General features: G+C 39.2%; 27 protein-coding genes (1 of these 27 only partly in view). 2 read left to right on the forward strand and 25 right to left on the reverse strand.

What is annotated here, in order from left to right; all coding sequences use genetic code 11:
• The 6 genes from GLP24_RS01660 to GLP24_RS01685 all read right to left on the reverse strand — a co-directional run.
• Positions 1–2,227, reverse strand: the 5' portion of a protein-coding gene (locus tag GLP24_RS01660) for a beta strand repeat-containing protein (protein ID WP_232574713.1). The gene continues 1,040 nt to the left of window position 1, outside the view; 2,227 of the gene's 3,267 nt are visible here — the first part of the coding sequence; the start codon lies at positions 2,225–2,227; the stop codon falls past the left edge of the window.
• An 88-nt stretch (positions 2,228–2,315) separates the two neighbouring features.
• Positions 2,316–2,798 carry a DUF11 domain-containing protein gene (locus tag GLP24_RS01665; RefSeq protein WP_101768840.1) on the reverse strand — a complete coding sequence of 161 codons (483 nt, stop codon included), beginning with the start codon at positions 2,796–2,798 and terminating at the stop codon, positions 2,316–2,318.
• Between the two features lie 460 nt (positions 2,799–3,258).
• A complete protein-coding gene (locus GLP24_RS01670) occupies positions 3,259–12,246 on the reverse strand; it encodes a GEVED domain-containing protein (protein WP_331254153.1) in 8,988 nt (2,995 codons plus the stop codon).
• 516 nt (positions 12,247–12,762) lie between these two features.
• Positions 12,763–35,562 carry a GEVED domain-containing protein gene (locus tag GLP24_RS01675; RefSeq protein ID WP_232615434.1) on the reverse strand — a complete coding sequence of 7,600 codons (22,800 nt, stop codon included), beginning with the start codon at positions 35,560–35,562 and terminating at the stop codon, positions 12,763–12,765.
• A 245-nt stretch (positions 35,563–35,807) separates the two neighbouring features.
• Positions 35,808–36,455, reverse strand: a complete 648-nt coding sequence (locus GLP24_RS01680; RefSeq protein ID WP_232599400.1) for a helix-turn-helix transcriptional regulator — start codon at positions 36,453–36,455, stop codon at positions 35,808–35,810.
• Between the two features lie 271 nt (positions 36,456–36,726).
• Positions 36,727–36,927 carry a hypothetical protein gene (locus tag GLP24_RS01685; protein ID WP_101768842.1) on the reverse strand — a complete coding sequence of 67 codons (201 nt, stop codon included), beginning with the start codon at positions 36,925–36,927 and terminating at the stop codon, positions 36,727–36,729.
• Between the two features lie 612 nt (positions 36,928–37,539).
• Here GLP24_RS01685 and pdxY point away from each other — a divergent pair.
• Complete coding sequence (pdxY, locus tag GLP24_RS01690; protein WP_232615435.1) at positions 37,540–38,397, forward strand: pyridoxal kinase PdxY; 858 nt, start codon at positions 37,540–37,542, stop codon at positions 38,395–38,397.
• Between the two features lie 83 nt (positions 38,398–38,480).
• On the opposite strand, the gene GLP24_RS01695 is transcribed toward pdxY, so the two are convergent.
• From GLP24_RS01695 to GLP24_RS01720, 6 genes are all read right to left on the reverse strand, one after another.
• Positions 38,481–39,260 (reverse strand): ABC transporter permease, encoded by a 780-nt coding sequence (locus GLP24_RS01695; protein ID WP_101768844.1) that lies wholly within the window; start codon positions 39,258–39,260, stop codon positions 38,481–38,483.
• Positions 39,257–39,934, reverse strand: a complete 678-nt coding sequence (locus GLP24_RS01700) for an ABC transporter ATP-binding protein (protein WP_101768845.1) — start codon at positions 39,932–39,934, stop codon at positions 39,257–39,259. Before GLP24_RS01700 ends, GLP24_RS01695 begins: the two co-directional genes overlap by 4 nt.
• Positions 39,935–40,144: 210 nt before the next feature.
• Positions 40,145–40,354: a transcription antiterminator/RNA stability regulator CspE gene (cspE, locus tag GLP24_RS01705; protein ID WP_036792221.1), complete on the reverse strand. Its 210-nt coding sequence runs from the start codon at positions 40,352–40,354 to the stop codon at positions 40,145–40,147.
• A gap of 488 nt (positions 40,355–40,842) precedes the next feature.
• Entirely contained in the window at positions 40,843–42,831 is a 1,989-nt protein-coding gene (locus GLP24_RS01710) for a bifunctional metallophosphatase/5'-nucleotidase (protein ID WP_232614929.1), read from the reverse strand.
• 159 nt (positions 42,832–42,990) lie between these two features.
• A complete protein-coding gene (locus GLP24_RS01715) occupies positions 42,991–43,134 on the reverse strand; it encodes a hypothetical protein (protein ID WP_193435464.1) in 144 nt (47 codons plus the stop codon).
• A gap of 33 nt (positions 43,135–43,167) precedes the next feature.
• Positions 43,168–44,997 carry a hybrid-cluster NAD(P)-dependent oxidoreductase gene (locus GLP24_RS01720; RefSeq protein WP_232615436.1) on the reverse strand — a complete coding sequence of 610 codons (1,830 nt, stop codon included), beginning with the start codon at positions 44,995–44,997 and terminating at the stop codon, positions 43,168–43,170.
• A gap of 207 nt (positions 44,998–45,204) precedes the next feature.
• Between GLP24_RS01720 and GLP24_RS01725 the strand changes: the two genes are divergently transcribed.
• Positions 45,205–45,777: a cytochrome b/b6 domain-containing protein gene (locus tag GLP24_RS01725; RefSeq protein ID WP_152653258.1), complete on the forward strand. Its 573-nt coding sequence runs from the start codon at positions 45,205–45,207 to the stop codon at positions 45,775–45,777.
• A 96-nt stretch (positions 45,778–45,873) separates the two neighbouring features.
• Here the strand turns inward: GLP24_RS01725 and GLP24_RS01730 are convergent, their stop codons facing one another.
• The 13 genes from GLP24_RS01730 to katG all read right to left on the reverse strand — a co-directional run bounded on the left by GLP24_RS01730 (position 45,874) and on the right by katG (position 57,598).
• Positions 45,874–47,040, reverse strand: coding sequence for a glutathionylspermidine synthase family protein (locus GLP24_RS01730; RefSeq protein ID WP_232601325.1), 1,167 nt, complete (start codon positions 47,038–47,040; stop codon positions 45,874–45,876).
• 30 nt (positions 47,041–47,070) lie between these two features.
• Positions 47,071–47,682, reverse strand: coding sequence for a DUF1190 domain-containing protein (locus GLP24_RS01735; protein WP_144043159.1), 612 nt, complete (start codon positions 47,680–47,682; stop codon positions 47,071–47,073).
• A 19-nt stretch (positions 47,683–47,701) separates the two neighbouring features.
• Positions 47,702–48,115: a DUF350 domain-containing protein gene (locus GLP24_RS01740; protein WP_101768850.1), complete on the reverse strand. Its 414-nt coding sequence runs from the start codon at positions 48,113–48,115 to the stop codon at positions 47,702–47,704.
• 18 nt (positions 48,116–48,133) lie between these two features.
• Positions 48,134–48,760, reverse strand: coding sequence for a YjfK family protein (locus GLP24_RS01745; protein ID WP_232615437.1), 627 nt, complete (start codon positions 48,758–48,760; stop codon positions 48,134–48,136).
• 68 nt (positions 48,761–48,828) lie between these two features.
• On the reverse strand, positions 48,829–49,512 hold the full coding sequence (locus GLP24_RS01750) for a PspA/IM30 family protein (RefSeq protein ID WP_101768852.1): 684 nt from the start codon (positions 49,510–49,512) through the stop codon (positions 48,829–48,831).
• Positions 49,513–49,515: 3 nt separating this feature from the next.
• Entirely contained in the window at positions 49,516–49,908 is a 393-nt protein-coding gene (locus GLP24_RS01755; RefSeq protein WP_101768853.1) for a DUF2170 family protein, read from the reverse strand.
• 431 nt (positions 49,909–50,339) lie between these two features.
• The gene (locus tag GLP24_RS01760; protein WP_101768854.1) at positions 50,340–51,104 is read right to left on the reverse strand and encodes a TerC family protein; all 765 of its coding nucleotides are present in this window, start codon (positions 51,102–51,104) and stop codon (positions 50,340–50,342) included.
• A gap of 312 nt (positions 51,105–51,416) precedes the next feature.
• Complete coding sequence (locus GLP24_RS01765) at positions 51,417–51,839, reverse strand: VOC family protein (RefSeq protein ID WP_232615438.1); 423 nt, start codon at positions 51,837–51,839, stop codon at positions 51,417–51,419.
• A 43-nt stretch (positions 51,840–51,882) separates the two neighbouring features.
• Positions 51,883–52,251: a hypothetical protein gene (locus GLP24_RS01770; protein WP_232584365.1), complete on the reverse strand. Its 369-nt coding sequence runs from the start codon at positions 52,249–52,251 to the stop codon at positions 51,883–51,885.
• A gap of 582 nt (positions 52,252–52,833) precedes the next feature.
• Positions 52,834–53,094, reverse strand: coding sequence for a Txe/YoeB family addiction module toxin (locus GLP24_RS01775; protein ID WP_232615439.1), 261 nt, complete (start codon positions 53,092–53,094; stop codon positions 52,834–52,836).
• The gene (locus GLP24_RS01780; RefSeq protein ID WP_045028353.1) at positions 53,091–53,342 is read right to left on the reverse strand and encodes a type II toxin-antitoxin system Phd/YefM family antitoxin; all 252 of its coding nucleotides are present in this window, start codon (positions 53,340–53,342) and stop codon (positions 53,091–53,093) included. Before GLP24_RS01780 ends, GLP24_RS01775 begins: the two co-directional genes overlap by 4 nt.
• 483 nt (positions 53,343–53,825) lie before the next feature.
• Positions 53,826–54,707 carry an SIR2 family protein gene (locus GLP24_RS01785; protein WP_232615440.1) on the reverse strand — a complete coding sequence of 294 codons (882 nt, stop codon included), beginning with the start codon at positions 54,705–54,707 and terminating at the stop codon, positions 53,826–53,828.
• A 707-nt stretch (positions 54,708–55,414) separates the two neighbouring features.
• Positions 55,415–57,598 (reverse strand): catalase/peroxidase HPI, encoded by a 2,184-nt coding sequence (katG, locus tag GLP24_RS01790; protein ID WP_101768860.1) that lies wholly within the window; start codon positions 57,596–57,598, stop codon positions 55,415–55,417.
• Positions 57,599–57,671 lie beyond the last annotated feature (73 nt).

Below are 57,671 nucleotides of genomic sequence, written 5' to 3' on the forward strand. Positions count from 1 at the left end.
TGTCAGCTAAAGCTTGAGTTGGATCAGAAGAAATAGTAATTTCAGCATTAACCCACAATACAGCACCTGCAGGAATAGTTGGTGTTGATGTAATCACATTCCCCGTTGCAGCAATATCTACCGTACCATCTGCATCAGTATCAATACCATTATGCTTGAATACAACAGTCCAGCCAGTTGGTAGTGCGGTTTCCCAGCTTGTGCCGTTATAACTACCTTCAGCACTTAATAGGAATGAATCTGAACTACCGCCTTCATTAGCAATATAAATAGGCGCAGTAACAGTTGAACCTAAAGGCTCATCATTAAACACCGTAGCTATATCTGCACTAGTAAGTACACCACCAGCAAGAAGCACTGGATCGACATCTACTGCAGGATCAATGGTAGTAATTGCTGTGTTTGCAATATCAACAGTAGGACCTGTAATATTATCTAAACGCTCAGTTTTACTGTCCGTTTGAGTGGCATCATTGAAAGAAGTTGCCGTTGTTGTTGCTTCAAATGGTGTTGGCGAATCAGCAGCATCTGATGGCAGATTGGCAACGACACGGAACAATGTCTCATTACAATTGACAGTAATACCATCAATAGTTACAGCGGCATCGATACATGTTGAAGGATCAACAGGACCACTATCAGGTGTTACATTACCATTAGTATCAACAAGTTGTGCTGTACCATCCGCATTCCAATATTCAAATGTTGTTCCTGTAGGGAAACTCACATTTGCCGTAGAAAGATCAAAGCTATCGGTGGTATTACCGTTATTAATGATCTTGTTATAGAAGAACACTTCACTACCAGCAGCAGCTGAATCTACTGTCTGAATATTATCATCAGTACCATCAGAATCACCACCACCTGACGTTCCAGTTTCAGTACCAGTATCAGTGATACCTACACCAGTAGTCGTCGTTGTGGTTGTCGTGGTTGGATTTGATGGATCAGGACCTGCAGTTGTAGGATCTGGATCATTACATTCGCCAGGGCCATCAAAGAGTCCATCCCCATTAAGATCTGAACATGAATAAGCGACGTTGCCAATGTCAGTATCGCCTTCCATTGTTTCAGGAGAGTACGCAACGTAGAAAGTCATGGAGATAGTTGTATTTGACGCTAATTGATCATCAACAGCATATACACCAGGTACGGCAGTATCCGTTGTCGTGCCGTTACTGTTAAGATCTAAGCCACCATCAATTTGATTTTCAGCGGTATCATTAGTGCCATCTTGGTCTAAATCAACTCCATGTGTAGATTCATCAACTAAATTAGCCGCAAAATCAATCGGTGTATCACCATTAACAGCTAACAAACCACTGCTAGATGCGTCATACAACCCACCGGTGCTGCTCGCAACATATACAGTTCCTTCAGGAATACCATCAAAGATAACCACATCTTTAGCGTCTGTATTACCTGTATTAGAAACGGTTACTGTGTAACGAATTAAACTTAACTCTCGGTTTGTACCACCATCACCATCTAAATCAATACCTAATGCGGTTTCCGTACCAACATTCTCTAAGTGCGTCGCTGATTTGGTAATATTAACCACAGCATCGTTAGTCACTGTAATTAATGATGCGTTAGTATCAGGTAAGGCATCATTGTTATCACCAATATCAGTGACAGAGCCATCAATAGGAGCAAGTGTACCATCATGAGCTTCTGCTTCTAATGTCACACCAAGTGTATCGCCAGGAACGGCTGTTGTAGGCACAGCAGCTGCAAGCATTAAGTTCATTTGCTCACCAGCATTTAGGGTAACAGTATCACCAGAAGTAAATTCGGTTTCACCCGCATCTGGTTGACCATTATTATTTGCATCATTGAAGAGCTTCAATGTGGTAGCATCAATCGTATCCGTTCCTCGCGTATCAGTTCCTGGCAGATTCTGCGCAAATGTTAATGTATAAGTATCAGCACCATTACCTGTATTGGTTAATACATGAGGTAAATATACCGTTTGACCTGGAGAGCCAGTAGTATTGAGATCCTGCTCAATCGTTGCACTATAAATCTGAGCTACAGTTACAACCGCTTCATTAGATGTTGCGGTATAACTATTTCCTGACTCATCTTCATAGGTTACTGTTGCTAAGTTTTTAATATCAGTTCCGGCGGCAGTAGCTGCAAGGGCTTGGCTAGATAGTAAACCTGCACCTACCGTTATGAGCCCCGCCGCAACCCATACACTGATAGGTTTTAAATGCGTATTCATAAAGTGGTTACCTTTTAAGGTCATTAATTTAATTACGATGTGTATAAATACCCTTGCAAAATCGCAGGGCGGTACATTTACTTAACGTTTATTTAACTTCGATGCGATAAGCAAAAACTTGTTTTTCCTTAGCATTAATAGCTGTTAATGGTATCCAGCGAACGGCGGTATATTTTTCAGGTGGAATAATAACTTCAACTTTTTTTCCATCCTTCATTATTTCGCGCTTCACTGGCTCTTTTTCAAATGTTTTTCCTCCATCAATACTAACTAAAAAATTCGATTTAATTTTTGTGCTACTTGTATTAGCAATATAAAAAGTATTCTCAGGAATAGGTCCTGTGATAATTAAGCCATTCAAAGGCTTTTCACTATTATTTGTGTAGGTTAACTTATATTCAATTTTATCTTTAGGTACGGCATTTTCTGCTTTTACTAATTTTTCCTCTCCTTTCTTATTTACTTCAACTATATATGCATCCATTTTACTTACTAGTAAGTTGTCATCTTCCGCATAAACAGAAAAAGACATCATCAAACAGCCAATCACTATCAATAATAAATTTTTCATATTACACCTCATCCTTTATGATCCATGAAATATATATAATGCGATAAGCATGCCAATAAAATATATTTTTACTCCATTAAAAAACAATAAGTTAATGATATGCATTTATTTAAAAAGCAAAATAGAAAATTAATTATAATTTTGCGAATCATTATTTAAATGCGAAATAAAACAAATTAAAGTTATAATTATCGAACTATAGAATAATATCTTTAAAAGTAGCTCATTTGACATAGCGTGTATTACAAAAATAACAACTTAATTTAAAACAAATCCAACATCAATTAATTACGTAAAACAATTATTAAATATCAATTTTTTTGATAACTTTATTGATTAATGTCTTAATTAAATAACAACTGTTTTATATTTAACACATACTACATTTATCAATGTAAAAAAGAACCATGTCGATATTTTATCGTATGGTTCTTTCCTAAAATATTAGCCAATGATGATATTATTTTATTTTTATTAAATAAACAGCTGTTCCTTGATCTCCTGGAGCTAAAGAACCTGTCATATTCCAACGTACCTCCCCCTCATAACTTACAATGTTGGATCCATTAGTAGTAACAGTTATACAAGTGAGTGACGTTGGCACGCTACCCGAGGTACAATCTATAGCTTGAGATAATCCAGTATAACTAGGGGTACTATCAAAAATACTCACTTCAGTTAGATCACCATCCCCTACGTTAGTAAAGGTAATAACGTATTCCAATATATCCCCAGGACGGCCATTATTACTGACTCCAACAGCCGTTCCTTGAGTAATATTTCGTACCGTTTTCTCAAGCTTTAACTCGCCTGCACCACGGAACGTCGCTCTGACGGTGTCTTTATCTAACACTTGACGCGTAATACCGTGTCCCGTTCCCGCACTATCACTAAAGATCATATCTGCTACTATATCATAGTGATATTGGCCATTAAGCGGTGCATCCGCTGGCACAAACACTTTACTGAGTAAACAAACAGCCATATTGCCATTTGCTACTGTCGGATTAACAACTTGAGCATCTGCACCATCAATTAGGCCATTACAATTACTGTCAAGATAAAGAACAGCATTCCAACCGTCATTAGCAGGAGCAACCTCTGGATTTATGATGGAGAAGTTCACACTCCCAGTCGTAGCTGCGGTAAACTTATGCGGAAATAGCACTGCTTTTCCAGGCTCAACTTCACTGAAGTTATCGGGCTCCATTCTTGGCTCGCGTACCTTACCAAAATTAAGACCACTGATATCATCCCCCGCACTGGCATTAACAGTCATCTGGCTATCAATCACACTGCTACTAGTCACTTGTGGAATAGCGGTAACATTGGCTTCACTAATATCAATCCAATCCGCTTGTTTAATTACATCAAGTAGTAAATTTTTACCTGAAAAATCAACACCCAGAATAAATTTATAGCTACCATCCCCCGACGTAATGTCCGTGGCTATCACATCACCCGTCGTCACTCCCGTAACACCAGCATCATTAAAAGTTACGGTAACAGTAAAGTTACCTAAACCCATTTCAGTGCCGTCTTGAATACCATCGTGCGCTGCTATTGCACCACCAACACCATTATCTTCAAACACCACGCCACTTAAAACAATCCTATTGAGCAATTCAAATAAATGATCTTCGACTTCACCATCAACGGCTGCACCATCAAAAGTATTACAACTATTAGCGGCTGAGCATAAACGCACCCGCATCACAGTATTGCCATTAAACCCTTCAGCGCTGGCGGCATCTAACGTTATCGCTATATTATTATTGCCTGCAGTGACCGCTTGATCGTTAATTAATAATTCATTGCTATCAGCAAAATCACCGTCATTATTTAAATCGACCCAAATACTGACAAACCCATTACCCACCACTTGAATCGGTAATGTAGTACTGGTTTCTACAATAATTTGAGCGGGAATATTCAGATCTTCATCATCCTGACCATGGGTATCATCGCCCGTTGCATCAGCACTGATCCACTGTGTAAATTCAGGATCCCAACGAGAGCCAAGCGCTAAATCTGCCGCACCATCTAATGCGACATCTAAATAAGCATGACTGGCTTGACCATAACTGACAGCTGCATCACCATAGTCAGTTGAATCATAACAACCTGCACCGTCATTACCTTGCAAGCTGCCCTCATTTGATGCTGTCAAATACTCAACTTCTTGAGTCATCACGTTAATACGATATACAACAGCACGCTCATTTAAATCAATGGTGCCGTCTTGATTGGCATCATGATTACCACCATTCGTCATCGCATAAAGACTGATTGCATTATCAATCACTAACGCCCCAGCTTGCAATTTACTGTTGGTATCTAACGTTGGCTCTGCACCAAAATAAGTCAGGGCTTGAGCGGTAACGACACCCGTTGAGACATTAAGGCTATAAAGCATGTCGCCATTCAAATCAACGACATACCCTAGGCCTGATTGGCTACTGATGGCTAAATCAGCACCGACATCTATTGAACCACCACCATAAGTACCACCCATGGTGGCAATATCTAATGGCACCGTCGTGAATGTCTGCGTATTAAGATCTATCTTAACCAATGAATCCCATGACGTTCGCCACACAATTAAATAATTACCATCCGCGGTAACATCGCCTGCGGTCGGAGCACTCAATACGGTGGAAGTGGAACTATATCCACTATGGCGTAATGAATCGCCTATCGCAAAATCAAAACTTTCACCATCTTGTAAACGACGAATGGTTGTTGCTGATTCAGCACGAATTTCACCTAAATCAATAAAACTGGTGCCTGTTTTATCGGTCACAAACAAATGATGAATACGATCTGCTTGTGACATATCGGTGAAAGTACCGTAAATCAAACCATTAATACGATTAAAGCCAATCGCATTTATATTAGCGATATTTGTTTGATTGGTAATATTGATCGGATTAACAATGTCAGTAAACGTCATCGGATCGGCAGTAACATCAAGTGAGTTATAACTGTAATCCGTTGCGGCTATTGGTAAACGCGTTTGTACAATGAGATCACACTGATTATTCCCCACCAAATCCGATATCAACACACGATAATCTTCGACTTCACCATCGTTAGCTAAGCCTACAGGGCTATCACAACCGACATCACTGCATAAGCGAACCCGTAAATAACTGTAACCAACGACGGCACTCGCGGGGATCGGTACACTGTAGTTATTATTCCCTATCGCAGCACTGACATCGGCAATAATTTGCTCACCCGCATCATCCCAATCCCCATCAAGATTAAAATCAAGCCATGCATAGACCCATTGTCCGGTACTGATGCGCGCAGCGTCCTCTATAACATTTACAGTAATATCAAGGTTTTCACCTTTCGTTGCTGATAAAACAAGTGAGACACCATCTTCATCATCAAAGTTATTATCGTCATCGGCAATGGCGCCAATATTTTGTAAACTACCTAAATCAGCATCCCACAAATTACCCATGCGTAAATCGATAAAGCCATTGTCATCACTATCTACCTGCACATGCGCCGCACCATCATTTTCATAAGTCGTGGTGTAGTTATTTATTCCAGTACCAACCGTTGTATCAGGCGCGTCACCTAAATCACTCCCTAATACATTGGGCGCTTTAGTAAAACACCCTTTTTGAAGGTTATAACCATCACCAGTACTACCCGTAAAACCAAACCGCACCATGTTATTACCAATATCATTACGAATATTACGAGTGAATTGACTAACCATGATGCCATCAAGATAATAAGTAAATTGATTGGTCGTTGGGTCCCATTCAAATTGCGCAATATGATAGCGTCCATCTTCTAATTCGCCCCCAGCAACAGACGTGGCAGGAACAAGGGTATTAGCAGCATCAGGGGTATATACATCACCATTGAGATAAACGGCTGTATGGTCAATAAATTGCCCTCCTACCGCATCGTCGGTAGCACCAATAAAGGTGTTATCAAAGGTATCGAACTCAAATACGACAGATGGCGAAACAGGGGTTGCACCAAAAATATCACCAACCCCTAATCCACCACCAAAGGCACCAAAAGCATTCAGATCTCGTGAATCCGCAGATAGCACAAACGTCATGCCATCAGCACCACTCTCAATTCCATTGGGACATCCGGTATTACAGGCTCTATCGCCTAAATATACGGCTAGTTCGGCATACATTGGTTGGTTCAAGTCAATATATTCATAGCTCCATAAATACCCTTGTTGATTAGTGATATTAGGGGTTACAACATATTCACCATTTGCGGCCAAATAAGCATCGCCGCCTTCAAATACAACAGGTGCCTCACAAATATTAGGTTGGACTGTATTAGAAATAATAGGGGTTACTATGTCGGTATCATCTTCACCATTACCAAAACCATTATTGGGGATTGAATCATTATCGTTGATACTGGTTTCTATGATTTCGGCATTGATTGCAGGTGCCGTAAGTGACTGAGGTGCTAAACGAATAACAGCATAATCATCAAACCCTAACCCTATAGCACCGAGATCTAACTCTCCTGTTAATGGATCATAGGTGGTGATTTCCGTAACACCATCACCGGCATAAGCTTTAACAAAGCTGTACCCAGCTGGAATAGGAAGCGTTACTTTAGTATTAAGTGCTACCGTTGCCCCCATGTTTTCAACACTAACAACAACGTTAAAGGGAATACCTAAAGTTACATTCACACTAGGATCTATCGCTAACATTAATGCCAAATCCCCCGGTGGCTTTAATGAAATTAAATGATCTTCAACTTCACCATCACCTGAACTTCCAGTTGGACTATCACACGTTTCCGTACTTGAACAAATACGTAAACGAACATAGGTATCCATAATTTCAACATCAGCTGGCACGGTAAAGTTAAGCGTACTGTTACCCGAAGCAGCCACAGCAACCGTTGCAGTTTCATCTGCATCAAAGACACCATTTACGTCAAAATCAATCCAGCCATAAAGGTTATCACTGCCTGATGTAACCACAGGAACCGTCAAAGACAAACTATCCCCGCCGACTAAAATAGAGGGGATATTCGGTTGAATAAATCCATCTTCGTCATCGGGTGTTACCCCATTAGTATCATCACCATCAGCGGTAACTGTCGGTTGGCCATCATTTTCATTATCCGGATTATTTACCCCTAAATAAGGCGTTGAAGCTTCAGTCATATGACGAGGACCGCTATCAACTAATTCTGTCGCATAACCATTAACAGTTGGGGCATCAGCCCAATCTAGAGGTACTGGTGCATAACGACAACGCGCACCATCATTACCAGCAGCTGATGCATTCGTTTGAGAAAAAAGAGTAGCGGTATAACTGCCCGCAGGCTTTGATCCATTCAATACATCAACACGATAGATTCGGCCGGGATTTGGATTTTCTGAAATATAGAAATACCCTTGATCATCAAAATACATTGCACCATATGGTCCATTAGCGATTCCAGGTAATACGCCCAATGAAGTACGAGCACCTGTCGTAGGATCAAATCGATATAGTGTTCGTGAATTATTGCTTGGAACAGAATAAATAAAACCATCAACCGGATTAAACGCAATATCAGCATAATTTAAACTCGTCGTCGGTAAGGTTCCAACTTGAGTTAAATAAGTTTCACTGTTTGGATTGGTATCAAATAAATAGAAATTACCACCATTATGCGCATATAAAATACCGTTATCATCAATGTCACCATTATTAGCAGCACTTGGCATGGTTGAATTAGAGATAGGTAATGAATAAGTATTATAAGCACTGTCAAATAAGTTAAGCGTGTTTGTTCCCTGTATTCCGGCCAATGTATTTGTCACCATAGAATAACCCACAGCACTACCTGCATTCACAGGGGAAACAAGGGCAGTCACTTCTCCTGTTGCTAAATTAATAGCATTTAGAATAGTCGAACCAGAACCATTGCCTTGGGTCAAATAAGCAGGGGTAGAACAAATATCAAAGGAGTTAATAACAAAATCGGCAAAGTTTATATCAGTTAAAGCGCCACCTATTGCTGTAACTGTCTTAATATTGGCACTGCTCGATTGATATGTGGCAGGATCCCCGATAGTTCCGCCAACATAACTACCAGTATTGGTATCTAATATAGGCGCTGTTGGAGGACAAGTTGGAGACGCAATATCGGTTTCATTAATAGCTTCATAAACTTTATAGGTTCCCGTAGCCCCAACAGTCAGAGTATATGCTCCCGTTGTTGCATCTGCCGTCGTTGCATAACATAGGCCTGTCGAGGGGTTGTAGGCAACGATCGGGACTCCAATACCTAATCCAGTTTCGGTTCCATCTTTAATACCATTGGTTGCCGTACCACCACCATTGCCATCATCATTAAATACAAAGCCTGAGATTTGTTGTGCGACAACGGTAATAAGATAATCTTCTACCTCACCATCATCTGCAAGCCCTATAGATGAATTACAATCAACATCAGAACAAACTCGAACACGTAAATAAGTATTACCAAGTATTGCATTTATCGGCACAGCTATCGTATAACTTTGAGTAGAACTCGTCGCTGCTATATCTGAAATAACCTGTTCATCACTATCAAGCCAATCACCGTCTTGATTCCAATCAGCCCATGCATATAATCGCAAGCCGGTTAACGTTGATTCAGGATCTTTTGTTATTGTTATTGAAAGATCACTATTACCACCACGAACAAAGCTATTAACCCAACTGACACCATCTTCATCATCACTGTCTAATATATCATCTGCATTTGCCGCGATATTTTGTAATGTCCCGTCATCACTATCCCATAACGTACCTAATACAATATCATTTTGATTATCCGTATCAGTATCATTAAAAGCATGACCTGCACCACCATCATCATATAATGTTTGATAATCACCTGTAGTGGTTCCAGTAGATGTATCTGGCGCATCACCTAAATCATACTCATTCGCTTGAAATATCGCGCCACCTAATGTACTAAACAACAAACGCACTGAGTGCATAGATGCATCATTTACAACACCTAATCCCCACTGCACCCCAATACCATTATCAGTACCAGGATTAGTATTTAAAGTATTATCGAGTAAAAATGGCGCCGCATTTAAATTAGATCCAAGCATAGTGGAATAAGGGCCAGAGAAATAACGATCCCAGGATTTATCTAATTCCATATATCCCATAAATTGATCATTAGCTGTATAATTTTTAGTTACACCGATTAATGAATATGGCCCTGTATCTGGTTGATAATTTGCTGAATTATATGGAATCGCAAATGCAGCGCCTGCATCACCACCGTTTAAATACGTATCGAATCCTTGTGCTAAACCAATATTAGAACTATTCGAACCATTGGCTGATTCTAAACAATAATGTTGATCAAAAAATTCATTACCATTTATATAAGTTATTTCGGTCACAATTTTAATATCATTATTATCAAAAATATTATTATTATTTCTATCCCAATATCGTGATGACCATACTGAAAAAGGATCAGCTTCAGTTCCAATACCACTGACAGTACTCATTAAAAATTCTTTATAATTACAATATTCGCCAACACTACCATCATTAAGATGCATGTAAGGAAACGTACCACCACAGCTATAAGATGTCTGCTGGTATGATTGTCGCTGACCATCCTTAAATACACCATTTCCCCCTGCGGCAATGTGATGAATTTGTAATGGTGACCCATTAATTATTTCATATTGAATGTTTGTTTTTGCTGTTGCACCAATTAATTCGGAGGTATCACAACTCACAACTGTATCTCGCCAATCAATATTTCCTCCTGAATTCACATCAGCATCATTATCGGGAAAGTTATCATTCTGAGTATTATCAAAACTGCCGTTTACATCAATGTAATCATCACCATTATCATAGTTATTATCAAGCCCATTAATACCAACATCACCCGATAATGTAAGGCCTGCTTCTGTTGTATCATCGCCGCCTTGATTATCAGAATCCAAGTCTAAATAATCATCGTCATCAACGGTATCAGTATTAATAGGTGTGATACCAGATGTAGAAATATAAGCAGAATTTAGCCCATTATTTGCAGTGTAATTTGCTGGATTATCATTGTTAGGCGAAATATAACTTGTGGTTGTTTGCGCTTCGATATTATCTGGAATCCCATCACCATCAGAATCTAAATCTAAATGATTAGGTATACCATCGTTATCTGAATCAATCATCGATGTTGGTGTACAATACATTTGACCAGAAGCACCACCAAGATTAATAGTTAACCCCTGATTCCCTCCTGCATACTCATTAATGTATAAACGTAATTTATCTCCCTCATCGAACTGGATATTAGTTACCCCAGGAGATGGTTGCGTCCAAGCAGCAGTACAAAATAAAAGTGTCTCAGTACCATCAGCGGCTACTTTTATTCCCATTTTACTATCATGAGTCGTCCCTGATGGTAGAAGATCATAAATCCCTGTTTCACCAGCATTAAAAGTATGTTCATGACGAACAATCCAATGTGTTCCCGTTGGATTAGAGCCCGTTACATTACCGCCATTATTATTTAATGTTGATAATAATGTAGATGAACCGCCATTATACCAATCAACTCTTAGTTCCCCTGGAAACTCATCCATTGTGCCCGATGCAATCTCTGTTACTGACGCAATCCCAAGTTGATCGCCACAGCTTGGCCCACTACCACCTTGATAAACTTTGATATCCCACGCTGACTCAAACACTGGTGTATTCGAACAAACATATCCTTCATCAACATCTAAAATTCCATCATTATCATCATCAATATCAACAGCATCCATAACACCATCAAGATCGGTATCAACAGTTAATGGATCATAAGTTGCCGGATCATAAGTTGCCGGATCATAAAGAATACCAGAGTAATTTTCATAAATAGTTGGAAGAGAGGATAAGTGTTTTGATTTTTGATGTGTAATATATTCTAAATCCCAATCACCACCTTTAATTTTATTTCCTGTCGGATTAATTGAAGCTGCAACAGATGCCCCTGTATATTCAGCAATTTTATCAATTAATGCTTTACCATCCTCATTTTTTGCTACATCACAACCCAATATATTAATATGACCAGAATCAGATAATTTCTCACCAATAAAATTTAATTGTTTTTTATAATTATTAATATTCTCAAGTGTCAATATTTCTTTATCTAATATAATTTGACCATTTTCGCCATGAGAAACAAGATCAATCACATCGTATTTATTATCTTTTAATTTGTCATTAATCAATTTAATACTATCTATTTCGAAATATTTCATACTAGATAAAGTGAAATATTCTTTATTTTGAACGTTAACATCAACTAAAACAATTCTTTCTATTTCATTTTTATGAAAAATATTTTTATAAATAAACAATACTGAAGTTATAAATAGAACACTAATCAACAATCTATTTAGACTTGTTTTTTTTGAGTTTTTATAAAACATGCTATATCCTTACTTCCTGTATGCTATTCAAAAATAAATATAAATACCGATTTACCATGTCTACTTCCTATGTAATTCATGCCTATAACCAAAAAAATAAACTGTTATATTCATCTCATCTAATAACCAAGCATCATCCATGCCAAAAAAAAACCATTTTAAAACAAGCAATATATTATGCTTATTTCAAAATGGTTTTTATTTTCAGAAAATTTATTGCATAACAAAAATGTGGTACAAAAATATCAAATTGGATCCGTACTTTAATATTAACAAGAATAGACATACTTTTAAATATTCTGAGAACTACGATAAAATCAAAATTCCGATAATAAAATATTCAAACTCCCAACGGCATTAATTAACATTTTTCTATCAGGCTAACGAGTATTCGTTACTTACGGAAGGAATGAATGTGGTGAGATTAATCACCACAGCATTCTTATATAAGCCATTTACTATTGAATGGAAGTAATGACTAATGCTAGCAATTAGCTAACATTAGTACTGTTTCCACTATTTGATAGTAACTTGATAAATAACAGTTCCAGTTTCACTAGAATTTAAGGCTCCGGTCATTTCCCAGCGTACTTCACCTTCATAACCCGCAATATTTGCACCATTTGGTGTTAATACATTACATGTTAAACCAGCAGGTAGAACACCAGATGTACAATCAATCGCTAACGTTAAGTCAGTATAAGCAGGTGTAGTATCAAATATTGTGACTTCTGTTATTGGCCCACTCCCCACATTGGTAAACTCAATAGAATATTCTAAAATATCCCCCGGTTTACCGTCATTACTGGTACTTACACCAGTCGCTTGAGTCAGATTTTCCACTGTTTTATTAAGCTTCAACTCACCAGCACCAGCGAAAGTAGCACGAACAGTATCGGTATCTATCACTTGTCGAGTAACACCATGACCTGTTGCAACACTATCCTCAAACGTCATATCTGCTTGAATATCATAATGATAAAGTGCATTTAATGGTGCATCAGCAGGAACAAATACTTTACTGATTAAACAAACACTACTATCACCACTTACAGCGACAGGGTTAGCTATCTGGCTATCAGCCCCATCAATTGAACCATTACAGTCATTATCTTGATACAGTATTGCGCTCCAACCGTCATTTGCGGGCTCCGTAGAGATATTCATAATGGTAAAGTTAACACTACCTGCGGTTTCAGCTGTAAATTTATGACTAAAGAGCACTCCTTTACCCGGCTCAGTTTCAGTAAAGTTATCAGGCTCCATACGCGGTTCTTTCACTTTACCGAAGTTTAAGCCCGTTAAGTAATCACCCGCAGCAGCATTAATTAACATCTGACTATCAATAACACTGGTATTGGTGACTTGAGTAAGCGCTGACACGTCAGCTTCACTAATATCAATCCAATCAGCTTGTTTAACCACCTCAAGTACAAGATTTTCATTAGCAAGTGATACTGGTACGACTAATAGATAGCCACCATCACCCGAGGTCACCGTTGTTGCAACAACATCACCAGTTGTAAATCCACCAGCACCTGTGCCGTTATAAATAGCACGCACAACTGTATTACCAATGCCAACTTCGCCACCATCAAAAATACCATCATGAGCCGCAGTTGCGCCCGAGATACCATTATCTTCAAACACAAAACCACTGAGCACAATCTGATTAATTAACTCAAATTGATAATCTTCTACCTCTCCATCAGCGGCTTCACCTATTGGAGAATTACACGTTGCTGCCGTACTACATAAACGGAAACGAACAAATGTATCGCCGTTATAACCTGCGGTAAGCCCTGCATCTAAATTGAAATCAAGATTCGTTGTGGCTGCTGTAATCAATTGGTCTTCAATAATCATCTCGCCAACATCAGCAAAATCACCATCGCCATTCAGATCAATAAATACATTTAAGAAACCCGCAGCTTGTGGCACAGATACGGTCACTGGAGTAGATGTTGCAACCGTAATACTAGCAGGAAGAGTTACGCCATCTTCATCATCAGAAGCTTGAAGATCATCGCCTGTTGCATCAAGGGAGAACTGACTAACAAACTCACTGTCCCAATTAGCACCTAACGTGAGGTCTTGGTCACCATCAAGCGCAACATCACCATCATTGCCTGTATCAGAGTAATTATGGAAAGCATCACCGTAAGAAATAGGTGCATCACCATAGTCTCGTGCGTAGTAACAACCAGCAGCATCATTACCTTGAACCGAGACATCAATACCTTCAGTTACAAACATCAACTCACCAGTAATCACATTCAATTGATAAACTGCCGTCTTATCAATCAGATCGTGAGCATTATCACCATCGGTATCGTGATCACCACCATTAGCAAAGGCATAAAGCATAATACCATCATCCATAATGGTTCCCCCCGCCCCAGCACTACCGGTATTCGTCACAGGAAGTAACCCGTTGAAGTTCAGAGGATTTATTGTCACCGTTCCTATAGTTGGATTGATTTGAATATAGTTACCACCTGGTAGATCAACACCATATAACATACCGTCATTCGAGCTGAAGGAGAAATCGCCACCCATAGCTGGTGTTGAAGACAATGTGATCGTCGTAAACGTCTGAGTATTTAAGTCAATACGAACGAGAGAATCCCAATTCCCATTCATAATGTAGAGATACTGCCCATCAGGTGACACATCACCTCGAACAGGATAACTAATATTTGAACTACCGCCTAATCGAGATAATATTTGATTATTAGCAAAATTAGAGGTTCCATGTATCGAATGAATAATACTCTGTACGCCATCAGATCGTATCGTACCAAGAGAAACAAATTCAGTACCATCACGATCCGTTACAAATAAAATCACATCGTCATTAGTAGAGCTTCCATCAATAAAAGTACCGTAAAACAAACCACTTAGGCGATTAAAACCAATAGCATTAATATTTTCAGCATTTGGATAACCATTAATAACAATAGGACTCACAATATTATTTAATTGGGCAGGATTGGTGGTTGGATCAAATTCCGCAAAATCATAACCACTGGTATTATCGCCTTTGGTTTCAACAATAATGTCACAAGTATTATCACCATTAAGGCTTGACACTAATACTCGATAATCTTCGATCTCACCATCAGGTGCTGGCCCAATAGGATCTGGGAAGACATTACCATCAGCATCTAGTGGCGTATTTGTTGTTGTATTAAAATCAGAACTAATACGTAAACGATAACCCACCACACTGTTACTGATATTTGCCCCAGAAGTACCCACATTATTCCATATCAATGTTGCTGATGTGGCACCACTTGGAATAATAATCCATGCACTTTCATCATCATCAAATGAGCCGCTATTATCAAAGTCAATCCAGCCAGATAGGTAGGCATCACTGCCTGTTGTATTACTAACAGGAACGGTTTGAGTGACAGTAGGACTTGATACATCGGCAGTAATTAATGCACTCAATACATCTTCATCATCAGGAGCTGTACCGTTGTTATCATCACCAGCATAATCAGCATCTGGCTGACCATCATTTTCATTATCTGCCGCTACCGAACCAATGTATAACCCTGTTTCTTCAGTTAAATGGCGAGGGCCATTATTAACCAAAGTTGTTGGGTAACCAGTGGTTTCAGGCGCATCACCAAAATCTAACGGCAATGGAGCAAAACGACAACGCGCACCATCATTTTGGCTGGTTGCAGCATTAATCTGAGTGAAGTTGACTGCACTATAACCACCAGATGGAAGACTTGGGTCTGAAATATCAATTCGAACAATACGGCCAGGATTTGGATTTTGAGCTGCGTAGAAGAAGCCTTGATCATCAAAGTATACCGCACCCCATCCAGTGCCAGTTTCGCCATTAATACCAACGTAACCCAAATTAGTTCGCGCCCCTGTTACAGGATCAAACTTCACTAAATTTCCCGTAGGCGTTAAGGTATAAAGCATATTGTCGATAGGATTAATCGCCATATCAGCCATCACTGGAGCAGAAACTGTAATTTCACCAATTTGCTGTAAGTAAGTACTGCTATTTGGATTAACATCAATGCGATACATACTGGTGCCGCTATTATGCATCAGCAATAGAACACCGTTATCATCGATATCACCACTGTTATAGTTATTGATTGCCATCGTACTTCCTGTAATTGGTAACACGAAGGCAGATCCTGCACCATCAACCATTAAAACAGTGTCTTTATTTTTAATGTTATCGCCGATGAGTGTATTGGTAATAAAGTTATACCCCGTACCACCAAAGACACCAGTGCCTGTTGGCAGAACATCATCATATAACGGTGTTACTGTACCCATAGCCAAATTAATACTAGTAATATCGGTTGGGCTATTACGCAACAAATAACCATCACTACTACAAGTTGGGAACGTCACAATCGTGAAATCAGCAAAGTTAACATCACTCACATCCGTTGTTAACGCAACTGATTGAATGTTAGGTGAGCTAGAATGGACATTGATTGGATCACCAATTGTCGCACCAGCATAACCACCAGCATTTGGATCTAGCGTTCCAATGGTTGGTGGACAGGTTGGATTAACTAAATCAGTTTCAAGTGCTGCTTCATAAACTTCATAGTTTCCACCAGGAATAGTCATTGAGTAAGCACCCGTTATTGCATCCGCTGTGGCAACAAAACACTCACTGGTTGTGGTGTTATAAGCAATCACTGGAACAGCAATACCAAGACCCGCTTCTGCTACATCTTTAATGCCATTTAAAGTTGGGGCGGTACTGCTGTCATCAAAGACAAAACCAGACAGTTCAAAGCTACACACGGCAGGCGCTGTTGGTAATGTCGCAGTATTGATCACTTGACCATCACCACCGTCATCGCCACATAATAGCTGCCCAGAACATGTTGCAGTACCTGCGCTGACATTAGCAGTAGCACCAGAGCTATTAAAGATAGCAGCACCACCACCACCACCAGCGGAGCGTCCATGACCACCAGATGAGCTGGCGCCATTACCACCGACAGCATTAACGGTTAGTGTTGATAGAGATGCACCATCGGTGTTGTATACCAATACAGAGCCACCTGCACCACCACCACCGGGGCTATCGCCTCCAGCATTTGGCGAAGTATTACCATTGGCATTAATAGTACCTGTTCCTGTCACTGTATTAGCTGTGATATATACGATACCACCACCATCAGCGCCATCACGACCGACACCATTATTTTCTTGACCTGCACCGCCACCGCCACCAAGAGTTAAACGAGTAGGATCAGCCAGCCCAATACCTGTACCTGGTTCTCCCGGATAAAAACTGGTTGAACTTGAATAATTGCCGCCTCTACCACCAGGGCCAACGTTACCACCACCACCACCACCAGAATTAAAGTTACCACCACCACCAGCATTTGCTGGCGCGCCGATACCATTATCACCATCGCTATAGCCTAAACCACCAAGACTCACTGGGGTTCCTGCAATACCTTCACCCTTACCACCATCGATATTGGTTACAGCCATAACGTAATTAAGTCCGGTCGCAATACCATTGGCGGTATTTTTTGTACCACCACGGAAGCCTTTACCGTTAACGTCAATAATATTGCCATTAAGATCTAGAGTGCCATTAATATAAAGCGACACAATACCGCCACTAGAACCATCCCAGTCAGCAGACGTAACCGTGCCAGTTAAACGTGCATCTTCATACATTGGAATACGTACAACTTGGAAAGAACTATTTCCGTCAGCAGTAAAGTTATTCGTTAAATTTTCACTTAATACTAAAGTCGGATCGGTAAAGCTAGCCACTGTCGCAAATTCATATTGACCCGTTGTGCCGTAATCAACCCAACCACTGGCATACCCACCTGCAACACCATTACCATAACTATCGGTATTAGTGGTATCAATTGAGGCATTTTGCATCTGAATGATCATCACCCGATCACCTGGATTTAAGGTCTCTGTCGTATTACCTGTTGCCGTACCAAGCGTAATACTATTCGTGCCCGTTAATGCATTTGCCGTTACTGGGTAATAAGTATTAACCACACCCGTAATATCAACAGGTGTACCTGAAACACCTTCAATATTGCCAGAGTTCAAACATTGCGCTATCACTACCGCAGGGGTTATTGGTTGAATTGGTCCTTTTAAAATTGGAATTTGATGATCTTCAACTTCACCATTAATAGCCGTGCCGTTGTAATCATCAACAGTTAATGTTTCAGATGTAATACGAAGACGCATGTAGGTTTCAGTTGCAACAGTAGTGGTATTTATTGAAGGGAAACTTAATGACGCACTACCATCAGTAACTGCATCGGCATCAGTACAAGCAGCTAGAGCAAATTCACCACTATCAGCAAAATCACCATCAGCATTAAAGTCAACCCAAGCATAAACATTTGCACCCATATCTGCGGTGCCATTATGATCATTACAAATCACATCTTGAGTAAAGCTTGTAGCACCTTGAGATAAGAAACCAACCGTAGAGATACCATCTTCATCATTGATATTTAACGTATCATCATCGGTTGCATCACCATTATCATCAACACCGTCACCAAAGCCGTCACTATCACCGTCACCAATAACAGAACCCAAGTTTAATGTCGTATTACCAATGCGATGACGCGCACCATTACTAGTAAATAAGGTGTTATATCCTAAGGTTTCAGGCGCATCACCATAATCATAAGCAACATCAAGAATGATACGATGATCTTCAACTTCACCGTCATTCGCTACATCATGAGGCGTTGAACATACCGTTGTGGTTGAACAAATACGAACACGAACATAACTACCGCCATCAAGCACATCATTCGGTGTCGTAAAGGTTAATGTAACGTCAGTATCGTCATTCACTGCCGTAATACTCACTGGCGTTGCTGCTTCAGTCACCACATCAAACACACCATCACGATCAAAGTCTAGCCAGGCATAAATAGTGGCATCAACATCAGTATGTACCCGTACCGTTAAGGTTTCTGTGCTACTTGGCTCTGCCAACATTACAGCCGGAATAGTTACACCATCCTCATCATTAACACCCGCTAAGTCATCATCTTGAGCAAGGCCATTATCATCGATACCATCCACAAAACCATTAGCTTCAGCATCCGTAGCATTGGTACCAAGGAAAATGGTTGCACTAGGAATATGCATTGGACCGATGCCCTCACCACTGGCATTAGTACGATCGGTTCCATAGGTATCTGGCGCATCACCTAAATCAAATGTACCCATGACAATAAGATGATCTTCAACTTCACCATTAGTGGCGATTCCACCCATTGACGATGTTGTTAACACATCATTAGTAATACGAATACGTGAATAGGTAACTCCTGCCGTTAATCCTGTTAGCCCTGTCCAATTAAATACATATTGCACTTCTGAAGAGGCATCAGGTACGATTTGAATTTGCCCTTCGCCAGCCTCAAAGGTACCACTTTGGTCAAAATCAATCCAAACAGCGAGATAAGCAACTGATCCTGAAGTATTTGACGCTTCAACGGTAAGACTATAATCACTCGCATTAATGTTAATCGGTGAAATGACATTAACGCCATCCTCATCATCAGGAGAGGCATTGGTATCATCACCATCTGCCGTTGCTGTTGGTATACCATCAGGCTCACCATCACTGGCTTGATCGCCAAGGAATAACGACGTATCACCATAATGGAATGGACCACCGCTTCCCGCTAAGGTTAAATACGTATCTGGCGCATCACCAAAATCAACATTGTCTGACACCGAAATCGCATACCCTTCAACTTCACCATTGGTTGCCTCACCAATAGCGGTGCTACAGTCGGTAGTGGTATTACAAATTCTCACACGTACATAAACAGTATCACCGTTAGTTATCTCGGTGGTAATTGGCCATGTCAGCACTTTTACGGTATCAGTTTCACCATCAGCAACAGCGATAGTCTGCATTTCAGAGGCTTCTAGATCACCATTTTTATTCCAGTCAGCCCACGCATATACATTACCATCGGTACCCGTAGTATTGGTGGTAGTAACACGCACTGAATATTGAGTAGCGATACTCGATAACGGTAATATCTCGACACCATCATCAGTATCACCATTGGCTGCAACCGTTGCATACGCATCAGTTTCACCATCTGGCGCTGTACCTATAAAAATATTGGCACCAAGTTGGTGACGAGGGCCATCAAATTGGAAGGCTGTTACATAATCGCCTATCGCAGTGCCTGCCCCTGAATCTGGTAAATCATCAAAATCAAGCTCTGTATTTGAACAATTGCCATTCACATTGGCATCATCAGCTAACCAATTATTACGCGCTAAGAACGCACTTTGATCTTCGTAGTAGTCATACACAAAATCCATTAACGCTTGGTACGGCGTAAGATTGCTTGAATAATAATTTGGCGTGAAATAGAACTGACGCTCACCAGAACCAACCCATGGACCTGTATGCGTACGAGGATATCCATAACCACCGGTTGTGGTTGGATCGTAAGGAATTAGCCACGCCATCGCATCAACGTTATTACAAGAACCTGTTACCGTTGGCAGCGTATAAATAACACTACGATGATCAATACCCGTAATCGTTGATAGAGAACCCGTGGTTGCTACTGTTGCTTGGGTTGATAATGCACCTGGGCCATCAGATGGGTGGAAACGAGGTAGTGTTGTTGGTCCTGAATACCCTGCAAAACCCGTAGCACTTGTACCAGGGAACCCTACTTGTTGTCCCATGTATGCATTAATACGGGTCGTGGTTGCATCGGCAAATCGATCACCTTCAACAAGAGACAGCAGTACACCACCTTGATTACGATAATCAAGTAACGCATCAATTTCTGCAGTTGTATCAGGGCTTACGCCACCCGCTAGATCTGATTGATAAAGAATAAATTGATAATCACGTAACGTGAAATCAGTGGTAATATTATCTGTCGGAACAAGAAGATCGTAAGTTACATAACCAACCCCATAATTATTTTCCATGAGAGCAACAGTATTATTTGCCGTATTGGGTAATGTATATTCAATCGCACCTGAATCTTGCTGAATTAACATGTGGAAGGTGACTTTATGATAATGATCTTCTATCTCACCATCAGTCGCTGCGCCTTGTGAACGTTCATCAATGGCTGTTGCGCCATCATCAACTAATGTATCGGTTGTTAAACGTAAACGAACATAACTATCACCAACATTACCGCCTTCGGCGTTAGATAGATTAGTCCAAGCGACACTAATTGGAAGATCCGTTGCACCATCAGCAACCGCAACGCTGGTATACTCATCAAGTTGGAATTCACCATCTAAGTCATGATCAACCCATGCATGCAGTGTTGCTGCACCGCCAGTGTTATTTGTTACCGTGGTATCAAATGACCATGTTGTCATTGACGGAGAAAGTACAGGGAAAGTCGGAACAGTTTCATCCGCTGTGGCATTATTATCATCACCATCAGCTGCCACACTTGGTTGACCATCAACATCAGCATCAGCCGCTGTCGTACCTATATAAAGGTTTGTTGAAGGCGCATGATTGGCACCACTATTTATAGCTAAAGTATGATAAGCATCTGGAGCATCACCCCAATCTTGGGCGGTTAATACTGAGATTCTAAAGTCTTCAACCTCACCCGATGTGGCGGTGCCACCAGCATCAGAAACCGTTAAACCATCACTATTGGGCGCTAAACGTGCTCGTCCAAAATAATAGCCCGCAGTCACAGGTGTTAAACTGTTCCAACTAGGGTTATAAACAGTATTGGTTCCGTTTGAAGTCGCACTAATCACTTGCCCTTCAGCAGCATCAAAGACACCATTTTGGTCCCAATCAATCCATACAATAAGATCCGCATTTGCACCTGTATTATTAAGTACATTTGCATCCAATGTATAACTGGTTGCGCTTAAGGCTAATGTCGGTAATGAAATACCATCTTCATCAGCAGTGGCTGTAATATCATCAAGTAACGCATCACTACTTCCATCAGCATCTTCACCATCAGTGGTTGCTGTACCTAAACGTAGCGTAGTACTAATAGGATGAATTGGACCACCGTCAGCAAAACGAACAAGGTATGAATCAGGGGCATCACCACCGTCATATCGAACGCTATCACTTAATAAATAGTGATCTTCTATTTCACCATTTGATACGCCACCATAAGAACGAGGATCTTCATTAACGCCAGTTGCACTATCGGCTAATAATTCAGAAGTAATACGCACACGCATATAGCGATTTTGACCAGCGGCTAATCCTGTTGTTGCCGTCCAATCCAACTCAACAGAACTATTTGTTAAGCCTGTTGAGGTGACAATTGCGCCACCAGTACCTGTACCATTATCAACAAATTCATCACGATCAAAACGACCATTACCATCGAAATCAATCCAAGCATAAATATAAGCATCACTGCCAGTATTATTCGTCACCATAGCATTTGCGCTATAGCTACCTTGGGTTGTGGTTAATGGTGGTAAAATTAAGCCATCTTCATCATCACTAGCTGTAATATCATCGCCTGATGCTTGAAGTGCTATCGTCGGTGTTTGAGCATCATTATCTGCATCTGGCACTGTACCCATAAACAGATTGCTATCAACACCATGGAATGGACCACTATCTGATTGGGTTGTACGGTAATTATTAACGCCAACGTTCACCGCCTCATCAGGTGCATCACCGTAATCAAACTCACCCACAAAGACCATGTAATCTTCAACTTCACCATCTAACGCTTGACCTGCCCAATCATTAGCGGTGAGATCTGTCAGATAACTAATTCGAATACGTAATGCCATCGAGCCATTTGTTAAGCCTGAAATACCATTCCATGTTAATACTGCGGTTTTAACGCCATTAAAGTATGGAATATTATCAGTGCTAAATGGCGCATCACCTGTCGTATCATAATTAATGGTTGATACAACTTCAGCAGCACTAAATTCACCATCTTGATTAGTATCAAGCCATGCGACTAAGGTTGCCGGATTACTGGCAAGTTCAGAGTTACGTAAAGTAACAGGCACACTATAAGAGGTGGCTGCAATCGCGATATTTGCTAATGGTTGAGATAAACCATTCTCATCATCACTGCCATTGTTATCATCCCCAGAAGCATCACTGGTTGGTTGACCATCTGTGTCTGCATCAATCGTTGCCGTACCAAGATAAACGGTGGCACTATTGCTACGTCCGTGGAATGGACCATCACTGGCACTTAAGGTTTGATAAGTATCAGGCGCATCACCCATATCTTGATCACCAATATAGATTAAATGATCTTCCACCTCACCATCGCTGGCACCAAATAATGAACGGGTATCTTCTGCTGCACCACTGTTACCGTTGACTAATCCATCAGTTGTTAAACGGAAACGGGTTAATGTAAAGCCTGAAGTAAGGCCAGTGAAACTATTCCATGTAATGTCAATAGATCCACTGGTTCCTGTTGGTACGACAACTTCAGCCACTTCATCTGATCCAAACTGACCATTACGATCCCAATCAATCCAGCCATACAACGTTGCATCTTGTCCGGTGTTATTGGTGACATTAACCGCAGCAGTATAGCTACTAGGTACAGGTGAATTATCTAATGCACGTAACGTCACGCCATCTTCATCATCATTGCCTGTTGTATCGTCACCATCAGCCTTAATTGGAGCACTGCTTGGATTAGCATCGGCTTCACTATCAGGCACACTATTACCAATATAAATATTATTATTGATAACATGATATGGACCATCATCAACTAAACGAGAGCGATAATCGCCCGATCCTGCTGCGGTTCCAGCCACACCATCTTCAGCATCACCAAAATCTAGCGCCCCGATATATATTTGATGATCTTCCACTTCACCATTAATAGCTTCGCCACCCCAATCATTAGCAGTTAAAACAGAGTTAGTTAAACGTAGGCGCATATAGGTGCTACCTGCAGTTAATCCACTTATTCCAGTCCACGTTAATTGGGTTGTTGGCGTTGCACTGGTACTAGTATTGGTTGCATTTACAATCGAGGTTAATTCAGTAAACTCGCCAGCATCAGCAAAATCACCATCTTGGTTAAAATCAATCCAACCATATAAATGTGCATCACTGCCTGTCGCATTATAAAGAGGAACACCAACAGTATAGGTGGTATCTGCAACGGCTAAAATTGGGAATGGCGTAAGATCATCTGCATTTTCATCATCAATACCGTCAGTATCATCCCCTACCGCACCATTAGATGGCTGACCATCTTGGTCATGACCGTTATCATGATTATTACTTCTGATATATAAGTTAGCGGTATTATGACGATGGTAAGGTCCACCACTGGTATATAGAGTGTCATAAGTATCAGGAGCATCACCACCGTCATAGGTTTCTACTCGAACATAATAATCTTCAACTTCACCATCACCCGCGCCACCATAAGAACGTGGATCTTCAACTATGGCGCCATTTTCTGTGTCAGCTAATAAATCAGTTGTAAAACGAATACGAATATAAACATCAGTACCTGTTGCGATGCCTGGGAATGTATTCCAACCTAAGTTTGTTGTTGTATTAGTGTTACCGGTATTAATTTCTCTAGGCTCAGCGGTATTACCACCAAAGAATTCATCACGATCAAATCGACCATTGCGATCAAAATCAATCCAAGCATACAGATACCCTTTACTGCCACTATTATTGGTTACCGTCACAGGAATATTGTAGGTCGTATTGGTATTGTTTAATGGTGGAATAAACGCACCATCTTCATCATTACTGCCAGTAATATTATCGCCTTGAGCAAAGGCAGTAGTTGGGTCATTGGCATCACTTTCACTATCGAGTAAAGCACCCATCAATATCGTATTATCGATACCATGATAAGCACCATTGTCACTCAAAGTGGTGCGGTAGTTATTAACACCTATGTTAGCCGCACTATCAATGGCATCACCAAAGTCAAATTGACCAACATAAACGACATAATCTTCAACTTCACCACCTTGGGCAATACCACCCCAATCATTGGCGGTTAAACTGGTATTAGCAACACGAATACGCAGTCCCATTGAACCTTGTGCTAACCCTGAAATACCATTCCACGTCAATGTCACTTTATTGGTTAAGTTATTACTGCTGGTTGGCAAATTATCAGACGCAAATGTAGCGTTACTAAATGGTGTACTTGTTGCAACGACATTTAGATCATCGACAACCTCATCTGCACTAAAGCTACCATCTTGATTGGTATCTAACCAAGCGACTAACGTTGCATTAGAGCCCGAGTAGTTGTAAACCGCAAGATCAACACTGTAGCTAGTAATACTGGTAGCAACTGTGGTCAATGGCTCAACTAATCCAGTCTCATCATCAACACCCGTATTATCATCACCTAATGCCGCTGCATCTGGGTACGCTTGATCGTCATCATCAATATTATTAGCACCTAGATACAGGTTACTAACATAGTAATGTGCCGGGCCGCCACTAACAGGTAAAGTTAAGTATGAATCGGGTAAATCACCTAAATCTGTGTTTTCAGCTGTGACAAAGAAATCTTCAACTTCACCATCTTGAGCGGCACCTAACGAACGCTCATCAACGGTTGCTGTTGCATCACCATCAGTGAGTAACTCTGTTGTTAATCGTAACCGTACGCCATAAGTTCTTGCATCCACTAATGCAGTGTCTGTCGTAAAAGTAACGGTATAAGTCTCTGTCCCCGTACTCGCAGGAATAGTTATCACACCATTATTAATAGCCTGAGTTGAACCAAGGCTATTAATTGATGCTTGTGCAATCTCATCATTTTCGAAATTACCATCACGATCCCAATCAATCCACGCATATAGATATGCCGTAGAAGTTGAGCTATTTGTCACCGTAATATTGGTATCATAATTATCACCGGCATCTAAATCAGGTAAGGCAATATTAGCTAAAGCATTTTCATCATCAACACCCGTAACATTGTCGCCTGTGGCATCTGAACTTTGTGGCGTTGCGCCATCAACATCCGGCGCTACAGTGCCTAGATATAGATTAGGCTCAGCAGCAACATTATGATAAGGCCCACCAAAGGTTAGATTGGTTTGATAATTATTTGCCGCCGTTGCTGAAGAAGTATCGGGTAAATCACCTAAATCTTGACCACCAATTTGAATCATAAAGTCTTCGACTTCACCATCTGACGCACGGCCACCAACATCGGTCGTTGTTAATGGATCAGTCGTTAAACGGAAACGAATAAAGGTATTACCGACAGAGAGATTTTGCATCTGATTTGAATCAAATGAATAAGTATAAACACCATTCTGAGTCGTAGGAATAACATCAACTCGGCCTTCGATTTCATCAAAAATACCATTACGGTTACTGTCAATCCAACCCGCTAGATAGGCATCATTACCTGTTGTATTACGTACTGTGAGCTCTAAGCTATGGCTTGAACCGTTAATCGGAATTGAAGTTAATGGTTGGCTGGTACCATTTTCATCATCACTACCATTATTATCATCACCAAGAGCATCAACAGACGCTAATACAATTTCATCACCATCAATAGTTGAAGTACCTAAATACAAGTTGGTGTTATTGGTAATAATATGGTGAGGACCACCTAATAAAGGATCAACTAGATAACTCGCAGGCGCATCACCTAAATCTTGTAGACCAAAGAAAATACTATGATCTTCAACTTCACCACCCGCTTCACCGCCTAATGATGAAATATCACTGATTTGCCCCACTAAACGGTTAGTTAAACGTAAACGCACAAATGAGGTTGTGTTGTTGGTAACAGCAGGAATCGTCGCCCACTCAAGCTCTACTGGCGTATTACTTGATCCCGTTGGCACAACTGCAATTTGTCCTTCACTATCATCAAATTGACCATTTCGATTGAAATCAATCCATACTGCCAAGGTGGCAATATTACCCGTCGTATTTGTAACTGGCACAGTAATTTTGTATGAATCCATACCATTAAATAATGGCGGTAATGTAATTGGTCCTTCATCATCGGTTGCATCAAGATCATCGGCAGTTGCGGTTATATCTTGTAATGTTCCATCATCAATATCAGGCGCCGTATTACCAATATACAAACCATCTACGAATAAATGATAAGGGCCAAAATAGTTATAGAGTGTTTGATAGTTATTCGCCGCCGTTGTTGAAGAGGTATCTGGCGCATCACCAAAATCGGGATCGCCTACATAAACATAATGATCCTCAACTTCACCATTTTTGGCAATTCCACCCCAATCTGTCGCCGTTAAAATATCAGATGTTAAACGAAGGCGTAACGCCATATCACCTGTTGTTTGCCCACTGATACCCGCCCATGTTAACTGAGTCGTTGGGGCTGTTTGTGCTGAAGTATTCGTTCCATTAACAAGCCCTTCAAGTGAAGCAAACTCGCCAGCATCATCAAAATCACCATCTTGATTTAAATCTAACCAAGCATAAAGATTTGCGTCAGCCCCTGTTGCGTTATAAAGCGGAACCCCTACGGTATAACTGGTATCCGTCAATGTTAAAATAGGAAGTGGAACTAAACTGTCAGCATTTTCATCATCAGTGCCATCGTTATCATCACCATTTGCAGCAGCCGTTGGTTGTCCATCTTCATCATGATTATTATCATGGGTTGCATCTCGAATATATAAATTCGCATTGGTATGATAATGAGCTGGACCACCGTTACTGTATGATGTTTGGTAGCTTTCAGGTAAATCACCACCATCATAGGTATCGACACGTAAATAATAGTCTTCAACTTCACCATCAACTGCACCACCAAATGAACGTGGATCTTCCGTTGTTCCTGTAACCGCATCACTTAATAACTCACTGGTTAAACGAACACGAACATAAACATCGGTGTTATTAGCAATACCAGGGAAACTATTCCAATTAATATTGGCGACAAAATTAGATACACCTGAATTTACAACTATCGGCGCGCCCGCAGCACCACCCGCAAATTCATCACGATCGAAACGACCATTACGATCAAAATCTATCCATGCATAAATATATGCATCGCTGCCTGTATTATTGGTTACAACCGAGCGCACCCCATAATTAGTCACTGAGTTATGTAATGGCATAATAAAGACGCCATCTTCATCATCACCATTGACATCATCATCGTCACCCAATGCCAGTATCGCAGGTGCATTGGCGTCATTTTCTGTATCAGGTACCGCAGCACCTAAATACAAATTATTATTCAGACCATGATAAGGGCCGCCATCATTTAACGTCGTACGATAATTATTAGCTGCAACGCCATTTGTAGTATCTGGCGCATCACCAAAATCATAATCACCAATAAAGATTTGATGATCTTCTACTTCCCCATTAAGAGCAAAACCGCCCCAGTCACTAGCCGTTAACGTGTCATTAGTTAAACGAATACGGACATAAGTACTGCCTTGGATTAATCCACCAATACCATTCCAAGTTAATTCAGTTGTCGGTGCCGTTTGATTTAAAGTATTGGTACCATTAATGATGTTTTCTAGTGAAGTAAATTCACCCGCATCAGCAAAATCACCATCTTGGTTTAAATCAATCCAAGCATAAAGATTAGCATTAACGCCAGTTCCATTATAAAGCGGAACTCCTAACGTATATGTCGTATCTGAAACACCGAGCAATGGAATCTTTGTTAAGGAATCAACATCTTCATCATCAACACCATCATTATCATCACCATCAGCACCTACTGTTGGCAAACCATCGGTATCATGAGCATCATCATGGGTTGCACTACGAATATAAAGATTGGCATTAACATGATAATGGGCAGGGCCATCACTTAGGTATAACGTGTCATATGAATCTGGCGCATCACCACCATCATAGGTATCAACACGAATATAATAATCTTCAACTTCACCATCTGTAACACCACCATAAGAGCGAGGATCTTCTATTGTTCCCGTTGCAGAATCGGATAATAAATCAGTAGTAATACGGAATCGTGCATAAACATCAGTATTCACTGCAATACCTGGGAAACTATCCCAAATGGCATCAAGTGTGGCACTTGTTGTTCCTGTTGCTATTGTGATTGGAGAACCAGCAGCGCCTCCTACAAATTCATCACGGTCGAATCGACCATTGCGGTCAAAGTCAATCCACGCATAAAGGTAAGCATTAGCGCCACTATTATTGGTTGCTGTTACCGGAAGAGCATAAGTCGTTGCGGTATTGTGTAACGGTAAAATAAAGACACCATCTTCATCATCACCGTTCGCATCTTGATCATCACCTAGTGCATATATAGCTGGTGTATTAGCATTATTTTCAGTATCTGGCGCGGCAGCACCTAAATAAACAGCCGCATCTAAACCATGGTAAGCACCTTGATCATTAAAGTTAGTCCGATAATTATTCGCACTCACTCCGTTTGCGGTATCTGGTGCATCACCAAAATCAAAATCACCAATAAATATTTGATGATCTTCGACTTCACCATTTAAAGCGATACCACCCCAATCATCGGCCGTTAAAATATCACTGGTTAAACGAAGACGAACAAACGTACTACCTTGAGTTAACCCTGAAATACCCGTCCAAGTTAATTCGGTTGTTGGCGTTGTTTGTGCTGAAGTATTGGTACTATTTACAAGATTTTCTAATGATGTAAATTCACCAGCATCTGCAAAATCACCATCTTGGTTAAAATCAATCCAAGCATAAAGATGAGCATCGGCACCTGTTCCATTATAAAGTGGCACACCTAAGGTATATGTAGTATCTAATACCCCTAATAATGGAATACGCGTTAGAGAATCCGCATTTTCATCATCTGTTCCATCGTTATCATCACCATCACCATTTGGCGTTGGTTGGCCGTCGGTATCATGAATATTGTCATGAGTCGCATCACGAATATAAAGGTTTATATTATTGTGAGAATGTGACGGACCATTGCTGGTATATAACGTATCGTAACTATCTGGCGCATCACCACCATCATAGGTATCAACCCGTAAATAATAATCTTCAACTTCACCATCAGTGGCAATACCAAATGAACGCGGATCTTCGGCAGTGCCTGTCGCTGAATCAGTTAATACATCAGAGGTTAAACGTAAACGAATATAGACATCAGTATTAATGGCAATACCAGGAAAACTATTCCATGAAATAGTGACGTTACCATTGTTGGTGCCTGTCGGTACGGTTATCGGAACTCCCGCTGCGCCACCAGCAAATTCATCGCGATCAAAACCTGTTGTACGGTCAAAATCAATCCATGCATAAATATAGGCATCACTACCAGTATTATTGGTAACCGTAACGGGTAAATCATATGACGTTGCACTTGAATGAAGTGGAATTAACAGCGCGCCATCTTCATCATCACCATTGGCATCAAGATCATCACCATCAGCACTATTGGCAGGATTATTTGCATCTTGTTCAGCATCAATAGCGGCACCGAAGAACAGTTGGTTATTAAGACCATGACGAGGGCCATCATCACTCAATAATGTACGTTGATTATTAGCAGCAACACCTACGCCAGTATCTGGCGCATCACCAAAATCATAGCTACCAACAAGAACATAATGATCTTCGACCTCACCATCAGGTGCAGCACCGCCCCAACCTGTATTAGCTAACCCTGCGGTGGTATAACGTAAACGCAGTGCTGCATTACCATCACTTTGTCCTGAAATACCCGTAAACGTTAATGTAATAGGTGATGATACTGTTGTACCTGTTGGTACTGTTACTGCAACATATTCTGCCGCTTCAAACTGGTTATTTTGATTCCAATCTAACCAACCATAAAGGTAAGCATCAACACCAGTATTATTACGAACTGGCACTTGTACAGAATAATTGGTCGCTGTTAACGGTAAAATAGGGGTTGGAGTACTAAAGGCATTTTCATCATCACTGCCAGTGAGATCATCACCATCCGCATTTGGCGTTGGTTGACCATCCCCATCACTATCAATAGTTGTATTACCAATATAGAGATTACTGATATTACTTAAACCATGGTAAGGACCGCCGCTAAGTCCTAACGTATCAAAACTATCTGGTAAATCACCAAAATCTTGATCGGCAACTTGTAGAGCATAATCTTCAACTTCACCGCCATCAACATAACCATAAGAGCGTGGATCTTCAACAGCCCCTGTCACAGCATCAGTTAGTGCAACCGGCGATAAACGTGTACGCAAATATACCGTGGTATTATTAGTCGGTGGTGTAATTGTCCCCCAAGATAATGGCATCGCGGTTGCACTTGCACCATTAGCAACAACTATCGCACCACCTGGACCTGCACCATTTGAAATAAACTCATCACGATCAAATTCACCATCACGGTTCACATCTAACCATGCATATAAATAAGCATCAGCACCAGAAGTATTCGTCACCGTTGTTTGCGTATTATAAACCGTTGCGCCACTGGTTAACGGTTGAATTAATAAACTGTCTTCATCATCAATACCGTCTGAATTATCACCAGAGGCGGTAACGTTTTGTAAGCCATCAACTTCAGTATCTGTTGCATTGGTTCCTAAGAATAAGTCATCATCAATAGAGTGACGAGGGCCATCATCTGCTAACGTGGTTCGATAATTTCCCGTCCCAATACCGACCCCGGTATCTGGCGCATCACCGAAATCAATACTGATGATCACTTCACCATAATCTTCGACCTCACCGTCAATACTTGGGCCATTAGGCGTATTACAATCATTGGTTGAACATAACCGAAAACGCGCATAGGTATTGCCTAAAATAGCATTCACAGGCGTCGTTATGGTATAAGTTGTCATACCAACGGTGGCTGTTGTATTACTAATTATCTGTTCGTTTGCATCATCCCAATCACCGTCTCGGTTCCAGTCAATCCAGCCATAAATATGGAAGCTAGTACCCGCATAATCAGGATCCTTACCAATTGTGATCTCAATATCGCGGTCACGATTGAGCACATAAATACCATTCGCAGTCACGCCATCTTCATCAGCAAGATCAACTAAATTATCACCATCGGCGATAGTAGTAGGCTGCCCATCAATATCAGTATCTAATAACACCCCTAAAAACAGATCGGGGTTATTATCAGTATCACCATCAATAACAATATGGTTGGCACCACCATTAGCTCTTAATGTTTGGTAATCACCCATTGCGGTTGACATCGATGTATCAGGTGCATCACCCCAGTCTTTGTTATCAACATCAACAACAATATTGGCACTAAATTCTGAAGTATCTTGTAATTCACCACTCCCACCCGTTGTCGTACGTTGAGCAATGACAGTAATTTCATCGCCAACATTAATGCTCGACGTTGCAAATAAACTATCAAATGTTGAACCTGATTGGCTCGTAATGCTGCCTAAATAGGTTAAGCCTTCACCTGCATTTAACCCATCACTGCCCAATTCACCAGTACCAACACTCGCTTTATAGACTTCAAAAGTAAATTCACCCGTGGCACACATATCACCAATAACACGTAGATTTGCGCCTTCTAAAAAAGCATAAGTAATTTGTGGGCGAGCTAAATTATTATTGGCTCCTGTTCCGGTGTCGTTATTACATAAATCAGTATTTAGTGAAACACCTTCACCCGTTGCGAGATTATGAAGGTCAATGGCATTATCAGTATTATTATCAAAACTATTTTTAGTAATTAAATACCCTTCAATATTGGTATTACCATCAATAGAAACCCCTGAATCACCATTATTATGAATAATATTACATTCGATTATCGATAGCTGACCACTTTGGAAATGCACTCCATTATCGTCTGCATTTTGAATGTTATTACTGGTGATAGTTTGGAATAAATCAACATTCGATGTATTACGTTGATATATTGCATCGCTGGTTGCATCACGCATTATATTACCAGCAATATTAAGATAAGCAGGCACACCGTAACGAATATAAACATTGTGATACGGTGTTGCTGTGGTCGAGGTTGAACCCAATAATTGATTTTGTATTACTTGCCAATTAACAACATTGGTTTGGCTATTTAAATTATTTAAGGTGATATTATTATGGGCTGTTTTTATTGCGTTATAACGAATAATACCACTGTCACCATTAAGCGAGCCATTACCTGCATTTGCAATCGCAATACCCGCACATCCTAATGATATACCACAGGTTTCTTGACCAATAACCGCATCATTACCCGCAGGATCAATACCAATTAAGTTTTGCTCAATTAAGGTGTCAGTAATGCCCGCCGAGTAAATATTAATACCTAAAGAACCGCCAGTAAGAGAGACATTTCGTACTGTAGTATTATCCGCATTAATAATTAATAATTCAGCGGCATAAGCACTGGCGTTAGTTGGCATATCAATTTGTAATTCAGGCTTCGCTAATGCAGGAATGGTTTCAACACTACACCCATCAGAGCTACCGACGGTTTGCGCTTCTGAATAATTACCTGAATTTGAATCGATGATCGTTGTACCGTCAGCATTGCTGTATGCCGTACCATCAATGATAGTATTTGCGCCATTAGTACCCGTTATTGTAGTTAAAGAGGTCGTTGGAGAAACAACCCACCAATCGCCAGCAGGATCAGTATCGTTTGCAGGAACTGTTGGTACAAAACGCATTTCATTAGCGCCAACAATTCTGTTGGCATTAATAATAAATTGATTTAAAGAACCTTGCGCTGATGTATTGGTATTAGTAACAACGTTATATGAGAAACCAAAATCAACATTAGTCTGATTGGTTGAAGTAAATGATAAATCAACCTTAGATATGTGTTCACGCGTGGTTGAATTGGTGATTGCATCAGCACGATCGCCATCAATACCACCATAACAAGCGCCAGAAGCCATTAAAGGTGTATCACCTGAGGTTGCATCACCATTGCTATCACAAAAAGCATTGGTATAGGTATTACTGGCCGCATAAGTTTGCTCGGAAATCGCAGTGCTATTCGTCGGTGGCGCTGTTGCGACAAAATATGTATCAATCGGTAGTTCAGTGAAAGAATAAGCGCCACTTGCGGTAGTCACTTGTTGTAGATAAGTATCGCCCGCACTCGGCACACCATCATTATCATCATCTCGATAAAGTCTTACTATTACTTCATTTGGCGTTACGCTATCAGAGGAAATATCACTGTCGCCATTTTCATCTAAATAAATCGTACCGCTAATATCAAAACAACCAATACAGAATCGATAATCTTCCACTTCACCACTATCAACTGTGGTTGAAATTGTTGACGTCGTTAATGCCGCATTTGAGATTCTAAACCGAGAGAAAAAATATCCAGTATTACTTCTATCTGCCACATCAACAATATAATCGACATTACACGTAAAGTTAGATCCTGATGTATTAGTACAATCTGCATTAGAAGAGCCCGCAGCAGGAACCGTTATTGCGACACCTTCATCAGCTTGAAAGGCATTATCTTGATCCCAATCAACCCAGCCAACAAATGTACGCGGTGAGCCAGTATTGTTATAAACGCTAGCAGAAACTGAAACGGCCCCTGTGCCGGCATCAATTTCAGACTGAGGAAAGCCAGTTATACCATCATCAAAAGTATCTGAATTTGCTAATGCACTATTGCGATTTGCAGTTTCAAAACTAACATTCGTCCCAAAACGCAAATTAATTCCGGTTAAATCGACATTATGACGAGCAACGCCATAACTACTTGGTGCATCTGTTGCTTCGAAGTTACACGCATAACCAGAGGTATTTACTCTTACACCACCATCATCACCAGCTCCGCCTGATGAACCACCAGAGGCTGGTGTTTGGGTTCCTTCAATTTGAATACTGGTGATCGTTGTCATCCAAGAAGGTAATAATATTTGCGAACCATGAGGATAACCACCAAAACCCGTCACACCAACATTACCGCCACCACTCTGCATTGACGCGCCACCCTGAGCAGATAAATTAGCGGTATTTTGGCTATCATTTGGCGTCACTAATTGAGCAACAGTTGTTCCATTTACTTTTAATCGAATGGTAATAGATTCAGTGTAGTCCCCGCGCCCTGTCCACTGATTACCGTTGTTCCACCCCCAATTGGCACTAATAATTATTCGACCACCAGAGCCAGTACCGCCAGTTAAATTGGTATTATAAACCCCGATATTTCGGGTTCCCCAGCCATTACCGCCATCACCATCAAAATAGTAATTACCGCCAGAAGTTGTCGGTGAAGCGTAACTTTGAGAACACTGTTGAGCCTGAGCAATCGAGGTGTTGAACAACAACCCGCCACAAAAGCAAACAAGCATTAATACTCTACGGATAATTTTCATCTTTTCCATAACTCAACCAACGTAGTTAATCAGGGAACGAAAAAGAATGCAAAAACCACGCCTGTTATTTAAGCGCGTTTATTGATGGGTATTAATGAGTAGCGGAAGGTCTAAAATAAGCAGAGTATCAATTAAAGAAACATCATGAAAAATATAAAAAAATATGTTTTTTTAAAATAAAAAAGTTATCGATTATTTATAATAATAAACAATGACACTATCCGATGAAATAATGTCATTGTTTAATTAAATATTTAATTTGCACGTATTTCTCGCAAATAGCGATAAATAGTATGAATGGAAATATCCAACCCTTTTGCTGCTATTTGAGCACTGTCTTTGAGATCAAAAATACCAAGGTCATGTAATCGCGTTACAATTTCTCGACTTTTCTTTGAGGGAGGGATCAAACTATCACTCATTACCTGCTCACGAACATTTTCAATCGAGCTATGCATCATTTCATCACTATTACGCGCAAACGTTTCTGCAGTAACACCATGATCACAATAAGTACCAATTGTTGGCATTAAACTATGGATCATAGATTGAAATGGGGCGTCTAAATTAAAATTAACACAGAGTAAACCTATCGCTTGCTGCTGCTTATTACGGATCACTGTTGTTAATGAACGTAACATTTTACCGTCAGGTGCTTTGGTAATATAAGCATCAGAAACATCTTTGCCTTCATTTAACTTTACTAATGCAATATTGGTAATTGGCGCACCGACTTCACGTCCCGTAATATGTCCATTGGCAATTTTCATAATTGACGGATGGCGAGAATCTAAACAATGCAATAAGACTTCAGTATGCTCACCCCACATTGCAGCGATACCATCAACAATATTTTCCATCGCGTGAAGAATATCATAATCACTTTCTGTCAATTCATGCATTTTCTCTACCTTTTTTAAGCATCAAACTACTTACTAAGCAGTTTTATCATATTATCAATAATGACAGTATCTGTATTTCCCATTAACAATATTAATATTTCATCAAAATACGCAATAATGATATCAGTATTATTAGTAATAATACTTTAATTATCCATTAGAATTAGCATTGTAATGACTCAAATAAAAAAATCCCGACCAAGGCCGGGATTATTTATTTAATTATGGAGGAACGTTACATTTTCAGTAAACATTCAACTCATTAACTAAATCAGATAAAACGAATTTTAACCGCTTTAAGTTTAGTGCTTGAATCATCTAACATAAATTCAACCATACTACCAGATGATGGCTGTGAGCGACTGCATACTTGAGATGCATCAAAACGAATATCGCCACCAAGATCGCTAGTAATTAAACCAATTTTATCAACTGGGTTGAAGCTACGAATAATACCTGTTTGTGAAGTCATAGTTTATATTTCCTTTATGCCCAAATATTACTTTTTTTATCAGCATATATATTTGAGGCTATCAATTTGAGTTTAAATAGTTTTATACCAAAGCGTTAATTAGCCTTGATATAGAGCTTTACTCATTGACCTACTACTTCTTAACTATAAGATCACCCTTCTTATAGCTTGGCACTGCTACAACGTTTGCAACATAAACGGATAACAATGATTAGAAATGACATTGTGGTTTTATTTAAAACACATTAGGTCTGAGTAACAGACGAATCGAACATTAACGCCTATTTTTGATGCTGTAAATATTTTTTTAAATAAATTTGATAATAAATTGTGGATAACCACTGACAAAATCGATAACTATATGTTTATAAAGATAAAAAATAACATCAAGAAAACATACTCAACGGTTAAAAAATAAGCTAAATAACCAATAAAGCAGACTATAATTACATTACAGTTTTATTTCGTTAGTAATAATAAAATTGTCTTTATTTGTCGAACAATAAATAGTCTGCATTTTTGCAAGGAATAATTACGATATAAAATGACTAGGTTTCTGATATCAGCACATGTAAAGTATACCTATATATACGATAGTTATAAGGAACCTCAATGAAAGGTATTCTATCAATACAGTCACATGTTGTTTATGGTCATGCTGGTAACAGTTCTGCAGTATTCCCTCTTCAACGTATGGGATTTGAAGTTTGGCCATTACATACCGTACAGTTTTCTAACCATACTCAATACAAACAAGGTTGGACAGGAACAGCATTTCCAGCAACCGATTTAATTGACCTTGTCAAAGGCATCAACAACATTGATCAGCTTAAAAACTGTGAAGCAGTCCTTACCGGATACCAAGGTAGTGCTGATCAATGTTTAGCTATTATTGAGACCGTTAAAACAGTTAAACAGCAAAATCCTAATGCTATCTATATCTGTGATCCTGTTATGGGCGATCCTGAAAAAGGATGTATCGTCGCTGATGGCATATCTGAACACCTTATTAATGATGTAATGCCACTGGCTGATGTTATCGTTCCAAACCAATTTGAATTAAGTCAGTTTGTTGGAATGACCATTAATACATTGGATGATGCAGTAAAGGCTTGTCAGCACGCGCTAACGCTTGGTCCTAAAATGGTGCTGGTAAAACACCTTCATAGCTTATCGACAGACAAATTTTCAATGATGTTAGCCACTAAAGATGGCTGTTATTTAGCGCAACGTCCACATCTAGCATTTGATAACCAACCCGTCGGTGTTGGTGATCTTATTTCAGCATTATTTACTGGTGGTTTATTAAAAGGCTGGTCAGCAGAACAAGCTTTTGAGCATGCTCATAATGCTTGTTATGCGGTATTAAAAGAAACCCATCGCCGTGGCGAATGGGAACTACAAACAATCGCAGCCCAAGATGAACTTGTCGCGCCAACTGAAATTTTTCCAATTACAGAAATCAAATAAAACCGCTCTCCAATCCAACAAACAAAAGCAGCCTAACGCTGCTTTTTTGTTTTCTACTCTACTCATTTTCTCAAAATAAAAAATTACAACACATTACCATAAGCATCAAATGAACGACGTTTTACAAGTGTCAGTGTCGTCGCAACAGAAAGCACACCTGAAACAAATATAGCCACCATGATCACTAACTGGTATTTAACGGCGACCAGTGGCATTGCTCCGCCTAAAATTTGTCCCGTCATCATACCTGGTAGGCTCACAATACCTAACGTTGCCATTGAAGCTAATTGTGGCGCTAATGCGGCTTTAAAAGCCGTACGAATAAAAGGCTGAGCAGGATTAGGTGATCCCATCGTTAAATAATATTGATATTCTTGATGATTCTCTTTCAGTAAACTTCCCCAACGAGACAATGCCAACACATTCGCAGTTAAGCTATTACCTAATAACATCCCAGCTATCGGGATCATATATTGTGCTTGCCACCAGGGTGAAACTTGAATAACACCCGCTAAAACCGCAGGTAATGCCACCGATAATGCGATAACTTGCCCACAAATAACCGCTGGTATCACTCGAAATAGATTAACATCAGAACGTTTACAAATGGTGTAACTGGCAAAAAGAGCCATAACGGTTAACCAGACAAGGTTTAAACCAAAACTCTGCCAACCAAATAATGTATGTAAATAAATACCAACCACGGATAACTGCAATGTCATCCGTAATACAGACATAATCAGTGTACGGCTCAATCCTAACTGCCAACGCTGAAATAGTATTAATGGGATCAGTAATAACAAGTAAAAACCTGCCATGGCTGACCAGCGTAAATCGATAGCATGGCTAATGGTTGCTGTCATTGGTCTATTCCTGATGCTATATCCATGTTGTAAACCTGATCGGCTGTCGCAAGCCATATCGGATCATGAGAAACTGAAATACAGATAACATTCAATGTCTTTATTAATAAAATAATTTTATTTCTCGCCACAGGATCTAATGCTGACGTAGGTTCATCCATTAACCACACTGGACGTTGCATCAAGACTGCACGCGCAATGGCTAATCGTTGCTTTTCACCGCCAGATAATAATGCCACTTCTTTATCAAGTGCCACTATCAATCCAGCGTCGGCTAATGCTTGTTGGCAATATTCTTCAGTAGGTTTTATATGAGAAGATAACATTGCTTTAAGATGCCACGGCAATAACAATACCTCTAATACGGTATCCGCTCCCATCACGGCTTGTTGTGGCAAATAGCATATTTGTTGGCGCCAAAATGACAATGACTCAGTATCAATCAGCTGTTGCTGATAATTAAAATACCCATTTTGTGGCGCTTTAAGACCAGCAATAACTTGCAATAAACTACTTTTTCCACAGCCAGAGGCACCAGACAACGCTAAATGTTGCCCAGACAATAAATCAACCGTTAATGGATCTAATTGACCATTTTCAAAACCTGATCGTAATTGAAAAAAACGTAAAGCATCACAAGATATAGTAGTAGACAATGAGGATGGATTTATCATAACAATTAACACTAATAACGATCGAAGGTAATAATTGTATAAAAAACACAAAATTACTCAAATGGTTTAATTTAATAATCGCTATGAATCAGATCGATACAAGACAGTATTAATAACATTGATGGGACAATTACATTCAACAGGTAAAATATAAATAAAAAAATACCGACATAATGTCGGTATTTAAAAAACATTTAACGCGAGTGCGAATTAAGCAGCTTCAACGTTTGCAGCTTGAGGACCTTTCTGACCTTGTTCTACGTCAAAAGAAACCTTCTGACCTTCAGCTAAAGTTTTGAAACCTTCGCCAGTGATAGCACGGAAGTGAACAAATACGTCAGCGCCGCCATTGTCTTGAGTGATAAAACCGAAACCTTTCTCTTCATTAAACCACTTAACGATACCAGTTGATTTAGACATGACTGTCTCCAAATTTTAATTAAATAATTCGCAAAATTGCGTAATGTAGCCAGAAAAAGAATTATTTATGTTATAGCTTATGCATGGAAAGCTTCATGACACGGGTAAAGCGTTACAAAGAAAGTTTTCTAAAACATAACGTTACATATAAATAGGTCTGAATTACAGGCCGAGTTCTATACTAATGAAATTAATTTGATTGTATAGTGTTTTTTTTAATTTTTAACGTTCTATAAACAAAAATATATTTATCATTACTCGTTCAAGGTGTTAGATATTAAAAACAGTCTTACCGCTCACATAAAAACAAAGTAATTTATTGAAATACATTACTTTGTTTTTAATAAAGCAAACTACACAGCCAAAATCACACCAACAAATAAATATGAATAGATTTTCATTAACTACCATTCAATCTAAAAAATAATCGTAAAAAAGGGCAACATATTCAGATACGTTACCCATTATCTATTCTTAACTAAATGTTATTATTTTATTATTCGATCTAATGTCACTACTGAATATGGCAGTGGTACTAATTGATGACGAGTTTGTGAAACATAGTCAATAAAGGCTTGTGCGTCAGTATCACAATCGGTGTTTACTGCTTTACAATTAGGGGCTTTACCTTGATAAATAACTTGATATTTATCACCCTGTTTTTCGATATTTTTAACTTTGTAACCTACTAATTTCCCATTCACATCAATAAGATCGACACGAGTAGAATGTTTATTTTGAGCGGTAAATATCGGAGTCCAACCATCATTACCCGTAGCGTTATAATTATTAATCACAACATTATAGGTTTTATTGTTTTGTAATGGTGTCCATATTGGGTGTTTTTCAGTGCCCGTCATCACATCAATACTGGTTAAATGACCCGCTTTATGTGCTTTAGTTTCATCAAAAGTGTAACGAATATGGCCGCCGTATGGGTATTTACCCGCATGTGCGCCTTCAGGTAACGTTGCCGTGATCGTATCTTGCAATAATTGCTTAACAGTTGAACCTTTTAATGACAACACTGATAAATAATTAGAAAACGGTAGCATTTCTAAACGAACATTACCTTCACGGTATTCGCCTTCATTAATATTAGTACGAATACCGCCCGCACCAATTAATGCAAAATCAACTTTTTTACCTGTTACTTTTTGAACTTGAGGTAAATTAGCCCAATAATACTGACTTTCTGCAATTAATGGCGCAACAGCTGAACCATGCTTATCCGCTGCACCACTGTCTCCAGGGCGACGCTCATGCTTAATTTCAATCGGTACTTGAGCAATGATGTTGCCATAGGCTTTTTCTACAGCAGGTTTGTATTTAGTGTCGATTTCATGACGAAGTTGGCTATCTTCATTAATAATAACAATGTTCTTTTGCTTAGCAATAAACTGCTCTACTTGTATCGTTTGTGCAGCGGTAAACTTATCTTGTGGTTTACGATCAGATTTATGATAAAACACATCGTTACTCAGTAATGTATTATGCCCAGCACAGTTAGTTACTTCGCCTTGACTGTTAAAGCTAACATTTACCTTACCGATAGCTTCTGCATATTTTCCCGCTTGCACAATACAGGTTGACGCTTTGCCATTTGGATTTTTCACCATTTGTGCATAAGGACCAAAATTACTCCAACCGATATTAGTAAAATCACCTAATAATGTGTGTGAGTGACCACCAACAATCAAATCAATACCATTCACTTTTCCGGCCAAAGCAATATCAGTTGCATTACCAATATGAGTTAATGCAATAACATCATTAACCCCTTTTGATTTAAGAAAATCAACGGTTGATTGTGCTGTTTTTACTTCATTAAGGAATTTTACATCCCCCGTATGAGGGGCAATATTAGGCATATTTTGTAAAGATAAACCAAACACAGCAACTAAAATTTTATGCTTTGGTAAGTTATTGATATCTTTTACAACGGTCTTATGATCACCATCAAAGGCAAAAATTTGATAAGGTAAAATGTTTGTCTGCCCATTGAAATTAGTGTCATGGCTAACATCAACATTTGTTGCAATAATAGGGAAATCTAAACTACTCACAAAACGATTTAATTTTTGATTATTAAGATCAAATTCGTGATTACCTAATGCCATGCCATCTAACCCCATTTGGTCAAGAAGATCAGCATTCATCGCACCTTGGTTTATTTTAAAATAAGCACTGCCTTGGAAAGCATCACCCGCATCTAAAAATAACAAACTCTGGTCATTCTTTTGTGCTTGCGCTTTATATTGTTTAACCATTGCTTGCAAGCGAGGATAACCACCAAATTCGTTAAAAACTTCAACACCATTAGCCGAAAAACTAGATTTCACCGGATCAAAATGTGAGTGGGTGTCATTAATATGAGCAACGGTCAGCGTGAAAGGTTGATGTTGAATTGCAGGTGTTGTAACACATCCAGAAAGAGCTAAAGTAATAGATAGTGCGATAAGTGGCTTACTAAACATACGAAATCCTTATTCTATTGTAATCGTTTGCGTCGCAGCATACCTCACATTAAATTCCTTTTCAGCATTATGCGTCAAAATAATATTCTCTAAATTTGAATTTTTATTTTGACCAATATAAAACGGCTTCTTAACTAAGAAACCGTTTCTATAGCAAATTTATTGCAACAATTTACCGTTATACTCACCGGTTAGCATTTTGAGATAAGCCGTGATTTCATCAAGGCTTAACTTTACACCGACTTGGTACAGTCCCATATCATTCATCGCTTGCTCTAATATTTTTGCACTCTCATCATGCAAATAATATCAATGCTCTTTTTTCAAGATAAATACTTACTTTGTTATTTTAAGATCTGTTTTAGGGATACAACAACACGCTAATATTTTACCTTGCTGCCTTTCTTGCGGTAATAATGCGGGTACGTCGGGTTGTTCAACCTGCCCCGAGGTTAAGGTCACTTTACACGCGCCACAAAAACCAGCACGACAACTATAATTAAGTTCAACACCCGCTGCCTCTGCTTGTTCTAATAACGTTTGCTGATTATTACCCTTAAAAATATGACCATCAATATTAAGCTTTACGGATTGTTTCGTTGCTGATGAACCACGTAAAGGACCAAAAGCTTCTTGATGATAACGTGCAGGAGATACGCCCATTTTCAATAATAATTTTTTAGCCGTATCCATAAAGGCATTAGGACCACACACAAACACTTGGCGTTGATCTAAATTGCTGATCATTGCTAGATGGCTCAGGCTTAGTCGCCCTGACTCACCTTGCCAATCGCGTTTAGGCTGACTAAGTACTATTCGTAAATCAAGTGAGGGATGCATCTTTTCAAGTTGATGTAATTCTTGTAACGAAGGAATATCAGCTTCGGTACTGCATTGATGATAAAACACAACATCACGAATATTATCGTGATCAGATAAATATCGCAGCATAGATAACATCGGCGTAATACCACTTCCCGCAGACAATAATAATAACTTATCAGTATGGAGTCCTAAGTGAAAATCTCCACCCGGTTTATCAGCAGCAAGTACATCGCCAACGTGAAAATTCTGATGTAACCAATTAGAAATTCGTCCATCATTAATCCGTTTTACTGAAATAGCATAACGCCCAGGGCGAGACGGACTGGAAGATAAAGTATAACGCCGAGCAATAAACTCACCATTAATCTCAAGTTGTAACGGTAAATGCTGCCCTGGTAAATAAGGCGGTAACGGTGATTGTTGATGAGACTCTAACCAAAACGTTGTAAAGTCAGACGCGATATCCTCACGCTCAACACAGGTAAGCAATAACTTAGTTTCAGCATTATCCGCATAGATTTCTTTCGGTTTAGTTTCTAATACCTCAACCACATCTCCCGCACGAATAGTACCTTCATTTAAAGCCACTAAATTTTGTCCAAAAAAGACATCCCCTGTCGCATTAGCACGAAACGTTGTCATGGTTTTTAAGGGTTCTTTTAGCGCATTAAACTCGCCAGTCAAAGGATCTATGGTTGTAAGAATACACCGCGCACAGGGCTTAACTGCTTCAAATTCAACCTCACCAATACGGATCCGTTTCCATCCATCTTCAGCAAAAGCGTCAGTATTAGACACCACTAGATTAGTTCTAAATTGCGCCATAGTATGTTGCTCACTACTACGTTGGTTTAACGTAGCAAGTGATGCCTCACTGATGATCAATAACGGATAACCATCAGCAAAACTAACATTATGACCAATTTTAGGACGCACTCGATTTGATTGCTGACCACAAAAAAGTAACTGGGCCGAATGACCAATAATATCGCTAAACCATTGATTCGCGATCACCGTTGTTGTGTAAGCACTAAAATTATCATTCCACACAGTCGCTGGCACATCAACCATTGCAAAATCAGCATACTGTAAAACTAAATCTGTTTTATTTGGGTATTGCAGCACTAATCCGGTCATCGTTAGTGTTGCAGTGATTTTTACCATTTGTGGATATTTTCGAGCCGTAATCATCACACCTTTATCACTCGCCACCATAAAACGACGATCAAAGGCTAACCCCTGCTTTTCAACCCAAGCTTGAGATTGCGTTAATGCTGCTATCGATTTTACTGGATAAACCTGTATTTGTGATAACGTCGGTACGAGTAATGATGAGCTCATTAAAATCTCCATATATAAAAACAATATTAATAAAACCTAATGTGATTATTTAATATTCACAGCCAAATAAACACCCTTTATCATTATTAATGGATAGTTATTTTTCGGTATAATAGTAAATTATTACGCATAAATATTTATGGCTTATGCTAAATTTATAAAAATTTTCCCTAATTCATGCTCACAGTATAATAATTTGGAGATACCATGCCTATCCTACGTTCTTTTTGGCGATATATTGTTCATTATTTTCCTAATGTAGGATTACGTCATCTACATACCACACTTGCTGGATTAATTATCCTTCAAATATTAAACAGTAACTTAGTACATATGACGCATGCTGGTGCCGTAGAAGCAGGCATGTCTAATACTATTTTCTTGTGGTTGCATATTATTCTAGGTTCATTAACGGTTATTGCTACCATTGGTATGATTATTTTCATGCTCACCAAACAATCATTTAGACAATTTTTCCCTTACCTTTTTGGTGATAATGCTGTTTTAAAAGATGATATCAAGCAGATAATGAAAGGAAAGTTACCTGAACCTCGAGAAAAAGGCTTAGGTAATATTATTCAAGGCTTAGGTATTGGTGCATTAATCTTAATTGAAACGGCAGCATTAGTTTGGTTAGTTTTATGGCTAAGCCACTCCCCTTATGCCAATGATGTACGTGAAATTCATAAATCATTAACAGGGCTAATTGAAGCGTATTTAATTGGTCATGGTGGTATGGCTTTACTGCATTTCTTTGTGGAACGTAAACGCTTTAATTAATACTTCATTAAAATTAGTTTATAAGCAAAGAACCTCTGTTTTATATACTTTCAACGAGAAAGAATATTTACACCTAGGATCTTTGCTTATCTCATCTTATAAAATGATATGGGGGATAAAACGCGATGAATCCTTAGTAATTAACGTATTATCTTCACGGATAGAAAGACCCGCCGCTTTATCTCCAATCACCCAACTGCCAATAACGGTATAATCATTCCCAAACTTAGGCAAAGGATGAAACGCCTGATAAATATACCCTTCTTCACCATAGAAACCATCAGACTCAGCAATCACTTTACCCTCTTTTTCTATTTTAACGTTGGCACCTTCGCGTGAAAAAATAGGCTTTTTAACAATACCTTGTTCATCATCGAGCAAGTGCTTTTTATCTGCAAAATAGGCAGGCAATAAATTAGGATGGTGAGGATATTTCTCCCACAATAATGGCAAAATAGCTTTATTTGAGATAATTGCCTTCCACGGTGGTTCTAAATATAAGGTGCCATTATCTAAATATTTTGAGAAATCCTCTCGAAACAGCATTTCATACGGATACAGTTTAAAAAGCCATCGAATCACATGATCATTTAAATCCGTAAAATTCCCATCACTATCAACGCCAATATCTTCAATATAAATAATTTTAGGTGTTAATCCTGCAACACGCGCACAATCAGCAAAATAGGTTACGGTACCATAATCTTCTTCACCGCCCTCAAGGCCGCAGGCAAAATACAATACTTTTGTTTTCGATTTTTCCGCTAACGTCGCTAATCGTTCAATAAACTGTTCTTGAAATGAATTAAATTGGTCGGCTCCACGTGATATTTGACCTAACTTTACATTGTCTTCTAACCAAATCCATTGCCAGAAACCACATTCATACGCTGATGTTGGTGTGTCAAAATTAGCTTCAAGCAATTTAGCGGGATTTTTGCCGTCATAGCTAAAATCAAACCGTCCATAAAGCGAGGGTTCTTTGTTATGCCAACTCTTCCGTACAAGATCCCAACTTGCCTGAGGTATCGCAAATTTTTCCATTAGCGCATCACTGTTTACAACATCATTCACAACAGCAAGGCACATTTGGTTAAGTTCTTCGGTTGGCTCTTCGAGATCACGTTCAATTTGCTTTAAAGAAAATTGATAGTAATACCGTTCAGTCCAATATTCTTCTCCATCAAAGGTGTGAAATCGAAAGCCAAATTCATTGGCTATCATTCGCCAATCTGAACGCTCTTTTATTGGAATTCGTAACATGCTCTATTTATACCTATTAAAGCCTAAAAATTAACCACCCCAGCCACTACTACGACTGCCACCCCAACTTGATCTTGCACTCGCTTTAGATCCAAAACCACCGCGTGAAATTGTACGACTAACCGCTGGTTTTTCGTTTCTATATTGATTGTTATAACGCTGAGATGTCGATTCTTTATAGCGGTTATTTTGATTACGATCCCACTGATCCATGCCAGAGGTTCGTCGTGATGATGGATAATAAATAGGTTGAGATGAATAATGACGGCCGTTGTCCATCATTCGTCCGACAATAAAACCAGCAAGGGCTGGAACCCAGTAACTGGTATTGTTACTAGCTTGTATTTGGCGACAATTATCTGTACCAGAAGACTGACAATCACTTTTTGAATCAAACTTTGGCGCAGCATCTACCGCTTGTTGATAAGCGGTTGCACACATTTCCACTTGTTTAGGATTAGAACTGTCAGCATTAATACAATCTTGTAGGGAATCATATTGGGTTTGCGCTAATGTATCGTTATCATTACACCCTGTTAACACGATAGTTGCTCCTAAAGCGACTAACGTGATCGGAGCCCAATTGTGATACTGATTCGATTTACGCATCTGATTACGATGAATATGACTACTACGTTTCATAATATAATCCTCAAAGTCATTAATACGTCATACACGCCGCATTTAACAAACCAACCGCAATCGCAATTGACGCTAAAATAACACCAGCAGACACTTCATCTCGTTCAATGCGCTCGCTAATTTTAGGCAGGAAGATAATACGAATAATCAAATACGCAATCACTTGTGCTACCAGTGCCACGACGCCCCAAACGGCAAAATCTAACACACTTTGACTGTTCGATATTGCAGACCCAACGGCAAGGGCATAACCGATAAACGAACCACCCATACCAATCGCGGCAGCTACATTACCACTTTTAATCAATTCCCATTCTTTATAGGGTGTCACTAATGGGAAAATAAAACGAAAAGCGATCAAGAAAATTAAAGAAATCCCAAAATATAACCCAAAATCACCAAGGGTTGATAAACTTACCATTAAATCCGACATCTACTGTTCCCTGTATTTTTAATTAACTTTAAAATCATTCGGTTGTAGCTCAAATGAGGTACTCAACACCAAGCAATGCTCAGCACGATTATTAACTATCTGTTCTTCTGCAGACACAATCAACATTTCACATAAATCAGCGTTTACGTCACGACTATATAGCATGACAAATTGATCGGTGCGGCTATGCTCTGTTTCAGATGTCCATGTTGTTTCTGTCATCGCAACAGGTAATTCGTTTTCCCACAATTTAGTAAAATTAACACCATCAAGATCCCAATGTAATTTTACCACGCCCGTCGCGAGCCATTCATTCCATCGAGTATCGGTGTCAATCGGCGTTGTTGAATAATAATACGACAGCATGCACTGCTGTACATCCGCATCAGAATCACCATCCATTAAAACCTGCACCATCGCGTCATCATCAGTATAGTAACGAATCAATCGCGTTGAGTTATCTAACTGCACCACACCCACGGCCTGAATTAATTGCGTTGTTGCGGCGCCAGAAATGGTTAAATCAGGCTCAATGATTTTCATTTTTAGTGCATCTAATTCGATAACACCACCGAGTCTCAACCCAAGTACTTCTGGAATTAAAGACTTTTTCTCTACTGGTTTTTTCTTAAAAAAGTCGAACATATTAAACACCAAAAAATACCTTTTACCATAAGATAAAAGGCATAAAAAAAGACAGATAAGAAATGATGTTATTTACCCAAAATACGAGCAAGTTCATCTTCTGCTGATGATGCTGATTTTGAAATACCCGCTTCAGCTAACTTCTTATCTAATGACGACGATGAAGACTCAGACTCTAACTCTTCTGCCGCTTCAAACTTAGCAGAGGCTTCTGCTTGACGCGCTTTGATGCGATCGAGGGAATCTAACGCAGTACTCATTTTACTGTTACTGCCTGCATTAGCGGCTGCCACAGAGCTTTGTGCTTTAATGACACTCTCTTGTGCCGCAACAACATCAACTTGCTGTTCAATTTGACGTAAACGTTCTTTTGCCTGAGCAATTTTAGTTTTCATCGTTGTTTCAGATTTCAAAAATCCATCACAATAAGCTTGCTCAGTAGATTGCTCGCTGCGTAATTCCGCAACCTTTTGTGCACATTCAAGCGCCAACGCTTGCTGACCTTTTTCCATTGCGGTACGTGCATGTTTTTCATATTCAGTAATGCTGGCATCAAAGCTATTTACTTTTTGTTGTGAAAGCTTACGTTTTGCAATAATTGAAACCAACGCTTCGTCTGATTTACGCAATTCGATCTTACTTTGACGTAGTTCTTCATTCAAAATCGTAATAGCATTCGCATCAGCAACCGATTCTGCCGCGTTATTCACTGAACCACGCACTAAATTAAACAATTTTTTAAATACACTCATCGATTATGCCTCGATTAATAATGGTTGGTACATATCAAGAAAGCCTTCAACATTCACAAATAATGTTGCCACTTCAATAACAATGCTCTCTTGCTTAGATTGGCTACTCAAGCTACCAAATGCGATATAGTAATCGTCCCCATCAACCGTATTAATTGAAATATTGGTCAATGGAAACATCTCATGAGTGCGTAAAATCGTATCATTAAGCTTGGCGACATCAGTAACCATCGTCATTGGAAATAAAGGCGCTTCCACTAAGATTTGCTCGCCTGCAACCGCCAAATAAGCCGCGACACCATCTTGATTACGAATAATAATCGTCTGATCCGTTTGCTCGATTTGCCACTGATCATTTTCACTTAAAATTTTAACTAATTGATCAACAGTCCACATATTCGTTTTTCCTTTGAGTTAATAATCAAAATATATTGATACATCATCATAAAATGGTATCAGAAAGCAAATAATTCAAGTGTTAGTATTTAATCAATTGGCATAATATTTAACAAGATGAAAAGTAATCGATTTTTTATTACTATTAATTCTCGTATAACACATGCTTTTTCTTACCATACTCTTCATCTCAAAAAAGTTAAAAGGGTAAATTTATTGACGATAGAAAATAGGTATTTTTAACGGTATAACCATACCTATATTTAAAGAAAATTTTATACTTGAAAGAATGAACGTATTTGATGGTTAGCAATGAGAATATAAATAGAGAACTAGCAGGTTATATAGCGGTTTGGTGGTGTATTATTTATTGTTAAAAAACGAATACCGCCCATTTAAAATGAACGGTATTCGACTATTTTATTTAAGGCTTACTTGGCTTTTATTGCCCAACCACAGGGTTGAGGATATACCCGTCTAATTATTTTCTTATTCTGCTTTTTAAGCACAATATGACAAGTTTCGATAATTAAACCAAAGGCCATCGCAAAATACACATATCCTTTGTTCAAGTGAATAGCAAAACCTTCTGCCATTAACATACCGCCCAACATCACTAAGAACAGTAGTGCTAACGTTTTCAATCCAGGATAACGCATCACATAATCGTTAATTTTCTCAGCACACAGCACCATAATAACTGCTGACGCTAAAATAGCCGCAACCATCAGTGGAACTTCGCTGGTTAAACCCACCGCAGTGATCACAGAGTCCATTGAGAAGACCGCATCAACGGCGACAATCTGCAATAACACTAATGCAATACCGGCTCTTACTGTACTTGCTTGTTGCTGATGGGTGTGACTAAAGCACATCCACAATTCTTTTAAGCTTTTCGCTAATAAGAATGCACCACCACCAATCATGATCAGATCACGCCCAGAAAAATCATAACTCAACACATTCACTAATGGTTGTGTTAATGACATTACCCAGCTAATAGAAAACACTAATCCAATGCGGGCAACAACAGCCAACGCAATACCTAGATTACGCGCCATTTTACGCTGATGTAGTGGGAGACGTTCACAAAGTACAGAGATGAATACGATATTGTCGACGCCTAATACCACTTCAAGTGCAAATAGGGTCGCAAAGATCATTAACGCTTCAGGCTGAAGAAATAACTCTAGCATTGAACAAACTCCATAGAAAAGGAGTTAGGAATTAAAGAACAACTCGAGGGGTCGTCCATATGTGTTTTTATACCTCAATAAAGAATGAAGCTGTATTTGAGCAGTAAATATGGGAAATGAACACACATCAAATGTAACTAAATGTAATGGATTTATTGGTTCTAGCTAAAATAATACCTCTATCTATTCAACACGTTGGGTCGGTGTGACGAGGTATTATTTAGAAAACAACTTATGGGTGTCCTATTTTTTCTCTTTTATTTCTCGTTTTCATTAACCAATTTTGAGACATAAGGCACGTTTCTTAATTTGTTATAGCATTCTAATCGCCATTGGATGATCGGCACTTAATTCCAATAAGTCCCAAAGATTACCGTATAGATCTTCGAAAACGGCTACTGTCCCATAATCTTGAATTTGTGGTTCACGAACAAATTTAATGCCGTCAGAAACCATACGATTATAGTCTCGCCAAAAATCATCCGTACTTAAAAATAAGAAGACTCGCCCACCAGATTGATTACCAATAAAATTATCTTGCTCTGGTTTTGATGCGCGTGCCAACAATAACGTCATTCCCTTTGAACCAGGAGGCGAAATAACCACCCACCGTTTATCTTGCTCAGCCTGATAAGTATCTTCAACCAATTCAAACTTCAACTTATTCACATAGAAATCAATGGCTTCATCATAATCTTTTACAACTAAAGCAACATGGATGATTGACTGTTTCATTAATATTATCCTGTTATTTTCTTACATCTAAATGCTAACAATATTATACGAAATACTGCATCTTCTTTTTTGTCACCAAAAACAAAATAATACCACCAATTAAACCAGACAGTGAGCCAATTAGCCCAACACCAATATACAGGTTAATTAAAAGGCCGAAGATGACAACAATATAAAAACCATATATTGCTCGCTTTTTCCACATCCATATTCCAATCGCTAAAAATACATTAAGCAGGCACACGCCACCTAGTAAATAAACTAACCCTAACGATATATTTGGAAATGCAGTTATGACCATGTCTGGATTTAAAAAATAATTAAATACAGACAAGGCATTTGCGACCACCATTAAAAACAAGAATGCTATTAACCAAAAGCCACGCTTTCTTTCTTCAATCACTGCTACCATTCAATTATCTCCCTCAGATTTTATTAAACTCCTAATAGCTTATTATATTAATAACTTATCCATATTTGATCTTTGAACTCAGCCCGTATTGTCCTCGAAATAATACAAAAATATTATCAATCTGATACATTTTTACTTATAGAATCCGATAATAATCACAAAATGGGGATTGGTTATTATTCGTCATCTCGGAAGCGAAGCATGAGCTATCCGTGATCTATTCATCACGTGATCGAGCTTAAAAGACATCAATGAAATAGTAATTCTACGACACGCTGATGGTAGATTTCCTATCGCCCTAGCGGACATTCACTGTAAGAAATGACGGATATTTTTCGCCCCAGATAAAAGCGTAAAATAATAAGGATAATGGCATTAACACGTAATAATTAAAGAGGTTCTAATTATAAATCAATAACGTAAATTGATTGGTTCACACCAAGGATAATGCTCGACTTATTTTCAGTATTACCCTTGATGATATTCGCGATAATTACTTCTAAAGCGGGTCGGACTTGTTCAATACTTGAATAGGTGTCAGCCGCATGACACATATCCTTTATCTATTAACTGCGCTTCAAATTAATAATGATAGCGACAGGAGATTACTGTCAAATGTACATCATTAACTGCGTACACTAATCGGTTGGTGTCATCAATTCTACGTGACCAAAAACCTGCCAAATTTTCTTTCAATGGTTCGGGCTTACCAATACCTTCGAAGGGAGAATGCTTCGCATCAGTAATTAATCTATTGATACGTTTCAGCGTTTTATTATCCTGACCTTGCCAATACAAGTAATCATTCCAAGCATCGTCAGTCCAAGCTAACATTCGACTCATTCAAGTAAGCCTCTTTCCGTTACTTGACCGGCATTGTATTGAGCAATTGATTTATTTAGATGAGCGGCATTAGCTGGAGAACGAGATAAATAAATCGTTTCCATTAGGCTATTATAATAATCCATAGACATTACAACGGCATCTTCAGAATCTCGACGAGTAATAATTGTGCAGTCAGCATCATTAACTACGCCATCAAGAACTGATTTAAGACCATTTCGAGCTTCAGTAAAAGAAACTATACGCATAATTACCTCTTTGTTGAGTTGTACTTAATGTTGAACAAGTCTAACTCACTAAAACTGAAATGTACAATATATTGCACAGGTAACAAAGAGGCAGTTAGCGCTGCATTAAAGTGGGATCGGCACTTATCTATACTTTGAGCGAAGCGAAAACGGTAAGCGTTACAAATCATTCTTAAATGCTTTATTGAACGAAACCGCCTAATGCGTTAACTACTGATGATCACAAGCGATACTTTGCTCAATTGATTAAAATCCATTCATGGAGCACCATCAGAATTGATCGTAATAAATTGCAAAAGTTATGGGTGTCCTATGTTTTTTCACTTTATTTTGCGTCTTGAGATTGTCATTGGTCTCACCATAAGCAACTTGAAGCTTAAATGTAGTTACTCATGGTTGGTATGCAAGGATATGGCTGTCCTTTGCTCGGGCTTGTCCAATACTTCGGATAGGTGTCGGCTGCGCGACACATATCCTTATCTGTTATATTTTTGACTCGCTAATACCTATTTTACTTATTGCTTTTTTGTACATTGATAGATAATTTTTATTAATAACTTTAGTTTCAACCACTGTTACACCAAAAGATTCCAACAATCCTCTTTTTTCTTCATCAATAGAATCAACGTAAAAATAGATACGATTAAAATTAGGAAATTCAGCTAATATACGTGCTCTTTTATTTAATACCCACCAAATATCAGTTTCACTATAATCAAGCGAAAAGCCTATGATATGAACATTAGTAGAAAAAAATAAGTCTACCCACGATGTATAACAAAAATTTTTATTTTTTAATTTATCGGTCATTGATACAACTGATGTTCTTTTGTTGTCTTTTTTGTATTTATAACGACCTTTTACATATGCATCCAGCTTACTTACTGAACCACAATAATGATCTAACCCAAGCATAATTGATTTAGGGGTGTCTATTTCACCATGAACATGCCATAAGTTAATTGACTTATTATCGGTTAAATATTCTCTTCTTCTTCGTAAACTATAGATATCTTCAATACTATGTTTTATTACCTCATCACCAAGCGATTTTCCAAACGCATAATCATAATTAGTTGTCATATAATTACTAAGGTTTAAGGTGGCTAATGTGTCATAGACTGAATTGGAACCCTGCCCTTCCATTGCTTCCGCTATTTTACGCTTTATTTCCATTTCATCAGCACGTTCACTAACGTTTGGCTGATGCTTTTCCATAAAAATACGTTCATATATCATTGTATTCGGTAACGTCTTATCGCTAAAATCATTGCCTGCTTTTATTTTATTTAATAATTCATTCCAACTAACTGAGTTATCCGATATTCGATTTAAACCATTACCAAAAAGTATCGAATTTTCCATCATTCACCTCAAAAATATAACAACTTACCCGAATTTGTTCTTTGAACATGCGCTCGTATTTCTCTCTTCATAATATAAAAAACATTATAAATCAGATACATTTTTAGTTATTAATCCCGATAATCATCACAAAATCGGGTATTTGCCATTTAGTTTGTGGTTTTTCTATTAATAGCTATTACTGTGCATAACTACAGTGCAAAAGATCTGTATCAAACAGCAATACAGAACGTCAATATCAATGAAATAGTAATTCTACAACGCGCTAATAGTAGATTCCCTATCTCGTTCGTAACCTCACTGTAGGGAATGACGGGGGTGAGTTGGGCATAATGGCGAAAGTTTATTAATACGTTATGAAAAAGAATGAGGCTGGTTATTATTCGTCATCTCGGAAGTTGAGGAACGAAGCTATCCGTGATCTATTCATCACGTGATCGAGCTTAAAAGACATCAATGAAATAGTAATGCTACAACGCGCTAATAGTAGATTCCCTATCGCTCTCGCGGGCATTCACTATAGGGAATGACGGTGGATGGTTCGCATTCATTGTAGGCAAGAAATATCGGGGGAAGTTTGGTCGTCATAGTAGAAAAATAACGGGGTAATTAAACAATGACCAAATAACGCCCATAAAAAAAGAGGCGCTGATAATCAGCGCCTCTCATTAAATATTATCGAGTAGTGATACTACCGAGTTGTAACCTTATTTTTTAAGGTCAAAACGGTCAGCGTTCATTACTTTAACCCATGCATTGATAAAGTCATTAGTGAACTTCTCTTCTGCATCAGCACAAGCATATACTTCAGCGATTGCACGTAGTTGAGAGTTAGAACCAAATACTAAGTCAACACGTGTTGCCATCCACTTCTGATTGCCAGTCTTACGATCAGTACCTGCGAAGATATCTTGGTCAACAGAAGTTGGTTTCCATACTGTTGCCATATCTAGTAAGTTTACGAAGAAATCATTAGTTAATGTTTCTTTACGCTCGGTGAATACACCAAACTCACTGTGCTCATAGTTAGTATCAAGAACACGCATACCACCAATTAACACTGTCATTTCAGGCGCTGTTAGCGTTAGTAACTGTGCGCGGTCAAGAAGTAATTCTTCCATTGCAACTGTGTATTTTGCTTTTTCAAAGTTACGGAAGCCATCAGCGATAGGCTCAAGAACAGAGAAAGAATTCACATCAGTTTGTGCTTGCGTTGCATCAGCACGACCAGCAGCAAACGGTACAGATACATCACGGCCCGCTTTTTTAGCTGCCATTTCAATACCAACACCACCAGCAAGAACAATTAAGTCTGCAATAGACACTTCTTTTGCGAAGTTTGCTTTAATGCTTTCAAGTACGGTTAATACTTTATCTAGTTGAGCTGGCTCATTAGCTGCCCAATCTTTTTGAGGTGCTAAACGAACACGTGCACCATTAGCACCGCCACGCATATCAGAACCACGGAATGTTGATGCTGATGCCCATGCTGTTGATACAAGCTCACGAACTGATAAGCCAGAATCTGCGATTGCTACTTTTAATGCTGCAATATCAGCATCGTTAACAACATCATATTCAACAGCAGGGATCAGATCTTGCCAGATGAATTCTTGTGTTGGAATTTCAGAACCCAAGTAACGAGCACGAGGTCCCATGTCACGGTGAGTCAGTTTGAACCAAGCGCGAGCAAATACTGCTGCAAATTCTTCTGGGTTCTCATAGAAACGACGTGAGATTTCAGCATAAGCAGGATCAACAAGTAATGAGATATCTGTTGTTAGCATTGTGCCTTGGTGCATTCCTTCACCAAATGCATCTGGGTATTCATCACGGCCGTCTTTAGCGATCCATTGGTGTGCGCCAGCTGGGCTCTTCTCTAGTTTCCACTCATGGCTAAATAAGCTGTGGAAGAAACCATTGCTCCATTGTGTTGGCGTTGTAGTCCAAGTTACTTCTAAGCCACTTGAAATAGTATCGGCAGCGTTACCACAACCGTAGCTTGATGCCCAACCTAAACCTTGTTCGTCAATAGCAGCCGCTTCTGGTTCAGCACCAACTTGAGCCGCATCACCAGCACCGTGAGTCTTACCAAATGTATGACCACCTGCGATTAACGCTACAGTTTCTTCATCATCCATTGCCATACGAGCAAATGTTTGACGAATATCATCAGCTGCAAGTAGTGGATCAGGGTTACCGTCTGGACCTTCTGGGTTTACGTAGATTAGACCCATTTGAACGGCGGCTAATGGATTTTCTAGATCACGTACTGCGTCATCTTTCTCATAACGAGTATCATCAGCTAGCCATGTTTTTTCTTTACCCCAATAAACGTCTAACTCAGGTTCCCAGATATCAACACGACCACCAGCGAAACCGATAGTTTCAAAACCCATTGATTCTAGAGCAACGTTACCAGTCAGGATAATTAAGTCAGCCCAAGAGATTTTATTGCCGTATTTTTGTTTGATAGGCCAAACTAAACGACGTGCTTTATCAAGGTTAACGTTATCAGGCCAGCTGTTTAGAGGCGCAAAACGTTGGTTACCAGTACTTGCACCGCCACGACCATCAGAAGTACGGTAAGTACCTGCACTGTGCCAAGCCATACGAACAAAGAAAGGACCATAATGACCAAAGTCAGCAGGCCACCAATCTTGTGAATCAGTCATTAGATCACGAAGATCTTGTTTAACTGCTTCTAGGTTTAATGTTTTAAATGCTGCTGCATAATCGAAATCTTCACCCATTGGGTTTGATTTAACATTATGTTGGTGAAGTAAACCTAATTTTAGTTGGTTTGGCCACCACTCGCTAGGAGAAGTACCATTACCTGGGTTAATTGATGGATTAACCGTTTGAGTCTGATTGAATGGACATTTTGACATTATTATTATCCTAATTGTTCGTATGATTATTGATAATCATTAAATATCATATTGTGTATAAACATAACCTAAT

The sequence above is a fragment of the Photobacterium carnosum genome, assembly GCF_021236965.1.
GTDB classification, from domain to species: Bacteria; Pseudomonadota; Gammaproteobacteria; order Enterobacterales; family Vibrionaceae; genus Photobacterium; species Photobacterium carnosum.

Coding starts and splice junctions, on each gene's coding strand:
- cspE (WP_036792221.1), bottom strand. CDS start 40,354: ATGTCTAAATCAACTGGTATCGTTAAGTGGTTTAATGAAGAGAAAGGT.
- pdxY (WP_232615435.1), top strand. CDS start 37,540: ATGAAAGGTATTCTATCAATACAGTCACATGTTGTTTATGGTCATGCT.
- GLP24_RS01685 (WP_101768842.1), bottom strand. CDS start 36,927: ATGACTTCACAAACAGGTATTATTCGTAGCTTCAACCCAGTTGATAAA.
- GLP24_RS01675 (WP_232615434.1), bottom strand. CDS start 35,562: ATGGAAAAGATGAAAATTATCCGTAGAGTATTAATGCTTGTTTGCTTT.
- katG (WP_101768860.1), bottom strand. CDS start 57,598: ATGTCAAAATGTCCATTCAATCAGACTCAAACGGTTAATCCATCAATT.
- GLP24_RS01785 (WP_232615440.1), bottom strand. CDS start 54,707: ATGGAAAATTCGATACTTTTTGGTAATGGTTTAAATCGAATATCGGAT.
- GLP24_RS01720 (WP_232615436.1), bottom strand. CDS start 44,997: ATGAGCTCATCATTACTCGTACCGACGTTATCACAAATACAGGTTTAT.
- GLP24_RS01695 (WP_101768844.1), bottom strand. CDS start 39,260: ATGACAGCAACCATTAGCCATGCTATCGATTTACGCTGGTCAGCCATG.
- GLP24_RS01735 (WP_144043159.1), bottom strand. CDS start 47,682: ATGAAACGTAGTAGTCATATTCATCGTAATCAGATGCGTAAATCGAAT.
- GLP24_RS01730 (WP_232601325.1), bottom strand. CDS start 47,040: ATGTTACGAATTCCAATAAAAGAGCGTTCAGATTGGCGAATGATAGCC.
- GLP24_RS01755 (WP_101768853.1), bottom strand. CDS start 49,908: ATGTGGACTGTTGATCAATTAGTTAAAATTTTAAGTGAAAATGATCAG.
- GLP24_RS01710 (WP_232614929.1), bottom strand. CDS start 42,831: ATGTTTAGTAAGCCACTTATCGCACTATCTATTACTTTAGCTCTTTCT.
- GLP24_RS01780 (WP_045028353.1), bottom strand. CDS start 53,342: ATGCGTATAGTTTCTTTTACTGAAGCTCGAAATGGTCTTAAATCAGTT.
- GLP24_RS01775 (WP_232615439.1), bottom strand. CDS start 53,094: ATGAGTCGAATGTTAGCTTGGACTGACGATGCTTGGAATGATTACTTG.
- GLP24_RS01750 (WP_101768852.1), bottom strand. CDS start 49,512: ATGAGTGTATTTAAAAAATTGTTTAATTTAGTGCGTGGTTCAGTGAAT.
- GLP24_RS01745 (WP_232615437.1), bottom strand. CDS start 48,760: ATGTTCGACTTTTTTAAGAAAAAACCAGTAGAGAAAAAGTCTTTAATT.
- GLP24_RS01770 (WP_232584365.1), bottom strand. CDS start 52,251: ATGGTAGCAGTGATTGAAGAAAGAAAGCGTGGCTTTTGGTTAATAGCA.
- GLP24_RS01740 (WP_101768850.1), bottom strand. CDS start 48,115: ATGTCGGATTTAATGGTAAGTTTATCAACCCTTGGTGATTTTGGGTTA.
- GLP24_RS01765 (WP_232615438.1), bottom strand. CDS start 51,839: ATGAAACAGTCAATCATCCATGTTGCTTTAGTTGTAAAAGATTATGAT.
- GLP24_RS01760 (WP_101768854.1), bottom strand. CDS start 51,104: ATGCTAGAGTTATTTCTTCAGCCTGAAGCGTTAATGATCTTTGCGACC.
- GLP24_RS01680 (WP_232599400.1), bottom strand. CDS start 36,455: ATGCATGAATTGACAGAAAGTGATTATGATATTCTTCACGCGATGGAA.
- GLP24_RS01670 (WP_331254153.1), bottom strand. CDS start 12,246: ATGTTTTATAAAAACTCAAAAAAAACAAGTCTAAATAGATTGTTGATT.
- GLP24_RS01700 (WP_101768845.1), bottom strand. CDS start 39,934: ATGATAAATCCATCCTCATTGTCTACTACTATATCTTGTGATGCTTTA.
- GLP24_RS01725 (WP_152653258.1), top strand. CDS start 45,205: ATGCCTATCCTACGTTCTTTTTGGCGATATATTGTTCATTATTTTCCT.
- GLP24_RS01665 (WP_101768840.1), bottom strand. CDS start 2,798: ATGAAAAATTTATTATTGATAGTGATTGGCTGTTTGATGATGTCTTTT.